Below are 57,671 nucleotides of genomic sequence, written 5' to 3'. Positions count from 1 at the left end.
ACCTTGCTTGAAGCAACGCGCCAGTATTGGCAACGCTTGGACGAGGTGGCCAAAAAAGCATTCCGTTTCCACCATATTTCAACCGATGAAGTGTACGGTGATCTGCATGGCACTGACGATCTGTTCACTGAAACCACACCTTATGCGCCAAGCAGCCCTTATTCAGCCTCCAAAGCGGCTAGCGATCACCTGGTTAGAGCTTGGCTGAGGACTTATGGTCTGCCTACTCTGGTAACGAATTGTTCAAATAATTACGGTCCTTATCATTTCCCAGAAAAGCTGATACCACTCACGATCCTTAATGCATTGGAAGGAAAGGCTTTGCCGGTCTATGGCAATGGCGCGCAAGTGCGTGACTGGCTTTATGTAGAGGATCATGCCCGCGCCTTGTACCAGGTGGTTTGTGAAGGCGAAGTGGGCGAAACCTATAACATTGGTGGGCACAACGAGCGGAAAAACATAGAAGTTGTACAAACGATTTGTCGCTTATTGGATGAGTTGGTGCCGAATAAACCGGCTAACTTGACCAAATATGAAGAGCTAATCACTTTTGTTACCGATCGTCCTGGGCACGATATGCGTTATGCGATTGATGCGTCTAAGATCGAACGCGAACTGGGGTGGAAGCCACAAGAAACTTTTGAAAGTGGTATTAGAAAAACGGTTGAATGGTATCTGGGTAATAACGCTTGGTGGAGCCGTGTAAAAGACGGTTCCTATGCGGGTGAACGTCTTGGGCTGACTCATTAATTTAAGGTGTACCAATGAAAGGCATTATTTTAGCAGGTGGTTCAGGCACTCGCCTATATCCCATTACTCGTGGTGTTTCAAAGCAACTTTTGCCTATTTATGACAAGCCGATGGTTTACTATCCGCTTTCTGTACTCATGTTGGCAGGGATCCGCGATATTCTGATTATTTCCACACCAGACGATATGCCGTCGTTTAAACGCTTGTTGGGTGATGGTAGCCGTTTCGGTATTTCTCTGAGCTATGAAGTGCAACCGAGCCCAGATGGGTTGGCACAGGCTTTCCTGATTGGCGAAGAGTTTATCAATGGCAGCAGTTGTGCTCTGGTATTGGGGGATAACATTTTCTTTGGGCAGAGCTTTGGTAAAAAGCTTGAATCTGTTGTAGAGCGTAATCAGGGAGCGACGGTATTTGGCTACCAGGTGATGGATCCCGAGCGTTTTGGCGTGGTGGAGTTTGACGATCACTTCCGTGCGTTGTCACTGGAAGAAAAGCCCACAGTACCTAAATCAAATTGGGCCGTTACTGGGCTCTATTTCTATGACCAACACGTTGTTGAAATGGCCAAGCAGGTTAAACCTTCTGCACGTGGTGAGCTGGAAATCACTACGCTCAATCAGATGTACCTGGACAAAGGCGCGCTCAGTGTTGAATTACTTGGCAGGGGCTTTGCGTGGTTGGATACCGGTACTCACGACAGCCTGATTGAAGCATCTCAATTCATCCATACTATTGAGAAACGTCAAGGATTTAAAGTCGCTTGTCTTGAGGAAATTGCTTACCGCAAAGGGTGGTTGACTCGTGATCAGGTTATGGCAGAGGCTAAATTGCTCAGCAAGACCCTCTACGGGCAATATTTAGCGCAATTGATCGTGGAGAAATAAAATGCAAGTAGCAAATACTAAAATTGATGGTGTGAAGATCATCCAGCCTAAGGTCTTTGGGGATGCGCGCGGTTTTTTCCTTGAAACCTATGAGAAGAAACGTTATCAGGAAATGCTGGATATTGGCCTGGATTTTGTGCAAGACAACCATTCACGTTCTTCACGTGGTGTATTACGTGGGCTGCATTTTCAAAAAGTTAACCCTCAAGGCAAATTGGTACGAGTCGTGCGTGGCGAGGTATTTGACGTCGCGGTGGATATTCGCCCAGACTCACCAACCTACGGGGTTTGGGAAGGTGTGATTCTTTCCGAAGAAAACAAAGCGCAGTTCTGGCTCCCACCAGGTTTGGCACATGGTTTTGTGGTGCTTTCTGACGTTGCGGACTTCGAGTATAAATGCACAGATTATTATAACCCTGCGCATGAAGGGTGCCTGTTATGGAACGATCCTGCTGTTGGGATCGAGTGGCCGATTGAAAACCCATTACTGTCTGAAAAAGATAAACTGGGCAAATTGTTCAAGGAGTTAGGCCAATGAAAGTATTGCTCACGGGAGCTAAAGGGCAGCTAGGTAATTGTTTTTGTGATCGTTTACCAACCGGTTGGGATGTGCTGGCGACAGATAGCGATGTGCTTGATATTACCGATCTGGCCAAAGTGAAGCAGGTAGTGGCGGACTATCGGCCTGATGTTATTGTCAATGCGGCAGCCTACACTGCGGTTGATAAGGCGGAGTCTGATCAAAAGATTGCCGCCCTAATTAATGAGACTGGTCCAAAAAACCTGGCATTGGCAGCAAATGAAATTGGTGCCCGCTTGGTGCATGTTTCTACCGATTATGTCTTTGATGGTGAGGCCAATACGCCATATCTTGAGGCTGCAGCAACCAATCCGTTGGGGGTTTATGGCAAAACTAAGCTAGATGGTGAAATTGCCGTCAGCCAGATCCAACCTGATGCTTTGATCATTCGCACCGCCTGGGTTTTCAGTGAATATGGTAATAACTTCGTGAAGACCATGCTGCGGTTGGGCAAAGAACGTGACGTTCTGAACGTTGTTGCCGATCAGTTTGGTTGCCCAACCTATGCTGGTGATATTGCGCAAGCCATTATAGACCTGCTGAGAAAGAAGGCCGATGGGGGCGTTTATCATTTCTGTGGTGATGACCAAGTGGCATGGAATGAGTTTGCAGAAGCCATTTTCGCCTCTGCTGTAAAGTTGGAAGAGCTCGCTAAAGCTCCGGTTGTGATGGCGATTAGCACAGAGCAATATCCAACACCTGCGAGAAGACCAAAATATTCGGTGCTTAACTGCGAAAAGATTCAGCAACAGGGCATTTCTTTATCTCGATGGAGAGACAGAGTTGATGATGTTGTGGCAGCAGTAAACCTAGTAAGGGTATAGAAAAGTATATCGGTTCATTTTCACTCTTATCTGGCTGTGAATTGTAGTCATTATCAGGGGCATGGTAGGGAACTACTGCGCCCTTTTTTATTACATTATTTTCATTACGCGACGCGAATTCGCTGTTTGGTTATAATAAACGATTAGGGGCTGTTGACGTTTCACATTGGTAGCTTTACAGCGACTAATCTAAAACGTCAACAGCCCCTTTCTTAGACTGTGTTCTTTCTTTTGTGCTTTATCAAACTCAGTATTTATAAATTAGCTGATCTAGTACGGCGTATTCATCTTGAGAATGTCACAAATTTGATCGGTGGGCTTAAACCCCGTCGGCGCTTTTAAAAGGATTGCACGGATAGCTTCCAAATCATAGTGGTTACAGGCATGATTGATTTCATCCAGGTACTCGCTGAGTTGCTCCCATGGGAGCATAACCTCATTCGCTGCCATGATCCGTGGATGCTGAGTAACCATGACATTTTCGCCAATCAGTAGTTCTTCAAAGAGTTTTTCTCCCGGGCGTAGCCCAGTGATTTTAACCTCAATATCACCATCTGGATTGTTGCTATCTCGAAGCGTAAATCCACTTAGCGATACCATCCGATGCGCTAAATCAATAATCTTTACTGGTTCACCCATATCTAACACGAACACATCTCCACCATTCCCCATTGCACCAGCCTGAATAACGAGCTGAGCTGCTTCGGGAATGGTCATAAAGTAACGAATAATGTCCGGGTGGGTAAGTGTAATAGGACCATCTTTAGCAATTTGTTTTTCAAATAAAGGCACCACGGAGCCCGAGGAACCTAAAACGTTACCGAATCTCACCATACTGAAGCAAGTACTTAGCTGTTCAACGGCGAGCGCTTGCAATATAAGCTCAGCCATGCGTTTCGTCGCTCCCATCGTATTGGTTGGGCGAACAGCTTTATCAGTAGAAATAAGTACAAAGTTAGATACGTTGCAATTGATTGCTGCTTTTGCAGAAGCCAATGTGCCGAAAATATTGTTTCTGACACTGTCAACAACGTTATACTCAACCAATGGAACATGTTTGTATGCTGCGGCATGATAAATAGTCTCGATACTGAAGCTCTTTAATGCTCGCTCAATATGCTCCTGGTCTTGTACGTTTCCCAAAATAGGATATAAATTGGTTGAAAGTTTGCCCTTGTTAATAATTTCAGCTAACTCTCGCTCAATAGAATACAGAGAGAATTCAGATATTTCATAAAGCACTAATATTTTTGGGTTGTTTTGCAATATTTGTCGACAGAGTTCAGAACCAATTGAACCGCCCGCACCGGTAACCATAACAGATTTATTAAGAATATTTCGCGCTATTAATTCAGGGATAGGCGTAACGGGGTCACGCCCAAGCAGATCACTAATAGACACTTTTTGTAAGCTATCAATTCTTGCTTTACCTTCTACAAGATCAACCATACCTGGGATAGAAAGGACTTCGCAAGGCAAACCTTCTAGTTTTTTGATGACTTCATTTTTACGAGCACGGCTAGCACTAGGCATTGCTAAAAGCACTTTTGTAACTTGGTACTTTTCAATCAACCACGCGAGTTTTTTGGGAGAATATACGCTAACACCATGTATTACCATTTTTTGCAAACGTGGATTATCATCAACAAATGCGACAGGATAATACTCGGCGGCCTGGCTTAACGCTGGTAATAATTGCCGGCCCGAGGCTCCTGCACCGTAAATGATCACTTTGGTACCCATTTTTAATCCACGGTTAATCAGCATGCGTATCGCTAATCTTGAGCCAGCAATCATGAGTAAGCCAAAAGAGAAATAGATAATGGGTATTGTCCGTGGAAGATAAAGGTTGGTATAAAAACCAGCAATAACAAGCAAAATTGATGATGCAACCATTCCTGCTACAACAGCAACTAGCACTTTTGCTGTAATGTAGCGAAGAACCGCGCGATATAGCCCGAGCTTAACAAAGAAAGCTAGGGTAAATGTGATTATAAGTAATATTAAAAGCCAATGCTGAGCGCTTCTTACCGGTGTCATTGAGTCAATACGAACCCAAAATGCTAACCAAAAAGCACACAGCAATAAGATAACATCAATCGCCAGTGTGATAATTCTTTTAACTGATCTTGGTAAAGAAAGTAGAAAGGTAAGCATAGTAGTAACCAATTGGCCCTTTTGAGCACTAGCCGATAGTTGTTTCATACAGAATATAGGGATGTGGTATCACAGCCTTAAATGAATACAGTGAGACTTAAAATAACCAAATAGAACGTCAAGCGATAGACCTGTCTTTTACTCCTGCTCCGCAACGCCAGGAGATAATGAGCAGCGGCAACCATGCAACGACGAGACCAAATATACCAGGTATGATACCTGAGGCAATCATTAAAGCGCAGGGAGTCAACCAAACCAAGTTGATGAGGAATGCTCCGATAGTCACTGGTTTGTGACTAGCGTACTTGCGTGCAAGTATTTGGTAAGTGTGGCTTGCATGGGCTTCATAAAATTTTTTTCCGGAGAGTAAACGGCGCAACAACGTTAGTGTTGCATCAACGATGAAGATCCCCAACAAGCAAATCTCTGCAATGAAAAGTTTACTGTCCAGTTGTGCAATGTGTAAAACGATAAGGCCAATGGTGATACCAAGAAATCCGCTACCTGCATCACCCATAAAAATTTTCGCTTGGGGGAAATTCCAGAAAATAAATCCTAGAGTCGCACTTCCTAAAAGCAGTGAGATAATAAATAGCGCTGTATGTTCAGCATTTGGAACAGAGATAAACAGGATTAATAAAGAAGCTACAGAGAAAAAAATGGCTTCCATGCTTGCTAATCCATTAATACCATCCATAAAATTATAGAGATTAAGCATCCAAACTAGATAGACTAGAGCGAAAATCATACCTACCCAGCCTGCAGAAAACGGGTATCCGAGTAAGTCAATTACCGGAAATTGTCCCAGAAAGAATAATCCGGCAGTTGCGGCCAAAAAGTGCATCAGTAATCGCCAGCGGGCCGCAATATGTCCATGATCATCAAGAAAACCAATCAATGCTGTAATACCGCCAGCAAGCAGGAACGAGAACATCAATGATAAGGTCACTAAATCAAGCAATGCAAGCAGCACCAAACCAAAGAGTAAACAGATGACAATGGATACACCCCCACCGCGTGGTGTAGGAATTGAGTGAGAACTACGTTGGTTAGGAATATCGATGACGTTATGCTTTAAGGCATAGATACGTAGTCCAAACGTTAAAATAAACGAGAGGATAAAAATAGTAATAGCAATGCCCGATACTAGCATCATTTAACATCCTTCACATAAAACTCAGCAGTTTTTTTCATGGTTGTAAAAATAGAAACTTTAGGGTGCCAATCTAACTGACGGGAAGCGTATGAAGCGTCGATATCAAGCGAGCCATAGAGTTGTTCATAAATACTTTTCTTCCCTATAAACCTCAGTACTACATTTAATAAGAATGATGGAAACCAGATAACCCGTGCTGGCTTATTCATACCATCAGCAAATGTGCGTATAATTTCTTCGGTAGTGGGTTTATCTTCATCTGCTAGCACAAAGAGCTCGTTTTTTGAGCGAGGGTCCTCGATACATGTCATGATAAAATTTACAACATTATCGAGTGATACCATACTGCGTTTGTTGCTAACACCTCTAAAAGGCATAGGGAGACCAACTGAGACTAATTTGAGTAAACGACGAATATTGCCGGGAGCATTTTCGCCACAAATCAGTGCTGGACGGATCACGGTAAGAGCGATTCCTCTCTCAGCACATTTTTCCTTCAGAGCCTTTTCTGCTTCAAGTTTTGAAATAGCGTAATCAGAGATTGGCTGTGGAATGGATTGCTCAGTAAAGGGGACACCATGCGTAGAATTACCGTTGACACCAATAGAACTGATAAAAATAAAATGTTTGACGCCGGCTGCAGCTGCGTCTTCTGCAAGTTTCAATGTCGCATCTCGATTGACTCGCCGAAATTCAGTTAAACGATCAACAGCATCGTCATTTAAAATATGAGCCCGGCCTGCAGTATGAACAATCACGTCACACCCTTTTACAGCATCTGACCAATTTGTGAGTTCTGAGATATCCCCCACATTAATCAGGCCGGATGTATCGTCTGTTGTGCGACGAGTTGTACCAATCACAACATACTCCTTTTTTCGAAGTGCTGAGATCAAACGACTGCCAACAAAGCCTGTTGCACCTGTAACCAGAATGTTCACACTGTACCCTTTTGATAAAAGCCTGAACTAAATAGATGAATAACCTAAGCTATACCGATGGATATTTTAAAATAAAATATATTCTTTACTGTCAGTTATAAATATTTTAATGATCACTTGCACGTGATTTTTTATAAATATAACTTAGTAGGGTAAGTGGCAGTATACGTGGAGCACCTCTGATCAAAAAGGTAATTATGGCTGGCAGCAATGATTGAAAATGTAGGGTGTACTTCAACTTGGCTAGCTTATATTCACTTTTGAGGTAAGAGATACCACTTCGTCTCGAAAGCATATTAGCTCCCGCTCTAACTATTACAAGTGAATTATCTAAGTTGGCAACAGGAAATGATTTAGCCATAACTCGTAACCAAAGGTTATAGTCTTCCATGAAGTAATGATGTTTATAACCACCAACACTTATGATTGCAGACTTATTAAACATGACAGTCATATGATTGAAAGGGTTTTTAAGTCTTGCAAACTTTATAATATCATCATTCTCAGTCGGTACTTTTCTGATTGATGTAATCTTATTTATATCAGACGCACATTCATAAATACTACTTCCTAATAATACTGTTTTAGGATTAGCTGCCATATATGTAATTTGCTCTTCAAATCTAGTATCCAAACAGACATCATCAGTATCCATTCTTGCAACTAAATCGTAACTACAGTGCTTGAGTCCCTCATTGAGAGCATTACCAAGACCAACGTTTTTAGTTAAACGAACTACCTTAATAGGTAACCGCTTACTCCAATCGGTAACAACGTCTTCAAGTTCATCAGTAAGTGGTCCATCATATACGCAGACTAATTCTGTACATGGCAAAGTCTGATTATAAATGCTGGAAAAACAGGCATGAAGATATTTTTCTGATTCTTTAAAATAAAGTGACATTAATACACTAAATTTTATTTCTTTTATATTCATATCAGGGTGTCAAATTTACTTAAATTAAGTTTAACTTATATCGTTTACACGCCGGGATAGCAAAATACCTATGCGTGATTCGAGCGAACTTAGGCATGGTTAGAAAAATGAGTATCCTCGTCGTCATTTAGCCAAATCATTCTGAGGCTAACATTTTAATGATAGTTGCTGGATTGCCTGTTACAACAGCATTAGCTGGTACATCCTTTGTAACTACGGCCCCAGCTCCTACCATGCTGTTTTCGCCAATAGTAATGCCAGGTAAAATAGTTGCATTTGCCCCTATAGAAGCATTTTTCTTAATCAAAATTTTGGAAAAAACATCGGGGTAAATTTTTGACCTGGGAAATTTATCATTTGTAAAGACTACGCAAGGACCAATAAAAACGTCGTCCTCAATAGTTACACCATCCCAAATATAAACACCCGACTTAACGGTAACATTATTCCCCAATATAACATCATTCTCAATAAGAGTATTGGCGCAAATATTGCAATTTTTGCCTATTTTAGCACCTTCTAAAATGACAACAAATTGCCAAATTTTAGTACCTTCTCCTATATTTTTCGTTTGCACATCGCTTAGTTTATGAATATACATCATTTGCCTTTTTTCTTAACTGGTTATAGTTTTAGGCATAGATAAAGCTATGTTTACCATCAACCTTAACATTATTAATTAATATTCGCCCTAAAATCATGAGGAATTAAATGTTACTGTGAAGGGGAGGGCACTTTATTAAAATAGGTTTCGAGAGAAGGATTTTCTGATGCCATCGTATGTTCCTAATAGAATGTACTTAAGCAAGTTAATTTTTTTTGGTTTTATAATTAACATTATTATTGAGAATGAAGCCAATCTAAATAAATTGTAAATTCGCCATGCGATAGGGAACGGACGGTATAAACTGCAAAAGAGGCCATTCCGGAAAACATAAAAGTAGCGATAATTTGCATGAACAGGAATATCAATAATACCAAATAGCTTTCTTCTGTCATCACCAAGCTTATGAATTAACTTTGCTTCTTTTACGCTAAATATTTTGTACCCTAAATTGACTACTCTTAGGCACCAATCGGTATCGACGTACTCTAGAAAGAAGCCTTCGTGATTACCCCCTGTTATCGACCAAACTGAAGTGCTAAAAAAAGTGCCTGAAGATATGAGTTGGTGTGTTTCTATATATTTTCCTTTAACGGACTCCGGGTATATAACATTCCGTCTAAAACCATCGTAAGTATAAAAAGGAAATTGTTTATTACTTCTTTCGTCTACGATGAGTGGCCCCAGAGCTCCAACTTTAATACCTTCTGCAGTTAAGGCATGATATGCCTTTACCAAGCTTGAAATGAATCCGGTTTCAAGCTTACTATCCTGATCGAACAAACAGACAAAATCATGTCCTCGTTCCTTCGCTCTCGCAACCCCTATATTCTGGGCTTTACCAATACCAACATTAGTATCAAGAGTAATAAGCTCTAGGCTACATGGAGTATTAATTAAACTAACTTTCACTGAAGAGTTATTATCAACGATTATAATATGCTCAACTTGAGCAGTCATTGAGTCTATAAGCGATTGCAAGTCAGATTGGTTTGGGTTGTATGTGACAATAATACTGCAAACATTACTTTTCATGCTAAAAAGAATACCTTAATCTTAAATGCTGAGCGTAAAATTCTTCTGATGATGCAGCTATAGAAATAAAGTATTTTTTCAACAATGACTCCATTTCTGTCACCTAAGGAATATGAATATAAAAACCATTTATTGATACCAATCCAATAGATAGAGTGCAGCGCATTAGTGGCTCTGATTTCTTCATTCATTTTCTTTCTAAATGTTGACTCTTTTGAAATATTTGTGCTGTGAATTCTATAAGCAGCTATAGGTTCAAAATCGAAAGTTACATTACAATCACGAAAAAGTCGCAAGTAAAACTCTCTGTCTTCAGCCATTAATTTAGTATTATAATTACCTATTTTTTCATATGCGGTCCTTTTTATGAGCGCACTTGGACCTGGTATACACCAATTAGTTATGATCTCACCAACTAGGAAACTATCATTACTCAGTGCTTTAGTATTTGCCTTAAAATAGCTTTTGTATGCGTTTTTTGATACTATCTCAGAATGCTCATTAATTATGTAAACATCACTTAGTAATGCATCATAATTTGACTCTTTAAGTTTAGCTACTTTCTTACTTAATGAATCAGGAAGAAGTATATCGTCAGCAGCGCAAAGTGAAATAATATCAAACTTTGCGAAAGATAATGCTTTATTTAACGAAGCACAAATACCTAAATTAACTTCATTTTTTAAAAAGAGAATGTCGAAGTTTATTTGTGAATGCATACGTGGCTTTGCTAACCATGCTTCAACTATATCTACTGACTTATCTTTAGAGCAATCGTCTATTATGATAAGTTGAACCATATCAATAGAGGTAATCTTTTCAATAGACGAAAGGCACTCTTCGACATATATTGCTTGATTAAACAAAGGTACTATTATTGTTAAAGAGCTTTTATTACTTAATGACATCTTCATTACCTACTGCGTGAGTACATTGAGACTTATTGGCGATATAATAAAGCAAGCACTTTTTTAAAATAGATAAAAGCAAGGGCAATGAAAAAACAGCTAATATTTTCAAATAGAATCCTAAAAGGAGTGAAGGATCTACAAAAAAGAAACATGAATATGTAATAGACATAACATAAAAAAATACTCTTAGCGAGTACCTACTAGTGCTTTTATTTATTAAGCACTTTCCTGAACGAATGAATAAATAAGCCAGACCAAATAAAAAAGAGAATATGATAGATATATAAGGCCCCAGTAAATACAAACCTAAAATATTGTGCCTAGCATTTGGTCCAATCCCACTAGATATATTGTAATAATATTTCGATATTTCATAGCCGAAAACAACTTTTTCTTTGATTGGCATACCTAATAAACTTCTAATCTTATTTATAGTACCACCAAAGAAATAATCCCACAGATAAATATTATCAGGAAGAGATTGCATAAAGTCTTTACTATATCCATGGTAAAAGACATCACCGAAGAGGACAAATCTTTCGAAAAAAGCACTTAAAACGCTATCCTTCGAGTTCCATACACTAAATATAATTACCATTAAGCTGATAATAACGAGTGGGGATATATAGGATAAGTAATTAACTACTTTATCTAACCCTCTGATTTGAAATATTTCCTTGACCAAAAATAATGAAATTATCATGAAAAAGAAATCAGATTTCCCACCTTTTGCAAGTAAACAGAGAAAACACAAACTTATGAGAATATAATCCGTTGTTCTTCTTCGTAAAAAAACATATCTTTTGATTATTACCAATGAAGGTAAACAAATCCAATATATATCTGTAAACCAAGAAAGTGCACCTAGTGATTCGTTAGTATCTAAGCGTGATACTTGGTTTAGAACAGGGATCCCAGCCAATAAAAAATATATAATCGTCGTGATTATAAAAATAATCAAAGTTGTTGAATAAAAAATCGAATAATTAGCCTCCCATTCTTTTGCAAGCGATGCATTGCTGATTTTTTCAGCATAGCACATCTTGTATTTAGCCCCCATGAAAACAAGCGGCAATAAGAATGCTAACTCTGTAAATAGGAATGAAAAAAAATAATCATCATCTAGGCGATCTTCAAGGAAAATAAAAATCACGACAGAACATGAAAAAGCTTGAGAAACATAACCAATGGCTAGAGGATCTGCAATATGTGTTATATTTCTCCCGAACATAAAATAATAAAAAATCAATATAAAAATGAGAACTATAATATATGAATTTAATTCTGAGTGTAGTAACTCTATAAATTGATTATTAGTCATAGATTTTAGCTTAACTTGAAAATCTTTTTAAGTTAAATACCATAAAAAGAAGATATATCACATAGTTCAATAGATATGCAATATTGGCTCCTTGCAAACCGAATTTTTTAATGAAGAAATAACCAAGTATAACAAACGTTGATGAAAAGATTAGCTCAGTAGATATAAACCATTTTGTTGCATTTCGGGCAATCATTGGAAAAGCATAGAGCCAACTGGCAATTTTAATTACATCTCCAATTAACTGTATTGCAAATAAATCCCTAGCTTGCCGAAACTGTTCTGTGAAAAGAATTGTAATAGATATATCGCGTAAAAAATAAATACACACGGCCATAATAGTCACTAATGGCAAAATGACTTTTGCTGTGTTTTTTATTTCTAGCTTAGTATTTTCAAAGCCTTTGATAGTTGATAGTTTAGGTAGATAGTAGGCACTTAGAGCCATAGTGCAAACGCCTAGATAAACTTCAGAGATTTTCCACACAGCTTGCCATTGCCCAGCCAAATCCCAACCGACATGGCTTACTAATATATTACGCAGCAGAACTAAGGATACCGGCATAGCTAGTGCAGTTGCACTAGCCATGAGGATATAGCCACCTATAGCTCTATATGCTTGCTTAGGGGCAAGTCCCCACCAATACCTAAACTTTAACCAAGGTTGCCTTAGTGAAAAAAGAATAAGGACTAAACCAATGAGTGCGGACTGTAATGCTGCTGAAAGTAGCGCCCCATTCAGATTGGCGTATATGATCAAGATTATCATACAGGTACCTGACACTATTGCCGATACCATCCCGAGGGTCACATATAGCTTATAGCGCTGCTGTCCGTTAATTACAGAGTTAACCAGGGAACCTATTGCTGTTAATGGCAAAGCAATAACTGTGACATAAATTATCCATTTATATGACTGCTCTCTGAAAAGAAACAAAGAAAGACTTTGGGCTGAAATTAATCCTACTGGAATTAATATGCATGAGAGTATTAAAGCCCAATGTAGTGCAGCTTTCCACCACGGAGAGCAAGCTTCATAGCCTTGCTCATTGAATTCTGCGGTATAACGTACAACTCCGTTACTTACCGGGGCATTTATTACCCCGTTAAAGCCATTCACCAAGCTCTGTACCTGACCGAGCATAGCCATGCCTGACGGTCCAGCATAGATAGCGACAACTTTGGCAATAATAAACCCTATTGCCATCTTTACTAGCGTCAATAAACCTGTCATCGCAGTGACTTTTAATAATTTACTCATACAGTAAATTCATTCAAAGCTTTAATCACTACGTTTATATCCTCCGAACTCATAGTGGGATCTAAAGGTATAGATAAAACTTGTTCATGGATAGCCTCCGTTATTGGAAGTGATAGCTTATACCACTCTGCATATGCTTTTTGTTTGTGGGGTGGGATAGGGTAGTGAATTAATGATTGAATATTACTATTTTCTAAATGGCGTTGCAGTAGATCACGATGTTTTGTTTTCACTACAAACAGGTGCCATACGTGACCAGCCTCATGAGATACAAATGGCAAGGTTATTAAATCGTTATTAATAGCGGCTAGGTATTTTCTAGCTATCTCTTGCCTAGATTTTATTTCATCATTTAGATAGTTAAGTTTAACACTTAGCATCGCTGCTTGTAATTCATCAAGGCGACTATTAACGCCTGCATAGATATTTTCATATTTTTTATGGGAACCGTAATTACGAAGTGCTTGAATGACACTTGCCAATTCATCGTCATCTGTCGTAATAGCACCAGCATCACCTAAAGCTCCCAGGTTTTTACCGGGATAAAAGCTAAAGCCCGCAGCATGTCCCCATGTGCCGGCCTTTTTAGCATTAGTTTCTGCTCCATGTGATTGAGCACAATCTTCTAAAACCAATAGGCTATATTGTTTTGCAAGATCCATTATTTCGGGCATAGGAGACAACTGGCCGTATAGATGTACTGGTAGGATTACTTTTGTCTTATCGGTAATTTTGGCGTGAATATTTTCAATCGAAAGATTAAATGTTAGCGGATCTGGCTCAACCAAGATTGGTTTTAAATTATTAGCAGTAATAGCTAAGATAGATGCAATGTATGTATTTGCCTGAACAATGACCTCATCGCCATCGTGGATCTTACCCATCTCTTTCCAAGCGCGAAGAACAAGTGTTAATGCATCCAATCCATTTGCAACACCAATTGTATGTTTTACACCACAGAATTTTGCAAACTGTTGTTCAAACTTGGCTAATTCATCGCCCATAATATACCACCCAGAGTCAATAACTCGTGAGCAAGCTGCTTTCAACTCTTTTTCATATCTTGCGTTGATTGATTTTAAATTCAAGAAGCTGATCATTATTTATTCTCTTTAATGACGATGTTATTAGGGGTTAGTGAATGGTGCAATAACTAATAAACATATTGATAATTGTTATATGGTTGCTACTGACGAGTTAAACACATCTTAATAATATATTAAATAATGTGCTATCAACTAATTTGCTTTAAAAATTCATCATAGTTTCTTACATAATCAGATTCGTCATAGTATTGATCTGCAAGTACCATCAGGACACAGTCGTCAGAAAAATCGTACATTTCTCGCCACATAAATGATTCGATGAGTAATCCTTGGCCAGGGTTATCTAATACGACCTCTATCTTTTCTTTACCATCATCTAACAAAAATCGGCATGACCCCCTTACTGCAATTGCTACTTGTTTTAAGCATTTGTGTGCATGAAAACCACGTCTTACTCCAGATTTAGTGCTAAACATGTAATATACTCGTTTAATTGTAAACGGAATATTTTTACCTTCTTCAAGTGAAACAAGAGAACCACGTTCATCACCATGAGTTTGAAGTGGTATTAGTTTAATATCCATGCTTTCCCCCACCACTAAATATTACTTTTAACATTACCGACTCTAGTCAGAAAGAACGATCGTTATATTCGCTGTAAAGTCACATATCTATTTTTTGTGTGCCATATTAATTGTATGCTGTACTAGCACTACAGCAATGCCACAAATTAAACCCGCGAACGCACCCAATATTAATATCAAAATTGTCTTAGGTGCATCTCGTTGAGTTGGTAACAATGGACTTAATTCATATGAGTACGATTGAGCTTCGGCTTTTTTCTGCTTTAATACAGCTAGTTGCTTTAATTCATTTTCGATTTGATAGTAGCGTACAGAATATAAAGGCTCAGATTGCTGTAATTGTTCTAATTCGGCAGCTATTATTTTCTCTCCTATCATAAAATGATATTTATTAGTTGAATCTACATTACCTTCTTTATCTGAAAAGCTTGAGTAGAGAGAGCTATTAATACCACCTTTCCGTGCAATGGCCAGAGCGTTTTGTAATAACTTTATTTCTGATTTACGTTTCGCTTTTGCATCAAAAATAATATCCTGACGCTCTTTCTGTAATTTGTTAACTCTCGCGTTAATGTTATTCAATAATTCCGAGTTGACCACGTTAAATGTTTTTTCATTAGTGATCTTAATATAATTCTCCAACAGGTTTTTTGCAGTGCTTGCATCGTCTGCTTGTATTGAAATGATTAAGCTTGACTCGTCTTTTATATTCTTACTTTCTTTGACATTTAATTGTTTCTCTGCTGCTTTGAGAAGCCAACTCTGTTTCTCCTCAGCACTGTTAAGTTTTTTAATACTTCTTTGATAATAATCACTTTTTTGCAGAAATGCCATTTTCTCATCAGTCATACTCGCAAATTCAATAAATTCATTGAATAGTTGCACACTTAAGCTCTTTGGCTCAACGACTTGATCAATTATCAATCCGTAGTCACGACGCAACTCTAAATAATTACCCAATTGAGCAACTCGTGGAGGTAATAATACGGCAGTAGCGGTCCATTTTTCTTTAGCTATAAAAGTATATATTGCTGCAATCGATATAAAACTTACTATTATTGCTATGATCAACCAACGTTTACACCATAGTAGTGATAGCAATGTGAAGAAACTTGTTTCGTTATTATTATTAAAAGGTAAGTACGGAGAAAAACCATCTGTTTTAGTATTTGTACTATGAACTGGAGATGGTGGAGAAGGAAGTCGCTCAGACATAAAACACCCTATTACTGTATAAAATCAGAAAATCCAGGCTTTGTGAAAGAAAATAGGCATTATCTTAAATTGCTATATTTGCTTAAGGCACGCTACCGCCCTTGGCGTGAAGCAACCAAAGTACTTGAAACCAAGTCTGTACGGCGTCAAGAAAAATATTGCGCCGATTGTCAAGTCTATGCCTATACGCTGTGGGAAGAATCTTCTAAAAAGACTGCATTATAGCATTTGGCAAACTTTTTTCAGCAAAAACTATTAATAAAAATGTTGCAACAAGGCTGCTCACACTCAGATAAGTTTTCGTTAATCAGAGCAAGGTTGTGAGCGTTTTTTGCTCAAATTAGGAGTGTGATTGATGTGTAGATCGGTCAGCAAGCGAAAATGGAGTCCTACGCTTGGCATTGGATCAGCGTTCATATAAATTATTTAAGCAGTTCTTGAAGAGGTGGGCCCTCGTTGTGTGATGTACCTGAATCCATGCTACTAGAAGTATCAATGGTATAGTTGAACATTTTTTCAATATAAATCAGATGAGCGGTCCAACTTTCACGACATCTAAGTGTCAAAATGTGAGTATCAAACTCAGAATTAAGGATGACGAACCCTAAAATATCTACCTTCGCTAGAAATGATATAGAGTTGGCCTAATGTAAGCACTATTCATTCCCATTCTGTGACCTATCGCACCAATCACTACCCACCGCCCTCAATCCTGAGTTAACATGTGAGCCACATCAAAAAACCTGTTGGCCGTGAGCCGTGATGCAGGTGTTATCTTCAGACAGGAGTTCCTAATGTCCAAACAACAAATCGGCGTTGTCGGCATGGCGGTAATGGGCCGCAATCTGGCATTGAACATCGAAAGCCGTGGTTACACCGTTTCTATCTTTAACCGTTCAGGCGACAAAACTGACGAGGTTATTGCTGAGAATCCGGGTAAAAACCTGGCCCCTTACTACACCGTCGAAGAGTTTGTCGCATCGTTGGAAAAGCCGCGCCGCATTTTGCTGATGGTGAAAGCGGGCGAAGCGACGGACAAAACCATTGCCTCTCTGACTCCGCACCTGGAAAAAGGCGACATCCTGATCGATGGCGGTAACACTTACTATCAGGACACCATCCGCCGTAACCGTGAACTGTCTGCTCAAGGCTTCAACTTCATCGGCACCGGCGTTTCCGGTGGTGAAGAGGGGGCGCTGAAAGGGCCTTCTATCATGCCGGGTGGCCAGAAAGAAGCGTACGAACTGGTGGCTCCGATCCTGAAGAAAATCGCTGCCGTAGCCGAAGGTGAGCCTTGTGTGGCCTATATCGGCGCAGACGGTGCCGGGCACTATGTGAAAATGGTGCACAACGGTATTGAATACGGCGATATGCAGTTGATTGCAGAAGCCTATTCTCTGCTGAAGCAGGCGCTGAACCTGAACAACGAGCAACTGGCAGAAACTTTTGCCGACTGGAACAAAGGTGAACTGAACAGCTACCTGATCGACATCACCAAAGACATCTTCACCAAGAAAGACGAAGAGGGTAAATACCTGGTCGACGTGATCCTGGATGAAGCAGCTAACAAAGGCACCGGCAAGTGGACCAGCCAGAGTTCACTGGATCTGGGTGAACCGCTGTCGCTGATTACCGAGTCGGTGTTTGCGCGTTACCTGTCCTCGCTGAAAGACCAGCGCGTTGCGGCATCCAAAGTGCTGACCGGCCCGAAAGTCGCTGCCTTCAGCGGCGATAAAGCCGAGTTTGTAGAAAAAGTGCGCCGCGCTTTGTACTTGGGCAAAATCGTTTCCTATGCGCAGGGCTTCTCACAGCTGAAAGCCGCTTCCAAGGAAAACAACTGGGATCTGAACTACGGTGAGATCGCCAAGATCTTCCGTGCCGGTTGCATCATCCGCGCTCAGTTCTTGCAGAAAATCACCGATGCCTACGCGGAAAATGCCGACATCGCTAACCTGCTGCTGGCCCCTTACTTCAAGCAGATTGCTGACGAATACCAGCAGGCGCTGCGTGATGTGGTTTCCTATGCGGTGCAGAATGGCATCCCGACGCCAACCTTCTCTGCGGCGATCGCCTATTACGACAGCTATCGCTCAGCGGTGCTGCCTGCTAACCTGATCCAGGCGCAGCGTGACTACTTCGGTGCTCATACTTACAAACGTACCGACAAAGAAGGCGTATTCCATACCGAATGGATGGAATAATCCCGATTGTTAAATGATAAAAAGCCGCCGAGGTTAACGCCCGGCGGCTTTTTTTTATTGGGAATGTAAAAACACCGATTTTAGTACTCGTGATGAGTCACCAGAAAGAACCCAATAAACGCGATCGGTTCCCCTGATGGGCATAGAAATCTAAACAAGTTGCCAATAGACAGCCCCGTCGCCTCCTACGGGCGGAGTATCATGGCTGGCTGCGGCTTTGGTGCGTGAAATGTGCACTGAACGGGTCCCCTCTCCCAAGGGAGAGGGGACCCGTTCAGTGCACAGATGTGTAGATACCTATGCCCTATAGGAGAGGGCTAGGGTGAGGGGGTATGGTGGCTAAGCCGGTACTACTTCTGATGCCGTTCCCGCAGGCGGCCAATCACCTTGCTTAAGTCCAGCTCCTGATCCTGCAGCAACACCAGCAGGTGATAGATCAGGTCAGAGGCTTCGTTGGTCAGCTCTTCGCGATCGTGCACCGTGGCGGCCAGAGCGGTTTCTACCCCTTCTTCACCGACTTTCTGCGCAATACGCTTGGTGCCGCTGGCGTACAGCTTGGCGGTATACGAGCTTTCTGGACTGGCGGTTTTGCGCGAGGCCAACAACTGCTCAAGCTGATACAGGAAGCCCCAGTCGCTGCTGGCCGGGTGGAAGCAGCTATTGTTGCCCAAATGGCAGGTTGGGCCGATCGGGTTCGCCAGGATCAGCAGAGTGTCGTTATCGCAGTCTGGCGTAATGCTCACCACGTTGAGGAAGTGGCCGGAGCTTTCGCCTTTGGTCCACAGCCGCTGTTTGGTGCGTGAGAAAAACGTCACCTTGCCGCTCTGCTCGGTCACCGCCAGCGCTTCCTGGTTCATATAGCCGAGCATCAACACTTCGCCAGAAACGGCATGCTGGACGATCGCCGGCAGCAGATTGTCGGTTTTTACCCAATCCAACTGATTTCTTTGTTGTTCTGTTAACACAAACGCATCTCCACGCCACGTTCCGCCAGGAACCTTTTCAGTTCGCCGATATTAATGATTTGCTTATGGAATACCGAAGCGGCCAACGCACCGTCAACGTCCGCATCGCGGAAGGCTGCCAGGAAGTGCTCCATGGTGCCCGCACCGCCAGAGGCAATCAGCGGCACTTTGCACACGTCACGCACTTTCCTCAGCTGTTCCAAATCATAACCGTTGCGCACGCCGTCCTGGTTCATCATGTTAAGCACGATCTCCCCGGCACCGCGTTTCTGCACTTCTTGCACCCAATCGAGGGTTTGCCACTCGGTCACCCGGGTGCGGCTTTCGTCGCCGGTATATTGGTTGACGTGATATTTGCCGGTTTCGGCCTCATACCAGGTGTCGATACCGACTACGATGCACTGCACGCCAAAGCGATCCGCCAGGCGGCTGATCAGGCTTGGATCGGCCAGTGCCGGTGAGTTGATGGAGATTTTGTCCGCGCCAAACGACAGGATCTGGCTGGCGTCTTCGATGCTTTTGATGCCACCGGCCACGCAGAAAGGAATGTCGATCACTTCCGCCACCCGCGATACCCAGCTTTTATCCACCACGCGCCCGTCGCTGGAGGCGGTGATATCATAAAACACCAGTTCGTCGGCGCCTTCTTGCGCATAGCGGCTTGCCAGCGGCACGATGTCGCCAATGATCTCGTGATTGCGGAACTGCACGCCTTTCACCACTTGCCCATCTTTCACGTCCAGGCAGGGAATTATCCGTTTTGCCAGCATGCGATTGCCTCCTCGACGCTGAATTTACCGTCCAACAGGGCGCGCCCGACGATCACCCCTTCGACACCGCTGCCGCGTAACTGAGCGATATCATCCAAGTTGCCGATGCCGCCAGAAGCCTGGAAGGCGATCTGCGGATAGCGCTCGCACACTTCCTGGTACAGCGCCACGTTGGAACCTTTCAATGTGCCATCGCGCGAAATATCGGTGCACAGCACGTGCTTCAGGCCGAACGGCAGATACTGTTCCACCACCTGTTCCAGCGTGGCGTCCGAGTTCTCTTGCCAGCCGCTGATGGCTACGCGCTTGGTGCCTGCGGCATCAATGCGCACGTCCAGCGCCAGCACCATGGCATCGGCACCGTAACGCTCGAACCAGCCCTGCACCATCTCCGGCTGTTTCACGGCGGTGGAACCAATCACCACGCGGGTGGCACCGGCTTCCAGCAACGCGGCAACGTCCTGTTCATTACGAATGCCGCCGCCAACCTGCACCGGCACGCTGACGCCAGCCAGCAGCTTGCGCAGCAGCGGGATCTGGCGCGCTGCCGGGTCTTTAGCCCCGGTCAGGTCCACCAGATGCAACACCTGTGCGCCCTGGCGCTGGTAATCCTGCAGGCGCAGCAACGGGTCGTTGCCATAGTCGCGCTGCTGGCCGTAATCCCCCTGATGCAGGCGCACCACGTTGCCATCGATCAAATCCAAAGCGGGAATAATCATGTTGCCTACATCTCCAGAAAGTTTTTCAGCAGTTGCGCTCCGGCCGCGCCAGATCGCTCGGGATGAAACTGCACGCCAAAGAAGTTGTCTTTTTGTACGGCGGCGGTGAATGGCTCGCCGTAGTTCGCCTGAGCGATGGTGCTTGAGCATATCGGCATCGCATAACTGTGAACAAAGTAGAAGTAAGCACCGTCCTCGATGCCGCGGAACAGGTGGTTACCTGCCTGAGATGTCACCTGATTCCAACCCATGTGTGGCAACGGCAGGCCGAGATCGCTCATCTGCTTCACCGGGGTGTCGATAATGCCCAGGGTTTTGATGCCGCCGCTCTCTTCGCTGCTTTCTGCCAATAATTGCATACCGAGGCAGATGCCCAGCACCGGCTGGGTGCAGGCTTTGATCAACTCGATCAGTTCACGCTCTACCAACTGTTTCATGGCTGCCTGCGCGGTACCCACACCGGGCAGAAACAGCTTGTCGGCGCGCAGCACAATCTCCGGGTTACGGCTCACTTTGGGCTGATAACCCAGCCGCTGCACCGCGTAGTTTACCGAAGAGAGGTTGGCGCAACCGGTGTCCAGGATCACCACGTTCATCACAGCACCCCTTTCGAACTCGGGAGGGTGTTACCCTCAACGCGGATCGCCTGGCGCAGCGTGCGGCCAAACACTTTAAACAGGCTTTCGACGCGGTGATGATCGTTTTTGCCCTTGGTTTTCAGGTGCAGGGTGCAGGCCATGGTGTAAGACAGCGAACGGAAGAAGTGCTCGACCATCTCGGTGCTGAGATCGCCCACGCGCTGGTAGTTAAACTCTGCACGGTATTCCAGATGCGGGCGGCCAGAGAGATCCATCGCGCAGCGCGCCAGGCACTCATCCATCGGCAGCACAAAGCCAAAGCGTGCAATACCGCGTTTGTCGCCCAGCGCCTTGTTCAGCGCTTCACCCAGCGCCAGCGCGGTGTCTTCCACCGTATGGTGATCGTCGATGTACAGATCGCCATTCACCTGAATATCCATGCGGAAACCGCCGTGGGTGGCGATCTGATCCAGCATATGGTCGAAGAAGCCGACGCCGGTCTTAATCTTGCTGCCACCTTCACGATCCAGCCAGACGTTTACGTCAATCTGCGTCTCTTTGGTCACGCGGTTAACGTGAGCGTGGCGATCGCGCTGGGTTAACTGCTGGGTAATGGCTTTCCAGCCCAGGGTTTCACGCTGGTACAGCAGCCCCTGAATGCCCATATTGTTGGCCAACTGGATATCGGTCCGGCGATCGCCAATCACGTAACTGTTGGCGGCGTTCATCACGCCTGGCTGCAGATAGCCTTTCACCATGGCGATTTTTGGCTTGCGGCATTCGCAGTTATCTTCCGGCTTGTGCGGGCAGATCAGGATATCGTCGAATTTCACCCCCTGTGAACTGAGGATCTGCATCATCAGGTTGTGCGGCGGATCGAAGGTTTCCTGCGGGAAGCTGGCGGTGCCGAGGCCGTCCTGATTAGTGATCATCACCAGGGTATAACCCGCCTGCTGCAACGCCAGCAGGGAAGGGATTACGTCCGGCTCCAGCGCCAGTTTATCTAAACGGTCAACCTGGAAATCTTCAGGTGGCTCAGCAATCAGCGTGCCGTCGCGGTCAATAAAGAGGAATTTCTGGCTCACATTGGCTCCTTTGTGCCAAGCAGGGGTTTGAGTGCGTCAACGACGCGTTGGCATTCTTCACGCGTGCCGATGGTAATGCGCACGCAGCCGGCAAGACCAGGCTGTTTATGCTGATCGCGCAAGATAATGCCCTGATCCCACAGCGTTTTAAACACATTACTGGCAGCATTGCAGCGCACCAGCAGGTAGTTGCTTTCGCTGGTAAACACCTGCTCAACGCAGGGGCAGTCTTGCAGTGCCTGCTGCAGCCAACTGCGGTTGGCGCTGATTTCCGCCACCCGCTGGCGCATCTGGCTGAGCCCTTCGGCACTCAGCGCCTGAGCTGCGATATCGGCTACCGGAGTAGAGAGCGGGTAGGGGGCGATCACTTTCAGCAACAGGGCGATGACCTCGGCATTAGCCAGGGTAAAACCGCAGCGCAGGCCAGCCAGTGCGAAGGCTTTCGACAGCGTGCGCAGAATCACCAGGTTAGGGTAGTCGCTCAGCCAGCCTGCAACAGAAGCCTGCGGGCAGAATTCGATATAAGCTTCGTCCACCGCGACGATCGCCTTGCCAGCTGCCATCTCCAGCAGTGCACGCAGGTCGTTCGGGTCCAGCAGATTACCGGTCGGGTTGTTTGGGCTGCAGGCGTAGATCAGCTTGACGTTGTCCAGGCTGGCAGCGATGGCGGGCAGATCGAGCTGCCAGTCGGCTTTGGCGGCCACGGTACGGCGCTCAACCCCAAAGGTTTCGGCGCTGACGGCGTACATGCCATAGGTTGGCGGGCAGAACAGAATGGCGTCTTTGCCCGGTTCACAGAAGGCGCGGATCAGCAGTTCGATGCCTTCATCGGCGCCACGGCTGACCAGCACCTGATCCTGATTCACCCCGGCGTAAGCGGCATAGCGCTCGATCACCAGCGCCGGTTGGCATTCCGGGTAGCGGTTAAAGGTTTGCGCGGTTAGCTGAAACTCTGGCGCGACCGGGTATTCGTTAGCATTCAGCCATACGTCACCTTTGCCACCCAAACGGCGTGCCGACTGGTAGGGCGTTAGCTCGCGCACGTTTTTACGTGCTAATTGTTCAATGCTCATGCTTGCTCCTTCAAGGCGGCGACGCGTAAGGTCACGGCGTTCTTGTGGGCGATCAGTTGCTCGGCCGCCGCCAGCGTTTCGATGGTAGCAGCCAGATTCATAAAGCCCTGCGGCGTCAGTTCCTGCACCGTCATGCGCTTCTGGAAATCCGCCAGCCCCAGGCTGGAGCAGGTGGCGGTATAGCCGTAAGTTGGCAGCACGTGGTTGGTGCCTGAAGCGTAATCCCCGGCCGATTCTGGCGACCAGTCACCAAGGAACACCGAACCGGCGCTGGTAATGCTGTCAACCAGCTCGCGTGCGTTACGGGTTTGAATAATCAAATGTTCTGGGCCGTATTGATTACTGATAGCGATACATTCGGCCAAATCCTGCGCAACGATCAACCGGCTGCTGGCCAGCGCCTGGCGAGCGGTTTCTGCACGTGGTAATGTTGCCAACTGCTGCTCAACCGCTGTTGCTACCGCTTGCGCCATGGCGGCATCCGGCGTCAGCAGGATCACCTGCGAATCCGGCCCGTGCTCGGCTTGCGACAGCAGATCGGAGGCGACAAACGCCGGGGTCGCGCCGCTGTCGGCGATCACCAGTACTTCGGAAGGGCCTGCGGGCATATCAATTGCCGCACCGTCCAAGCGCTGGCTGATCTGGCGTTTAGCTTCGGTGACAAAGGCGTTGCCCGGCCCGAAGATTTTTGCCACGCGCGGTACGGAATCGGTGCCGAACGCCATCGCAGCAATCGCCTGCGCGCCGCCGACCTGAAACACTTCCTGCACGCCACACAGCTTGGCGGCATAGAGGATCTCGTCGGCAATCGGCGGCGGTGAGCACAGCACCACGCGGCGGCAACCGGCAATGCGCGCCGGAGTAGCCAGCATCAATACGGTAGAAAACAGCGGTGCTGAACCGCCAGGGATGTACAGCCCCACCGAGTCGATCGGGCGGGTCACCTGCTGGCAGCGCACGCCGGGCTGGGTTTCGACATCCACCGCCGGCAGTTTTTGCGCATTGTGGAAGGTTTCCACATTGGCGACGGCGATCGCCATCGCCTGCTTGATTTCGTCACCCAAACGGGCACAGGCCTGTTCGATCTGCTCCGCAGTGACGCGCAGCGCACCCACTTCGGTTTTATCAAACTTGGCGCTGTATTCACGCAGCGCGCTGTCACCGTTGGCCTTCACGTTATCGAGGATCTCGCGCACCGTGCGGGTGATGCTGTCCGAAGCGGAGATCGCCGGGCGCATCAGCAGCTCTGCACGCTGTTGCGCGTTGCAGGCAGCCCAACTGACGACGGTATTGAAGTTCGACATGGCGTTACTCCATCATCTTCTCAATTGGCAGCACCAGAATGGAGCTGGCACCCAGAGTTTTCAGTTTTTCCATGGTTTCCCAGAACAGGGTTTCGCTGCTCACCATGTGCATCGCGACGCGGTTTTGTGCACCGGCCAACGGCAGAATGGTGGGGCGTTCGGCACCCGGCAGAAGGGCGATGATCTCATCCAGGCGATCGCTCGGTGCGTGCAGCATGATGTATTTGGATTCGCGCGCTTGGATCACGCCCTGAATACGGGTCATCAGGCGGTCGATTAACTGCTGTTTAGCCGCAGGCATTTCGCCGTCGCGCTGGATCAGGCAGGCTTTGGAGCGATAGATTACTTCGACTTCACGCAGGCCGTTGGCTTCGAGCGTCGCACCGGTGGACACCAGATCGCAGATGGCGTCCGCCAAGCCCGCGCGCGGGGCCACTTCCACCGAACCGTTCAGCAGGCAGGATTTAAAACGAACGCCTTGTTTGTCGAGGTATTGCTTCAGCAGGTGGGGGTAAGAGGTGGCAATGCGGGAGTCTTGCAGGCTTTGCGGGCCGGTATATTCGCTGTCCAGCGCGGTGGCCAGCGACAGGCGACAAGCACCGAAGTCCAGGCGGCGCAGGGTGAAGTAACGTGGGTCTTCGCCTTGTGCGCGGCGGTTGAGCAGCTCTTCTTCCAGCACGTTTTCACCGATAATGCCCAGATCCACCACGCCATCCATCACCAGCCCTGGAATGTCGTCATCACGCACGCGCAGGATATCAATCGGCATATTCTCGGCGAAGGCAATCAGGCGTTGCTGCTGCAGGTTGATCTTGATACCGCAGCGGGCCAGCAGTTCCTGAGAATCTTCACTCAGGCGGCCTGATTTCTGCATTGCTATCCGTAAACGTGTTTTATCCAACATGGTAACCTCTGTTTAATCTGTAATTTTATGAATTTATTGTAAAAACTATTTTTCTGTCTGTCCGGAGCCAAAAAAAAACCCTCGGAAGGTATCTTCCGAGGGCTTTCTCTTGCGTTTGTTTGGTTCTACGCGCCACTGGAAGATTTTAAACCGTCTTCCAGCACACATCGCCCGAAAGACTAGTCTGGGTGATGGTGATGATGGTGGTTGAACTGAACGCGAATCATGTGTTTTCTCTTTTAAAGTAAATCAGTCAGTGCTGAGTTGCTGATTAACCTAAACTATCAGTACGGTCCCGCGCAACTGTTTTTTATCATCATAAATTTAATTCATTGAAACAGGCTGAATTATTCGCTCGCTACAGCTTTACCTAACCTTTACTTGAGTTGATTGTATCCCTATGTTGAGTGGCGTAGCCTTATTCACCAAGCGTTGTTATCTTCAGGAGAGGGTGTTAATGAAAAAAGTCGCCATTATTGGCCTGGGTTGGTTAGGCATGCCGCTGGCTTTATCGTTAATGAGCCGCGGATTTGAGGTGGTGGGCAGTAAAACCACGCCGGATGGTGTCGAAGCCGCGCGCATGAGCGGTATTGAATGTTACCAGCTCGAACTGGCACCTGAACTGATTTGCGAAGCTCAGGATCTGGAGCAACTGCTTTACGCCGACGCATTGGTAATCACGCTGCCCGCCAGGCGCACCATAGAGGGCAGCGAAGGCTACTTTAATGCCGTGCGCATGCTGGTTGACAGCGCCATGGCGTTTGGAGTGCCGCATATTATCTTTACCAGCTCGACCTCGGTGTACGGCGATACCACCGGCACGGTGCGTGAAGATTCACCGCTCAAACCGGTAACCCCTTCTGGGCGGGTGCTGGCAGAACTGGAGCGCTGGCTGCATGAGTTGCCGAATACCTCAGTCGATATTTTACGCCTGGCGGGCCTGGTGGGCACCGATCGGCACCCGGGCCGTTTCCTGGCGGGCAAGGTTGATGTTAAAGGCGGTTCGCAAGGGGTGAATCTGGTGCATCAGGATGATGTGATTGCTGCCATCCAACTGTTGCTGAAATTGCCTAAAGGGGGGCATGTTTACAATCTTTGTGCACCTGGGCATCCAATCAAACGTGAGTTCTATCCGGCACTGGCAGCGCAGTTGCATCTGCCTCCGCCGCAGTTTGCCGAAGAACCGGAACAGGAAGGGCGACTGGTGGACGGCAGCCGGATCTGCAAGGAACTGGGGTTTGAATATCAATACCCAGATCCGGTGCGCATGCCGATCGGCTAAATCGACTTTTCAGCGCAGCGTGCTGCAATGCGGCACGCTGTCGGCCAGATCCGCTAACAGCGCCGCCAGCGATCTCTTCGGCTCACCGGGGCGGACAACCAGGCTTAGTTGCGCCTGATAGGTGAGTGATTGCCCCCCTAACTGCTTCATTAACCCCTGTTCAACCCAACGGCTGGCAAAGTGGGTAGGCAGGTATCCCAGATATTCCCCACTGAGGATCAGATGCGCCACGCTTTCCATGTGATAAGCCATGGCACCAAAATTCAGCGGTGCGATAGGGCACAGCTGCTGTGCCAGTAGGTAACCGCGTTTTACCCAGCGAGCATTTTCGATTTGTGCGTGGTTGGGGGCATCCAGGTTAAACAGCGGGTGCTCGCTGCCGCAGTAAATCGCCTGCGACTCCTGACACCAGGGGTGATAGACCAATTCATTCAACTGTTGGCCGAAATAGCCAATCCCCAGATCCAATTGCTGGTTCAATAATCCTTGCTCGATCTCTGCGGGGGAACAGATGCGGCATTGAAACTGCACGTCCTGACGGCGGCGGCGGAACTGCCTGATGGCCTGGCTGAAAGGCAGCCCCGGCAGGGAGACCAGGTTATCCACCAGGCCGATTAACAGATCGCCGCTTAGCATGCCATTGAGCGACTGGCTGACCCGCGTAAAGTCGCGTGTTGCATTAAACAGCGTGCGGCAGGCGCTTAGCATTCTTTCCCCTTTGGGCGTCAACTGAAAGCCAGAGCGGCCGCGCTGGCACAGCCTGAACCCCAAGCGCGTTTCCAGCGTACTGAGATGCGTGCTGATGGTGGATTGATTCATCGTCAGGGCATCTTGCGCTGCGCTAACCCCTCGAGCCTCCGCAACGGCCACGAAGACTCGTAGCAGTTTGAGATCGACATCGCTGAGATTGGTGATCATCTTCGCTCTCCCTGAATTATCGCAATTTAACGTTGCGGCAACATTTTTAATGCGCGCGTGAGTGACAGGCGCTTTCTTCCTCCTTTATGTCTGCGAATGAAATAAAAATCAACGGGTCAAGGTGTTATGACACATTGGCTTTTTCAATGCTTACATTAAAAACCGGGAATAGTAACCTGGTGCGGTTAGGGCATAGGCTGTGATTGTTATGAAAATGTTATTTATCTGGTCATTACCTGACAAGGAAAACCTATGCTCAATCAACCTCAAAGCGGTAATCAAATGCCGCGTTTTGCTGGTCTGCCGACCATGATGCGTTTGCCTGCTGCCGATAGCGCGCAAGGGTTGGATGCCGTCTTCGTGGGGGTTCCTCTGGATATCGGAACCTCCAATCGCAGCGGCACGCGTTTTGGGCCGCGGCAAATCCGCCAGGAGTCGGTGATGCTCCGTCCTTACAATATGGGGACCGGGGCGGCACCGTTTGAGCAACTGCAGGTTGCCGATCTGGGCGATATCGCCACCAATCCTTATAACCTGGCAGACAGCGTGCGCCGCATTGAACTGGCGTATGACCAGATCCTGCACCACGGCTGCATTCCTCTCACGCTCGGCGGCGATCATACCTTGACGTTGCCTATTCTGCGCGCGATAGCACGCCAGCATGGCCCGGTCGGGCTGATTCATATCGATGCGCACTCCGACACCAATGACGAGATGTTTGGCGAAAAACTGGCGCACGGCACTACCTTTCGCCGGGCTCATGAAGAAGGCCTGTTGGCCCCGCAGCGGGTGGTGCAGATTGGCCTGCGTGGCAGTGGCTATGCCGCACAGGATTTTGACTGGTCAAGGCAGCAGGGGTTCCGCGTGGTGCCAGCGGAGGCCTGCTGGTATCGCTCGCTTGCTCCGTTGATGGCCGAAGTGCGCGAGCAAATGGGGCAGGGGGCGGTTTATCTCAGTTTTGACATCGATGGGCTGGATCCGGCCTTTGCCCCAGGAACCGGTACTCCAGAGGTGGGGGGATTATCGGTCTGGCAAGGGTTGGAGATTGTCAGGGGATGCCAGGGGCTAAACCTGGTGGGTGCGGATCTGGTGGAGGTTTCCCCGGCTTACGACGGTTCAGGGAATACCGCCTTGCTGGCGGCCAATCTGCTGTTTGAAATGCTGTGCGTGCTACCGACTAAGCGTTCTCAATAACCCAATGAATAACAATATGATAGGGGGTATTTATGCAACTCGATCTGTTTGTGGTGGTGCTCTATTTTCTGGTCATTGGTGCGGTTGGCTGGTTTGGCGTCCGTAAGGCCACGACCAAAGAAAATTACCTGGTCGCTGGCCGCAATCTGGGGCCGGGGCTGTATTTAGGCACGCTGTCGGCGGTGGTGCTCGGCGGGGCTTCGACGATTGGCAGCGTGAAATTAGGTTACACCTATGGCATATCTGGCCTGTGGCTCTGTTTCGCGCTGGGAATGGGCATTGTGGTGCTGAGTACCCTGTTGGCCAAACCTTTGCTCAAGCTGAAGCTCTATACCGTGAGCCAGGTGCTGGCGCAGCGCTATCATCCGGCGGCCAGAGTCACCAGTGGTATCATCATGCTGGCTTACGATTTGATGGTGGCGGTAACCTCGATTATTGCCATCGGCAGCGTAATGCAGGTGATGTTTGAGTTGCCTTTTGCCACTTCAATACTGATCGGCGGTGGGATGGTGGTGCTCTATTCAACGCTGGGCGGCATGTGGTCGTTAACGCTGACGGACATTATCCAATTTATCATTATGACGGTCGGGATGATGTTGGTGCTGATGCCGATGAGCATCGTCAAAGCGGGCGGCTGGGCGGTCTTTGCCCATCAGCTACCCGCGAGTTATTACCAACTTTCTTCTATTGGCTTCGACACCATCATCCTGTTCTTCCTGATTTACTTCTTTGGCATCCTGATCGGGCAGGATATCTGGCAGCGGGTATTCACCGCCCGCAGCGTGCCGGTTGCCCGTTACGCCGGTTTGGGCGCGGGGATTTACTGTGTGCTGTATGGCGTTACCGGCGCGATGATCGGCATGGCAGGGAAGCTCGTGCTGCCGCAGTTGGAAAGCAGCGATGGGGCGTTTGCCGCCATCGCTCAGGCGGTATTGCCCGCAGGCGTCAGCGGATTAGTGGCCGCCGCGGCACTGGCGGCGCTGATGTCAACGGCCAGCGCCTGTCTGCTAGCCTCTTCAACCATTGCGCTGGAAGATGTGTTGCCCGCCATTCGTCGGCAGCCATCAGGGGGCTTGGCAGCCGGGCGTTTGACCACGTTGGTGATGGGGGCAGTGATGCTGGGGTTGGCATTTCTGGTGCAGGATGTGCTGTCTGCTTTGACGCTGGCTTACAATCTGCTGGTGGGCGGAATGCTGATCCCGCTGGTGGGGGCGATTTTCTGGAAACGCGCCACCAGCACCGGTGCGATAGCCAGCATGGTGATGGGCAGCCTGTGCGTGTTGGGCTTTATGTTTTATCACGGCATTCAGGCTAACAGCCCGATCTACAGCGGTTTACTGGTGGGATTCGTGGCTTTTATTGTCGGCAGTCTACTCACGCCGGAACAACGGGTGGTCGCAACCGCCTGAATAGCGGTTACGGGAAAGCATGACGCCATCCCGTAACCTGCCTGATTATACTCGTGAGCCCCAGAGGTCATATTCGTCGGCGTTTTCGATCTTCACTTTGACGATCTCGCCCACTTTTACCCCGGTTTCACCGTTCAGGTAGACCGCACCGTCGATCTCCGGTGCATCGGCCATGCTACGGCCAATCGCGCCTTCTTCGTCAACTTCGTCGATCAGCACCAGCAGTTCGCGGCCAATTTTGTCCTGCAGACGCTGGGCCGAGATCTGTTGCTGCAGTTGCATAAAGCGGTGATAACGTTCTTCTTTCACCTCTTCCGGCACCTGATCGGCCAATTCGTTGGCCGCCGCGCCTTCCACCGGGCTGTATTTGAAACAGCCGACGCGATCCAGCTTGGCTTCTTGCAGGAAGCTGAGCAGCATCTGGAAATCTTCTTCGGTTTCACCTGGGAAACCCACGATGAAGGTGGAGCGCAGCGTCAGATCCGGGCAGATTTCACGCCAGCGCTTGATGCGCTCCAACGTGCGTTCTACCGCGCCAGGGCGCTTCATCAGCTTGAGGATTTTCGGGCTGGCGTGTTGCAGCGGAATATCCAGATACGGCAGGATTTTGCCTTCCGCCATCAGTGGAATAACGTCATCCACGTGCGGGTAAGGGTAAACATAGTGCAAACGCACCCAGGCACCCAGGCTTGAGAGTTGCTCACACAGGCTAACCATGCTGGTTTTCACCGGCTGGCCATTCCAGAAGCCGGTACGGTGTTTCACATCAACGCCGTAGGCCGAGGTATCCTGCGAAATCACCAGCAGTTCTTTTACCCCGGACTTCACCAGGCGTTTGGCCTCATCCAGCACGGAACCGATCGGGCGGCTGTCGAGATCGCCACGCATCGAGGGGATGATGCAGAAAGTGCAGCGGTGGTTACAGCCTTCAGAGATCTTCAGATAGGCGTAGTGCTTCGGCGTCAGTTTCACGCCCTGCGCCGGGATCAGGCTGGTAAACGGGTTATGTTCTGGCTTTGGCACATATTGGTGAACGTGGGATAGCACCTGCTCATAGCTGTGCGGCCCGGTGATTTCCAGCACCTTCGGATGCACTTCACGGATCTGGTTTTCTTTTGCACCTAGACAGCCGGTCACAATCACCTTACCGTTTTCGTTTAATGCTTCGCCGATCGCCTCTAGCGATTCTTGTACGGCACTGTCAATAAAGCCGCAGGTGTTGACGATCACCAGTTCGGCGTCGTCATAACGGGGTACTACCTGATAGCCTTCATTACGCAGTTCAGTCAGGATCCGTTCAGAATCAACCAGGTTTTTCGGGCAACCTAGTGAAACAAAGCCGACACGGGGGGCTTTTGGGGTCATAGTCTGTGACATAGCTCAATCCAAAAAAGAAACGAGCGGATTTTACACATGAGCAACGTGAAATTACACCGTTATGTGCAAGGGCATAAATAAAAAACAGCCCGGCAAAATTTGGCTCAGAAGTTACAGCCAGCCGGAGCGTTTAAGTTTCCGATACAGGAAAACGCAGCCGACGACGGTCACGCCCAGCGTGGCATGGTAGGCCCAGGGGAATTTCAGTTCGGGCATATCGGCAAAGTTCATCCCATACAGGCTGAAAATCACCGTTGGGATCGCCAGGATCGCCCCCCAACCGGCCAGCCGCTTAACCACTTCGTTTTGCTTAACGGTCACCAGCGCCAGATTTACGTGCATGGCGTTAGTCAGCATCTCACGCATGTCGTCCAGAGTGCTGGCAACCTGCCGGGCGTGATCCTGTACGTCACGCACATAGGCGCGCAGCTCTTTGGGGATCACGTCTTCATGCAGGTGAATCAACTGATTGCAGATCTCATCCATCGGCAACGCAGCGTTGCGCAGGCCGAGCAGATGGCGGCGCAGGCTGTAGACGTTTTCGATCGCGGTTTCATCAAACTCCGACTTGAACATGCTAGATTCAATGTCTTCGATCATCGCTTCAAACTTGCCGACGATATGGCGGTAATTGTCGACGATGAAATCCAGCACCGAATACAGGGCAAACCCTGGCCCATGGCACAGTTGCTTCGGGTTTTCTTCGGCTTTGGTGCGGATCGGTGCATAACTGGAAGAGGCGCCGTGGCGCACGCTGATCAGAAAGTTTTTACCGACGAAGAAGTGCGTTTCACCATATTCCACTTCGCCCAGTTCCCATTGAACAGTTTTCACCACGATGAACAGGGAGTCGCCATAGGTTTCGATCTTTGGCCGCTGGTGGGCACAAAGCGCATCTTCAATTGCCAGATCGTGCAGGCCGAACTCCTCCTGGATCTTGCGCATAAAAGCGTCTTCGGGTTGCCATAATCCCAGCCAGACGAAGGTATCCGGCGCTTTAACCACTTCGCTGATATCGTCGATAGTGATATCGCCCAGCCGTTTACCCGCTTTGTAGGCGATGCAGTTTACCACCATGGTTTGGCTTTCCATCTGCTTTACCTGTCAGTCCGTGAGAGATTTGGTGAAAAAATAGCGCTCATGCTCTATTGGGGCATTGCGCAATATCATCTGTAGCTGGTAGCCCTGTTTTTCGTAGAAGGGCCGAGCCTGAAAGCTGAAGGTATCGACCCGCGCGTATTTGCACCCTTCTGCCATAGCCTGTTGCTCTGCCGCTTTGATGAGTTGGCTGCCAACGCCTTCGCCGCGTAACGACTCAGAAACCCATAACAGATCGATGCTCAACCAGTGGCCAACGGTGTTGCCGGTCAGCCCGGCCATTTTGTTACCCTGAGCATCCAAGACAAACACCCCGATATTCTTATTCAGAATATCGCCGACAAATTGGCGATTGTAAGCCTTTAAATGATTGCGGATCTCTTCGGTGTCTTCCGGGCGCAGGTCATCTGTTACGGTGATATTCATATTTCCTCCTGAGTGATAGCTCCACTTTAGCGGCGAATTTTTTAAATTCAATGGGTTAAAAACCAGGGTGTGACGTATCAGGTAAGGGGGATCATCACGGTGCTCTGGTAGGCGGGGCGGGCACACAGTTGCTGATACCAACGTTCCATATGTGGGCGCGGCTGGCGTTTAATCGGCAGTTCAAACCAGGCGTAAATGAAGCTGCCCAGCGGGATGTCACCGATACCGAACTCTGCACCGGAAAGGTAAGGCTGTTGTGCCAGTTGGTGTTCAACGATCGTAAAGTGTTGCTCCAGTTCGGCGATCGCCGCATCGATAGCCGCATGATCGCGCTGCTCGGCAGGCGTACGAACCATGCCCCAGAAAAGGGTCCGGAAGGGGGCGGCAATGGTTGAGGTGAGCCAATCCATCCATTTTTCTGCGGCGGCGCGCGCTTGCAGATCTTGCGGATAAAACGGTGCCTGGCCGAACTTGGCTGCCAAATAACGCACAATGGTATTGGATTCCCACAGCACGAAGTCGTCGTCCTGCAGCAGCGGTACCAGCCCGTTGGGGTTGAGTGCGCGGTACGGTTGTTCGTTCACTTTGCCGTAAGTGCCCCCCGCGTTGATATGGGTGTAGTTCAGCCCTAGCTCTGCGGCGCACCAGCGTGCTTTCTTCACGTTATTCGAATTTGCCCGGCCCCAAATGGTCAACATAAAACGCCTCTGTATGTGTTTGAGAATGTCGCGTTAATACCTACGCGATAAAGTGGTTTTTGTCACACGCAAAGGCATTTTTTGCTAGGTGATACGCAAATCATCAGCGTTCCCAGTGGCACACTTCCCAACCATAGCGTGCAGCCAGGGCGCTCAGTTCGCTGTCGGGGTTGATGACCGTGGCGCTGTCGACAAACTGCAGCATGGCTTGATCGTTGATGGAGTCGCTATAGCCGTGGCTGTGTGCAAACTGCAGTTCAGGATGCTGCTGTAACCATTGTTGCAAGCGGATGACTTTACCCTGCTGATAGGTCAGGGTGCCGTAAGTGTTGCCGGTAAAACGGCCATCAACCACTTCAACGCCAATCGCCAATCCGGCATCGGCCCCCAGTTGTTCGGCAATCGGGGTGACCAGGTGTTCGCCGGTGGCAGAAATAATCAGAATGCAATCACCGCGTTCACGATGCCACAACAGGCGCTCACGCGCGGCAGGGTAGACGCGGGGGAGAATAGCGCGGCGGATATAGCGCTGCACCCAACTGGCCACGGTCTGGCTACTCAACCCTGTCAACGGAACCAGCGTGGCCCGCATGTAATCCTCCATCGGCAATTTACCCTGATAGTAGAGCCGCATCAGTTGCTGTTCCTGCCGTTCTAACTCCGCAGGGGCAAACCCCTCGGCCACCAGCCAGCGGATCCACAGGCTGGCGCTGTCATCATCGATCAGGGTTTCATCCAGGTCGAAAAGGGCTAAATCCATCAGTTTTCTCCAGTAAGAACACCTACGGCAGCGTTGAAGTAGCGCCGAGTATAAGACACATTGATGACCGTTCTGCGACACTGGGCAGGAGGTTTGCCTTAGCCCGCCCGCCATAATTAAAGTTAATGGCACGATTTTTAGCCAATTTGCCCACTAAAGCGTACAGTTATGTAAAAGTTCAGAAAAATCAGGCCAATCCCTGCCAGAATAAGAGAAACCGAATAAACTCACTATAGGGTCATTTTAGGTACAGCGTTGCATTGAGCCACTCTCGCTGGTTGGCTGAAAACGTAAACATGTTTGCGGGTTAACGCTATTTCAATGGGTTAAACGAACATACTGGCGACGTCATGATGAAAAAAACTTACTCCACCTCTCTTCAAAAATTGGCCCTCGGTGTAGGCGTCATACTGCTCATTACCCGCAGCGTACAAGCGGCTGAAGCACCAGAAATACCGCAAGTGGATGCTAAAGCCTATGTGCTGATGGACTATAACAGTGGCAAGATCCTGGCAGAAGGCAACCCTGATACCCGCCTTGACCCAGCCAGCCTGACTAAAATCATGTCCAGCTATGTGATCGGCCAGGCGATAAAAGCGGGCAAAATCAAGCCGGACGATCTGGTCACCGTGGGGAAAGATGCCTGGGCAACCGGCAACCCGGTGCTGCGCGGCTCCTCTCTGATGTTTATCAAGCCGGGCGATCAGGTGCCGGTGTCGGAACTGAATAAAGGGATCGTTATTCAGTCGGGCAATGATGCCAGTATCGCGCTGGCGGATTTTGTGGCAGGTAGCCAGGATTCGTTCGTTGGGCTGATGAATAACTATGCTAAATCTCTTGGCTTGCAGAATACCAATTTCCTGACGGTGCACGGCTTGGATGCCGAAGGGCAATACAGCACCGCGCGCGATATGGCGCTGCTGAGCCAGGCGCTGATCCGAGACGTGCCAGACGAATATGCGCTGCATAAAGAGAAAGAGTTCACGTTTAACAAAATCCGCCAGATCAACCGTAACCGTTTGTTGTGGAGCACCAATCTGAACGTGGACGGTATCAAGACCGGCTACACCAGCGGTGCTGGGCACAATCTGGTGGCCTCCGCGACCGAGGGCCCCATGCGCCTGATTTCGGTTGTGCTGGGGGCACCGAGCGATCGCGTGCGTTTCAGCGAGAGCGAGAAACTGCTGACCTGGGGGTTCCGCTTCTATGAAACCGCGATCCCGATCAAGGCCGACAAAGCCTTTGTCACGCAGAAAGTCTGGTTTGGTGACGTGGGGGAAGTGCCGCTGGGGGTGGCCAAAGACGCGGCCGTAACCATCCCGAAAGGGCAGATGAAGAATCTGAAGGCCAGTTATCAGCTCAACCAGCCGACCTTGGAAGCGCCGTTGGCGAAAAATCAGGTCGTCGGCACCGTCAATTTCCTGCTGGATGGCAAAACCATTGAGCAGCATCCGCTGGTGGTGATGCAGGAGGTGAAACAGGGCAACTTCTTAAGCCGCATGTGGGACTTTGTGATGATGAAACTGAGCCAGTGGTTTGGTGGCATCTTCGGCTGAAGATAAACGGGGCCACTTGAGTGGCCCCAAATCAGATCAATGACATGCCACTACTTTGATTGCCAGGCCGCCTTGCGAGGTTTCGCGGTACTTGGCGTTCATGTCTTTGCCTGTTTCATACATGGTTTCGATCACCTTATCCAGGCACACGCGCGGCTCGCTGGTGCGGCGCAGCGCCATGCGCGCGGCATTGACGGCTTTCACCGCAGAAATGGCGTTGCGCTCGATACAAGGCACCTGCACCTGGCCAGCCAGCGGATCGCAGGTCAGCCCCAGGTGGTGTTCCATAGCGATTTCTGCGGCAATGCACACCTGTGCCGGGCTGCCCCCCATCAGTTCTGCCAAACCGGCCGCCGCCATAGAGCAGGCGACGCCCACTTCCCCTTGGCAACCGACTTCAGCGCCGGAGATCGACGCATTCATCTTGTACAGCGTGCCGATCACCCCGGAAGCCAGGAAGAAACGGCTGTAAGAGTTGGTATTGATCGGGCGGATAAACTGATCGTAATACGCCAGTACCGCCGGAATGATGCCGCAGGCGCCGTTGGTTGGTGCGGTTACCACGCGGCCACCGGCGGCGTTTTCTTCGTTTACGGCAAAGGCGAACATATTGATCCAATCCACCACGTTCATCGGATCAATATTGTTCTTGTCACCGGTCACCAGAATACGCCGCAGAGCGGCCGCGCGGCGCTGAACCTTCATCGGGCCGGGCAGCAGGCCTTCGGTATTCATCCCGCGTTCAATGCCGGTGCGCATCACCTGCCACACGTCAGCGAAGTGCGCCTCGATTTCCGTTTTACTGCGCAGTGCCAATTCGTTCTGCATCACCAACCCGGAAAGCGAAAGCCCGGTTTCCTTACAATGTTGCTGCAAGTCTTGCGCGGAGCGGTAAGGGTAAGGGATGGGGGCGGCATTGCTGGCTGCTTGGCCGAAATGTTCTTCATCAACGATAAAACCACCGCCGATGGAGTAGTAGGTTTTGCTGTGTAGCCGTTGCTCACCGGCGTAGGCGCTGATGCACATACCGTTTTCATGCAGCGGCAAATTGTTACTGTGGAAGTTCATGCCGCCTTGGCGCGGGAAATCGACCTCGTGCGCGCCGTTGGCTAGTAGCAAACGGCCACGCTGCCCCACGTCGCGGATAAAGCCGGTAATGCTGTCGATATCCACGTCATGCGGCAGATTCCCCGCCAGGCCCATGATAATGGCGATATCAGTATGGTGCCCTTTACCGGTGAGCGACAACGAGCCATAAACGTCGACCACCACGCGGGTGGTGTCGTGCAGTTGCCCTTGGGCGATCAAGTCATCGGTAAACTGTTTGCCAGCCTTCATCGGGCCGACGGTATGGGAGCTTGATGGGCCGATACCTATTTTGAAAATATCGAAAACGCTGATCATTGTCTTAACCTTCTTTTTCAGGTTACAGGCATGGATACCAGGAAGGGGGAGGGTGAAAAGCCGGCGCCATGCAGCGCCGGCCGAGCGTGGTTAGCCGAACAGGGTGTACAGAATGGCGGAAATGGCAATCAGCCCCATCACGACCACGAATACGTTGCTGATATGCCCACTGTACTTGCGCATGGCTGGAACTTTACGGATGGCATACATCGGCATCAGGAACAGCAGCATGGCGATGATCGGGCCACCGAGGTTCTCGATCATGCCCAAAATGCTCGGGTTCAATGTCGCGACGATCCAGGTGGTCACCAGCATAAAGATCGCTGTGATGCGGTTCAGCTTATTGCTGCTGATGGTTTTGCCGCGGCTCTTCATGGATTTGGAGATCATGCCGTTAAAGCCTTCGCGGGCACCCAGATAATGGCCCAGGAAAGATTTGGTGATGGCGATAAACGCGATGACCGGTGCGATATAAGCGATCATCGGGTTGTTAAAGTGGTTGGCCAGATAAGACAGAATCGAGATATTCTGCGCTTTGGCTTCTGCCAGATCGGCCGGAGAGAGGCTCAACACGCAGCTGAAGACGAAGAACATTACCGTCAGAACCATCATGATGTGGGCATAAGCCAGAATGCGTGAGCATTTTTTCTCGGCGCCTGTGCCATATTCTTCACGCTTTGCCACGGCGAAAGCGGAGATGATCGGTGAGTGGTTAAAGGAGAACACCATTACCGGGATCGCCAGCCACAGGGTGATCACCAGGCCGTGGCCCAAACCGCTGCCGGAACCGGCCAGAGAAAGGTTCTCGAAGATGGCACCGGTCCAGTTAGGGATCAGATACAGCGCCAGCATCATCAGCACGCCGACAAACGGGAACACCAGAATACTCATGGTTTTCACGATGGCTTGCTCACCGAAACGCACGATGGTCATCAGCCCGACGATCAGGATCAGGGACAGAATCGCGCGCGGCGGTGATACCAGCCCCAACTGATGGGTAATAAAACTGTCAACGGTATTGGTGATCGCCACGCTGTAAACCAGCAGGATAGGGTAGATCGCAAAGAAATAGAGCAGGGTGATCAGCTTACCGGCGCTGATGCCAAAGTGCTCCTCTACCACCTCGGTGATGTCTTCACCGGGATTTTTACCGGAAAGAACGAAACGGCACAGGCCACGGTGGGCAAAAAACGTCATCGGAAAGGCGATGATCGCCATGATAATCAAGGGAATCAAACCACCGATACCGGCGTTAATGGGCAGAAACAGTACGCCTGCGCCGATGGCGGTGCCATACAGGCCCAACATCCACATGGTGTCAGATTTGCGCCAGGTCGTGCTGGAAGCCGAGGCCGCAGAGGCAATTGTGCCGGTCTGTGTAGTGTCCATAAATATCTCCGAAGTGAACACGTTAATTTGAAATTAAAGGCAAATTTTCAGGATAGAGCTGCCCGGCGAAATATCAGATTTCGTCAGAGATCAGCATTAGATATTACTTGCGGGGTGATATGACGCCCCCTGGTTGTTTATTATGCTAATTATCGTTTGCGATGGTTGCCGGATAACTAACCCAATGACTTTCTGCTGTTAAATAGCTAAAAGCCGCAACTTCTGCCGGAAGATCTTTGTCTGCCGATTTTTGTTGGCGGCAAGATAACGATTTACAGCAGAAACAACCGTGATCGCACTCTCAAATGCGTTATTTGTGCGTTGGTTTGCTTTTTTAATGATTTTTCGTGCATATGTTGCGCAGATGTAAGAGATCTCATGCTGAAACCGATTTCATTCACTCTGCGATGAAGGTTCAGGCTTGGTGATGTTTAGCCAGATAAAAGTCTGCCTGGTTGATTGGGATTGGCGATATATTTCAATACGGCGTTTTGATTTAGCTGAAAACCCTTATCATTGTAATTGGTACTTATCTATTGCAGATTAAGTGAGATTAACAGTTTGTTTATAAAGGAATTAAAGCAAATGCTGGCGGGTTTGGTGAAGCAATAAATAGAGCTGTGCGACGGAAACAATGCATATTTATTTATCATATAAATAAAGATAATTGCCGATATTTTACGCAGGAAGGTGAAGTGGCTATTAGGGTTTAAATCGTATTATTGGTAATGAACCTAGAGTGTCATATTTTTATTCAGAGTGAACTTGGCTTAATTTTCGGCAATTTTATTCCGTAAAAAATAATAACCCAGGCAAGCTGTTGCAATTCATTAACCTGTAATTAGGGCGGAATGAGTTATTTGGCGAGTTTGATTGCTGGTATTTTGTACAAACGAATGAGCGTTGATTGCCGCTTCATAACGACCATGGAGCCTAGGAGGTTTTGATGCGGTCACGCGCTGATTTTCTTCCACCCTGCGCTAACTGCGGCGGGTTTGTGATCCCAATCACCAATCGCGGTAAGCTTGCCAACTGATTTCTTCCGAATTTGGATGTTAAGGGAATGTTGTCTCGTGGATGGCTGTAAAACACTGTGCTAGGATGATTTGCCGCTATTTCAGGCACTGACTATAACTCTAAAAGGATGCCCCTATGCTTTTAAATAATCGAAAGATTTTTGTCGCTGTTGCAGCAACCTTATTCGCAGTAAGCAGCTATGCGGCTACGCCGAAATCAGTGGCTATCGTATCGATCGTTGATCATCCGGCGTTGGATGCGACGCGTGACGGGGTCATTGATGAATTAAAGGCCGCAGGTTATGACAAGGATAAGGTCAAGATTCAATTCCAGAGTGCGCAAGGAAACATGGCCACCGCCGGGCAGATCGCACGTAAGTTTATCGGTGACAAACCCGATGCCATAGTCGCGATCTCCACCCCGGCAGCCCAGTCGGTGATCGCTGCGACCAAAACTATTCCGGTGGTGTTTACTACGGTAACCGATCCGGTGGCGGCCAAGCTGGTTAAGAGCTGGGAGCCAAGTGGCACCAACGTGACCGGCGTTTCTGACAGCGTTGCTATCGGCCCGCAGGTGGACCTGATTCTAAAGGTGAAGCCAGATGCCAAACGCGTTGGCATGGTATTCAGCCCGGGTGAGGTCAACTCGACGGTGGTGGTGAAAGAGCTGAAAGATGAGTTAACCAAACGCGGTATGACCCTGGTTGAAGCACCGGCAGCGCGTACCGTTGACGTGACCCCGGCGGCGAAAAGCCTGGTGGGGAAAGTTGACGTCATCTATACCAATACCGATAACAACGTGATCTCCACCTACGAATCGCTGGTCGCTGTGGCGAATCAGGCCAAAATCCCGCTGATCGCGGGTGACAACAGCGTTGCCAAACGCGGTGCTGCTGCTGCGCTGGGCATGAGCTATTACGATCTGGGGCGGCAAACCGGTAAAATCGTTGTGCGTCTGTTAGAGGGCGAGCAGCCGGGCACTATCGCGCCAGAGGTGGGCAATAAGCTCAGCCTGAGCGTGAACCCAGCCGCCGCGAAGAAGCAGGGCGTAACACTGCCAGCGGACCTGGTGCAGTCAGCACAAGAAGTTATCAAGTAACGCTTTGCGGCGCATCGCTTTTTTATTCTAGGGAATGGCCCGCCAGTTCTGGTGGGCCAAGGTTTTTTATGAGGTTTGCATGTCGTTAATTTCCCTTATGGGGGCTTTGGAGATCGGCCTGATCTTTGCGCTGGTGGCGCTTGGGGTGCTGATTTCCTTTCGTTTGCTCAACTTTCCTGATCTGACGGCGGATGGCAGCTTCCCCCTGGGTGGCGCTGTTGCGGCGATCATGATCGTCAGCGGTTACAACCCTTGGCTGGCCTGCGGGCTGGCCGCTCTCGCCGGGGCTGGTGCCGGTTGTCTGACCGCCTGGCTGCATGTGCGGCTCGGCATTCTGCAACTGTTGGCCAGTATTCTGGTGATGATCGCCCTGTATTCCATCAATCTGCGTATTATGGGTGCCCCTAATCTGGCTCTGATTGGGCTGCCCAGCGTATTTACTCCGTTTATCAGCCAGGTTGAAGATAATGCCTGGTTGATTCAGCCGCTGCTGCTGCTGGTCATAGTGGTGTTGGTCAAGCTGGCGCTGGATGCGTTTTTGACCTCCGAAGTCGGCCTGGCGCTGCGTGCAACCGGCGCGAATCCCCGTATGGCGCGCGCGCAGGGTATTGCCACCAATCGGCTGACGGTGATCGGCATGGCGCTTTCTAATGCGTTGATTGCGCTGGCTGGCGCGTTGTATGTGCAAACTCAGGGCGGTGCCGATATCTCTATGGGGATTGGGACCATTGTCGTCGGGCTGGCGGCGGTGATCATTGGTGAAACACTGTTACCCGCGCGCAGCCTTTATCTGATCACCTTGGCGACCTTGCTGGGAGCATTGGTTTACCGCCTGATGATTGCGCTGGCGCTGAATGCCGACTTTATTGGCCTGCAGGCGCAGGATCTGAATCTGATTACCGCAGTATTGGTGACGCTGGCACTGATTTTGCCGAAGTTGAAACAGAAATTGAAAAGTAAGCAAGGAAGGCGGCCATCATGATGCGTGCCGAGCAGTTGTTTAAAACCTTTAATCCCGGCACTCCGCTGGAAAACCCGGTATTGCGTGGCCTGTCTCTGAGTATTGAAGCCGGGCAGTTCGTTACGGTGATTGGCAGCAATGGGGCGGGAAAGTCTACGCTGCTGAATGCGATCAGCGGTGACATTACCCCCGATCGCGGTCAGCTGTTTATTGGCGATCAGGACGTGACTACCATGCCAGCCTGGCGCCGTGCTGGCATGGTGGCTCGGGTGTTTCAGGATCCGCTGGCGGGCACCTGCGAAGGGCTCAGCATTGAAGAGAACCTGGCGCTGGCGCTGCAGCGTGGCCAAACCCGTGGGTTTCAGCGTGCGGTCAAAAACCAACAGCGTGCGCTGTTCCGTGACAAGCTGGCGACGCTGGAACTGGGCTTGGAGAATCGTTTAGGCGATCACATGGGGTTGCTTTCCGGTGGGCAGCGGCAGGCGGTCAGCCTGTTGATGGCCTCGCTACAACCTTCGCGCCTACTGTTGCTGGATGAGCATACGGCAGCGCTCGATCCTAAAACCGCCGCCTTTGTGTTGGCGCTAACCGATCGTATTGTCGCCGAACAGCAACTGACGGTGCTGATGGTGACACACTCGATGCGGCAGGCGCTGGATCATGGGCATCGCACGGTGATGCTGCACCAGGGGCGCGTGGTGCTGGACGTTAGCGGTAAGCAGCGGGCCAACATGCAGGTGACCGATCTGCTGGAGATGTTCGAAAAAACGCGCGGCGAAAAGCTGGATGATGATGGGTTGCTGCTGAGTTAATCCAGCCATATCCTCCAAGCTGCTGTCTACCAACCGAACTGATTAGACGTTGATAACCATGCAAACGCTGATTCCGCTTCGCTTACTGGAAGTTAACTCCTCGTTAATCTGGCATTGGCCACATTTGCAGGAAGTGATTGCCGTTATGAAGCGGGATCGTTTTAACGGCCTGGTTGTCCATCAGCAAGATCTACTCGCCCTACTGGTGTTACCCTCTCCTTATTGCCTGCATGGCCGTGACAACCTGCTGCGTGAACGGCAGGAACGCCTGTTATATCTGCAGCGTTTATACCGTTATTGCAATCTCGCCGGTATCGGCGTTTGGCTTCAGGGGGAGGCATTCCCTCATGGCGGAAAATTACAGGAAAAGTACCCTGAATATGCCTTGATAGAAAACAGCGGTGCGGATGAACTCTTCTGGAAAAATTTCTATCAGCAGGCGTTGGTTGAAACATTACAACATTTGCCCGGTATTGACGGTGTGATTGTCAATCTGCCTCGGCATCAGGCCTACCGCGCCAACTGGTCGTCCACGCTTCCCTACCTTTATCAGACACTGCGCAGCCAAGGGAAGAAAATGGTGCTGCGCGATTATATGGATGATGATGCCGCGTCATGGCAATTGATTAATGCGTTACAGGTGCTGCCGCCTGATGTGCGAGTGTCATTGAAAGCGGTAGCTAACGGGTATCGCCCTGGATTTGCCAACAACCCATTGCTCACACAGTTGGCAGGCCGCATCAAGTGGATTGAGTTTAACATGTGGGGGCTGGAGTATGGTTGGACACTGCTGCCTTGTTATCTGTTAGATGAAATTCAGGGGCGGCTCAGTTGGGGCGAGAATACGGCAGGCGATCGCCTGGAGGCCATCACCGGCAGGCTCAGTTGGGAATGGATTTCTAACAGTTCACTGATTAACTCGGTTAATTCGGTCAACCTGCACGGGCTGGCGATGTTTGGCCGTGAAATGTGTCTGTCAGAAAAACAGGCGTTTCACTGTTGGTTGACCGATATGCTGGACCATAAAGTGGAGGCGGCTGAACTGAACGCGTTCCATCAGCTCTATACCAGCAGCTACGAATGGATGAGGAAAACCCCCTATATCTTGGGCCATGTTCTGCATCACTATAGTCAGGTGCCGGAAAGTTATGCTCAGGCGGTGCAATTGCTGCAATTGCACGCGCGTCATACCGAGGGGTACCTGGCAGCATCGTCGCTTTTTCCCAACGTTAGCCCTGATGCTGGCCGTGAACAGTACCAGCAATTGCTGCTAGAGAAGCAACGGGCACTTTTTTTGGCACAAAGCTCCCGCAGTCAGTTACACCATATTTTACAATGTGTTGATATTACGAAGGAAAAGAGCGCACTTTTCAAGCGGGTCTGGGATCGGGTTGCCTACTACACCGATATGTTTGATGCCGTGGCGAAAGGGGTGGCGATGAAGTTGATGCTTGAACGCTATGGCAGCCAGAGCGGCATCTCCTCGTTTGATCTGGCACAACAGATCACGCAGCTGCGGCAGTTGGCGCTGCGCATTGATGAATGGTTGGAGAAGGAGGAGCAACAGCAGCCCCACTATCTGGCGATGCTGTTCGATCCCGCCAGGCTGATGAGCCTGGCGGATAGCCTGTGTCAGGATTAGTCAGCCTGTTTTAGTTGCTGATAGAAATCCCGCAGAATGTAAAAAGCTGCTTTGCGGGTGTGTTTGTCGGCGGCGATCAACCCTTTGCAATTAAGCCCCTGTTGATAAGGATTCTGCCGCCGTTCCGAGCGATAGTCGTACAGCAGCCAGGGCGTGAAGCCGCGCACATAGTCGAGTTTTGGCAGATAGGCGGTTTGTTTGCGATAGACTTCCGCCATGTAGTGTTCAGAGAATGGGCCAGACTGTGGCGCGTTTTTGCCCAGAACCCCTTCAGCCCCGGTTTCGGTAATCACCACCGGTTTGGTAGGCGATGAGTTTTCCCCTAACGCGATCAGATCCTCAAAGTTCTCTTCATACCAGCCGTAGTATTCATTCAGTCCTATGATGTCGAGATGCTCCGCCAGGCGATCTTCAATCTTCATTTTGGCGTGGTTAACCAGGCAGGCCGCTGAAATCAACCGGCTGGGATCGGCCTGCCGCGCTGCCTTAACCAGCGTGGTCATAAAATGCAAGCGTTCATCGGTGTCAGCGTTCTCATTACCCACCGACCAGATAATGACGCTGGCGCGGTTGCGGTCACGCATAATCAGCTCCATCAACTGGTTATGGGCATCGCGCTGCGTGGCCGGGTTATTGAAATCGATAGCCCAATAGTTCGGGATCTCTTCCCACAGTAATAGGCCCACTTCATCGGCAATACGTGCGGCCATTTCGTGGTGCGGATAGTGAGCCAGGCGTAGGTAATTACAGTTCAGCTCCTTGGCATCGCGAAAGCGGCGGCGGATATCGGCTTCGCTGGTCATTTTCCCCAGCAGCAGGTCGTCTTCATGGCAATTAACCCCTCGCAGGTAGAGCGAGCGGCCATTCAGGCGAATATCGGTGCCTACCACCTCTATCTGCCGGAAACCCACGCGATCGCTCACCCAATCTCGCCCCAGTGATGCCATAACCTGGTAGAGCTTGGGTTGCTCGGGCGACCAAAGCACTGGTTGCACGCAGAAGGTGGTTTCTGCGACCCCTTCAACCACCGGTAAGCTTTGGCTGATACCTAACTCAGTTAAAGCAAAATTAACCTCAGTTGCCGGGCCCTCAACGGCGATCCTGACCGCAATGCGGTTGTAACCACCGTCAGGAACCAGATAGACGAAAAGATCGCGGATATAACTTGCTGGAGTGCGGATCAAATCGATTTCGCGATAAACTCCGCCGTAGTTAAACCAGTCATTATTACGCAGCGGCAGTCTGTCGGTGGTGCGGTTATTATTTACGCACAGCATCAGGATATTATTACCCGGTTGCAGTTGTGGGGTTAACTCTGCGCAGAAAGGCGTTGAACCGCCATAGTGATTACCAATAAAGCGATGGTTGAGAAAGACTTTGCAGTCGTAGTTGGCAGCGCCAATACGCAAGAAAACGCGTTCATCTTCGTCGCGCTCTATATAATCAATTTCACGCGTATACCAAGCGCTGCCTTCAAAATAAAACCACTTGTCTTTTATCATCTGCCAGCAACTGGGGACAGGAATGGTTTGCCCGGCGAACGGATCATAGTCGTAGGGATCTCGGCGTGTTTCTGCGTCGCGCTGTTGCAGCAAAAACCATTTTTGTCTTAACCCGGTATCGTGTAGATCCAAGGTAAAGCGCCACTCTCCGCCGAGGCTTTCCCGCTCTCGGCCACCGGAGAACAGCAGGTTGCGGTAATTAAGATTCTGCAGGTTATAGGGGCGATCGTATTGTTCGTTATGTAGGCACTCAACAGCATTGTCAGCCAGGTCAGACTTTTCCAACATGGTATTTCCCTTCTGCGATAAAGTATTGCTGGAGAATAACCGGTAGAGATCTACGGCTGTGGAGTCTAAGACGGCGAGCAGGAAACAAGGCATGATGAAAAAATAGAATTGTGATGAACATCTTAATTCAATCAGGTTATAGAGTGATGTTGATCACGAGTTTATTTTAATTCGCGTGATCTTTATCACAATTACGTCCGATAACAGCGAAGTCGCTCACAAAAAATAACCCGGTGCCTTTTGAACTCTCAATTCTATTTCGTGCCCGTCTGCATTTTTACCGTGCCCCCATAGACTGGAATGGCGTGTTTTTAGGCTGTTTCTATCTGGCACTGGAGGGTAATACGATGAGTGAATTACGCAGCGAACTCAGTGAACAGGCGGTAAAGTCGGGGGTTAGCATGAGCCGCTACCGATGGACCGTGTGTGCATTATTGTTCTTTTCTGTCACCATTAATAATCTTGACCGTTCTATCCTGGGCTTACTCGCCCCGATGTTACAAAAAGATATTGGCTGGAGTGAAATTGAGTACGGCAATATTGTCACCGCGTTTCAGGCCGCCTACGCCGTAGGCTTATTTATCTGTGGCCGGATTGTCGACCTGTATGGGGCTCGCCTGGTGTTACCGATCGCCCTGGCGATCTGGAGTGTGGCGGCAATGGCCCATGGCGCAGCCAGTACGGTCGTGGGATTTATTTACGCCCGTATCTTTCTGGGCTTGGGAGAGAGCGCCAACTTCCCTTCTGCGGTCAAGGTGGCAGCAGAATGGTTCCCTAAACGTGAGCGTGCTTTCGCTACCGGGATTTTTAACTCAGGTTCTAACGTCGGCAACATTTTCGCACCGATTATTATCCCTTGGATCGCACTGCAGTGGGGATGGCGTGAAGCCTTTATTGTCACGGGAGCGGTGGGCTTTATCTGGATTGCTTTCTGGTTATTTTTATACGGCAAACCGGGCAAGACGAAAAAAGTCAATCAGGAGGAGTTGGCCTGGATTAATCAGGACGATACCCCTGAATCTGCTGAACAGACAGCGCAAAAAGTCAGTTGGTTAGGATTGTTAAAGCATCGCCAGACCTGGGCTTTTGCGCTGTGCAAATTTCTGACCGATCCCATCTTCTGGTTTTTCCTCTTCTGGTTGCCAAAGTGGCTGCATGATGCCCGCGGTATTGATATGGCGCACATGGCAATGCCGCTGGTATTAATCAATATTCTGGCCACCTTGGGTGGGTTGGGGGGCGGTTATCTTCCCGCCTGGCTGGTGAATCGCGGCGTAGCGGTCAATAAGGCACGTAAATTAACGTTGTTGCTGTGTGCCATTTGCGTTTTACCTATTCTGCTGGTTTCTAACGTCTCTAATCTTTGGCTGGCAGTAGCACTGATCGGTATTGCGGTTGCTGCTCATCAGGGATGGTCGGTGAATCTCTACACCAGCGTATCGGATATGTTTCCTAAACAGGCCGTAGGCGCAGTGGTCGGTATAGGCTGCTTAATTGGTTCCATCGGTTCTATTATTTTTGCGCAGGCCACGGGGCATATATTACAGGCCACCGGAAGCTACTGGTCTATTTTCCTGATGGGCGGTTTTGCCTATCTGCTTGGCTTCCTCATTATGCACTTCTTAATCCCCACTATGTCTGCGGCAAAACTTAACGATTAAAAGGAAATAAGATGAAATTGACCGATAGCCTGTTGCAGGAGCGTATTCTGGCGGCTAAAAATCAGAGTCTGCGTTGGTTGAATAGCATGCAGTTGCCTGATGGCGTGCCGGGTGTATTGCGCGTTAGCGAATATCATCAGCCGGAACGGTGGCCGCAGATGTTGCTTTCCGGTACTTATGACGGAACTATGGCCCGAGTGCTGTTGGGCGATCATATTGAGGAGAAAAAGCGGCTGGCAGACTGGATTTTAAGCCATCAGCAGGAAGACGGCTATTTCCTGTTGCCGGGGTTACGTTGGGAGGACACCTGGAAGCGCCCCGATATTGAAGCGACCCGCCAATATATGCGCTTTCATGCCACCAACTATTGTATGGGGGCATTAGAGGTTTTAGAGCAATTAGATCGCATAGAGCTGCCTTTTCTAACCCCGTTCCTTGATCCGCAATATTTCTGGGCGTGGTTAGGCCAGCGCGACATGCGCGACCCTTGGCTGGAAGGGAATAATATCGTGAACCTGGGCAGCTTCCTGCTGCTTGAGCAGCAGAGAAACCCAACTGGCGCAGCCGCTCAGCGTCTGCAGGATATGATTTTCTGGCATAACCAGCAAAGTGAACCTTATTCAGGTTTCTGGGGGCCTGGCCAGCAGTTTAGCCAAGAGGCGCTGCTGTTTGCGCTCTGTGGGGCAACGCATAATCTTCATGTTTTTTATGCGTTGGATGAAGAGATCCCTTATTTCAATCAGTCGATGAGTCGTTGCCTGGAGCAGCCGATCGCGATTCGCAGCGCCTGTATTGATGTCGATATTATCGATATTCTGGCTCATGGCGCTGCCCGCTGCCCGCATCGGCGCGATGAGATCGAATTCTGGCTGCGTGGCATGTTGGTAAAACTGCTGGATTTCCAGAATCCGGACGGCGGCTTCCCCGACACGCTGCTCGGTGAGCGCGGTTATGACGGTTGGGTGAAGGGGTATAAAGAGCCACAGGGTTACAGCAACACCTTCGCCACCTGGTTTCGCTGGATTGCGATCGCGATGATTTCCGAGGTGTTATGGCCACAATGGCAGACCTGGCGTTTTCGTAACACGATAGGCATTGGCTATTTCAAGCCGGGGATAGGGCAAATTCAGCCCTGAATTGCGGATTAAACGTGAATGGCGATCGCCTGCTCGCTGAAGAATGCGGTGAACTCAGGTTCCGGCGGGCGATCGCTAATGATTCGGTCAAATTGCGTCAACGGGCCAATGCAGGCCGGTTTGATTTGGCCAAACTTGCTATGATCCACCACCAGAATCTTTTGCTGCGCCATGCGCATGGCCTTGTGCTTCATTTCCAGCTCATCAAAGTTGAAGCAGGTCGCACCCTGTTGCAGGGTAACGCCTGCGGCAGAGATAAAGGCGATATCGGGGCAGATGCGATCGAGTTCATTATGCTGGCCAACGGCGGTGAATATGCAGTTGTTCGGTTTGAACTCGCCACCACACAGGATCACCTTGCAGTTGGCTTTATGCTGTAACGCCAGAAAGGTGTTGAGTGAATGGCACACCGCGGTGAAGGCCAGTTCGTCAGCAATGGCGTCAATGATGGCTGGCGTGGTGGTGCCACAGTCAAAAAATACCGTGTGGTTTTGCTGGATCAGCGCGGCGGCCAACAGGCCGATGCGGCGTTTCTCAGCCACCTGCTTGGCCTGCTGATCGGAGACAAAGTAATGGGTCACGCTGTTGCTGCGTGGCTCGGCCACCACGTAACCCCCGAGCAAAACCACGGCGGCCGGTTGCGCATTGAGATCGCGGCGGATGGTCATCTCCGAGACGCCTAACAGCGCGGCGGCGTCTTTCAGATGGATCTTGTCCGTGCGCTTTAAGGCTTGAACGAGCTGGTTGATACGCTCTGCGCGCCGTGTGTCCATATTATTGCTCTCAATTGTTATAGCGGATGGCATTCAACGCAGCTATGCGGGCTTGCGCTGTGCTCCCCCGCATCGCAAACCGTGTCGATATTCAGTAGCTGCCCGCTGCTGCGCTGTCGCCTGAAACAATAGCTACACCTGAACTGGTACCGATGCGCGTGGCACCCGCAGCGATCATTTTCCCAGCGGTGGCACGATCGCGCACGGCCCCAGAGGCTTTCACCCCCATCTCACTCCCAACCGTGGCTCGCATCAGCTTGACGTGTTCTTCGCGTGCTCCGCCAGTGCTGAAGCCCGTTGAGGTTTTAACGAAGGCGACGTCGAGTTCGCGACACATTTCACAAACCTGCACGATCTGTGCGTCGCTGAGCAGGCAGGTTTCCAATATCACCTTCAACGGAATTGCCGCACAAACTTCGCGTACCGCAGCGATATCGGCTTTTACTTCATCCAGCAGACCACTTTTCAGCCAACCGACGTTGATCACCATATCGATTTCCTGAGCACCTGCTGCGATAGCTGCTTTGGCTTCAAATGCTTTAGCGACGGTCAGGCCAGCACCCAGCGGGAAGCCGATCACCGAGCAGACTTTGACTTCGCTTTCCTGCAGCAGGTGTGCCACCAGCGGAACATAACCGGAGTTTACGCATACCGCATAAAAATTATGCTGTTGGGCTTCTTCACACAGTTTGGCAATTTGGCTTTCGGTGGCATCCATCGCCAGCAGGGTATGGTCGATGTAGCGGGCATAATCAATCTGTTCGGTGGTCATGGTGATCCCTCTGAGGTGGTTAAAATAACGCGTAATGTGACTATCCTAACATTTAGAACCCTGGCTTGATAGCAGCTATTGTGGGATGCCTTAGAATAACAGCACATTTACCTATGAAAATGTTATTTAAGTAACAAGTTGCGCTTGGTAATCCTCAGGATGAAACCAGAGGCGAGATTGGCAATTGCAGGAGGAAGGACCGAGAGCGACAGGGGCGTGTGCCCCCGTCGGCGGGAATTACTCTTTCACCCACCCTTTACGGATTGGGAAAGCAAACAGGAAGTGATACAGACGCGTCAATTGGTGTGCGATCGCCTCACCAAACAGGTTCCAGAGCAGTTGTGCAAACAGGCAACCGACAAGGCCGACCAGGAAGCCACCCACCATATCCAGCGGCCAATGCACGCCAAGGAATACGCGTGACCAGGCGATGGCTACCGCTACAGCCAGCAACAGCAGACCAGACCAGGTGCGGTGCCAGAACAGGAAAGCTAGCGCGAAAGTGAAAATGGCGGTGCCGTGATTGCTAGGAAAGGAACTGTTTGGCGCGTGTGCCAGGAAGGTATAGCCAACATCCACCGCAAATGGCCGCTCGTGTGGCAGCAACATACCAATAGCGGCAGAGGCACTCATGGCAAATAACAGAGCAATTGTCGCTTTGGCCACCACTTCACGCTGTGAGTTCAATTGCTGCTGTGGCCCCCAGAACCATAACCCGATAATCAATAACGGTATAATGGCAATCAGATCCCGCGCAATAAAAGTAGCGAGATCGATCAGCCATTCCGGGCTGGCTGGCGTCGCATTGATCCAGGCGAAAAGCAGATAGTTTAATTGCTCCATCATATATTACCTCGTCTTACGGCTTAAATAACCGCTAACCCACCAATAAACAGCCAGTTGGCTGAACCAAACCCACCACCCGGCCCACAGGTTATGGGAAAGAAAATGTGCCCCACGCATGATCTGACCAAAACCCATCAGCATGCCGCAGGTGATGCCGCCCAACCAGCACCAGTAAGCCAGGCGCGGGCGTTGCGGATAAAACAGAAAAAACAGCGCCATCAGAGCAAAACCGCTGGAGGCATGGCCTCCGGGGAAGCAGCGGCCTGGGCCTGGCAATGCGGGCGTGGGGCCAAACAGCGGGAACGACATCGCTTTACCGCCGTATTCCAGCAGGTCCCATGGGCAGGAATGTGCACTGAGCGCTTTCAGCATGCCGACGACCAGAGGCCCAAAGCCAATCAATAGCATCGTGACGATCAGGCGCGTATTGCGGCGATAAATGCCGTAAAAAAGCGCCAGCATAGTGCAGGTGATAACGCCGATCTTCAGCAAACGATGGTTGATCAGATCCAGCCAGTAGTTATTCTGCCAAGGAAAGCGCTGGTTTGCGGCGTCATACCAGTAATTACTGATTGCCCAGTCCAACTGTTCATTGCGCGACAGCCAGATAAATAACAACCCAGTCGCGAGCAACCCCAAAACCTGCCAACGGTAAAAGGATGTTGGCAGAGTGTAAAGAACATCAGTCTTAATTTGCATGGCTGTTGAGGATTGATTTAATGAAGGTTCTGAGGGAGGCGACGAGTTCACGTGATGGCTCATTTACGGTAATGAATGACAATACTGTAATAATTCCGTCTTAAGAAAACCTTAATGGGCTGTGTGGTGAGATCCGGGCAAAATGGGAGAACATCCGGATTTAACCTATAATCAGTTTTTATACATTGTGCTAACGTACCCCGATATCATTCGATGAATCATAGGGATAAAAAAATGAATAAGCTTTCCTTCGTGTTTACCAGCCTGCTGATGGCAGCTTCGACCAGCGCCGTTGCCGCATCAATGGCCGTTGAAAATGGCGATCTTAGCCAGCAACCGCTAGAAAAAGTCGCGCCATTCCCAAAAGCAGAGAAGGGGATGAGCCGCCAGGTCATTTATTTGCCTAAACAGGAAAATGAAGAGAACTTCAAAGTAGAGTTGCTGATCGGTAAAACGCTGGAAGTGGACTGTAACCGGCATATGATGGGTGGCAATTTAGAAAGCAGAACGCTGGCCGGTTGGGGTTATGACTACTTTGTGCTGGCTAAGCTCTCGGCACCGGCATCCACCATGATGGCTTGCCCAGATGGCGGCAAACGGCCAGAATTCGTCACGGCTAATTTGGGAGATGCCGCGATGCAGCGTTATAACAGCAGGCTACCGATCGTGGTTTATGTCCCGAAAGACGTTGAAGTCCGTTATCGTATTTGGTCCGCCAGCGAGGCCATTGGGCGCGCGGTGGCAAAATAAACCTTAGGCGTTCGCCCAGTATTGAATCAGCCTGTTGGTTTCGGCGGGCTGATTTTTTATGCACAGAAAACCTCCAGCTAGGCTGGAGGTTCCGTAAAGCTTTCAGCTTTGAGCCAGTTATAAAAACCCCTTTTGATTTGTTAAAACAGTTTGCGGTCTGGCAACTGCAAATATTCAACAAAAAATCAAAAGGGGGTCCCAATGAGGGACGAAAAGAGCTTAGCTCACTGATATTAAGAATCAGCATTAAGCAACCGCTTCAAAGTGCAATCTCTTTCTCGCGCTCAATTGAGTTATATGAAATACATCAGTTTTTTCTACTGATTAGAGACAGCAATAACGCCCCAGAGTTTCTGGGGCGCTTCATACTCAATGGATAAGAACTAAGATGATATATAAATTAAATCACCATGACATTTTAACACCGATGCGGCCGCTAACACTGCTACCCTTACCACCATCAAGAGCATGGTTATAATCAGTTGTGGCAAAAACTGTCCAGTTTTTATTCAGTTGGCCTGAAATACCTACACCAACTTGTCCCCAAGTGCTACCCAGCTTTGTGTCTAGGCTGACTGCATTATTGCCATTGAGATCACGGAATGTGGTTTTGGCATCTGCACCCATCTTGTGCCACAGGTTAGCCCGTCCCCACACCATGACCTTATCTTCAGTCTGAGTCATCACGGTTTTGGTCAGACGGGTACCAATACGTGTATCCAACGTATCCGTGCTGCCGTATTGTACCTGGCCGTAGTCGTCATGGAAGTTATCCAGTGATACATGCTGATAAATTGCCTGTGCCTGTGGTTCGATTGTCCAGTTATTATCAAGGGCAAAAGGATAACCGCCTTCCAACGATGCAGCAAACCCGCTCCCATCAGTTTTGGAACGGCTACCAGCACGCGTTCTGATATCAATGTCATCATAGATTGTGCCCTGAATGACAGCATCTACATAAGCGTCTTTAGCATTTTTGTGCGTCCAATAAGCACCTAATGAGTAGCCTTTCATCGCAACAGTACCGGCATGACCACCAAAGACACTATCGACATTACTGTCAACCCTTGATGCGCCGATATAGATGCCAGCCATATCACGAACGCCTTGTTTATCCTGTTTGTTCAGCAAATCGAAGCCTGTCTGGAAGCCGTAGAGATCAAAATCATAGGTTGGTCCATCCTGTTCAAAGTGCTGGTAGCGTTCACTCATGTTACCTGACTTGTGACCACGGTCGCCGGTTTCGCCGAAGATACGTCCCCAAGCAGCATGCGTATCGGCCTCGCTATAGCGCAGATCTTCACCCTGCCGATCATGATAGGTACCCAGCATAGCGACTCCCAGACGATTGGCCAGTGCTGGTACAACCATGCTGACTGGTACCTCAGGTCGATAGTTTGGTAATTCCTGTACATTACCTTCTGGCTCAGTAATTTCTGGCTCAGTAACTTCTGGTTGTTCGACTTCAGGTGGATTAACGATAACGGTATTGCGCAAATACCAGTTCTGGTCGTTGGCATCACCGCCCGTATCCTGACGTCCGCCGTGATATAACTGATATTCGTAAGCACCTGCAGCAACCCGATTACCCAGCACAAAAGCGCCAGCATCTGTTGTTGCACCGTTTGCTGTATCAACCACACGGATACCATCGCCTACTGTCAGAGCACCCTGACCACCAGTGCCCATAATATGCAAGGTAGTATTACCTGAGGCATGCCCCCCGTCGATCAGTAGGCGGTCGCTGGGGGAGTCATCGCCTTCGAGGTAGGTATTGAGCGTAATGACGCCACCTGTGCCAGTATAGTCATGGGTTTTCAGGATACGGTAGCTACTCTGTTGCGTAATGTCAGAGCCAGGAGAAGCGAATGTAATGGTGCTGTTTTGGTTAATTAGAGACGACACATTGGCATCGCCTGTTACTGTCCACAATGAAGTATTACTTAGCGTAACCGTGCTTGTGCTATCTTCCGCGGTCAGTGCAGTACCTTTCACTTCGCTGGTGTCTAGTGCCACCTGCGTGTGCCCGCCATTCGCGACATTAAGCCATGTGCCATTGTTGTCGATAGCGCGCGAATTGGATAAATTGATTTGCGAATTCCCTTTGTCAGCGCTGATTGTCGTTCCTTGCTCGGATACGATGCTAACATTGTTAAAATTTGCGCTGCTAATATCAGTTGTGCTGCTGGCGATGGATAAGGCTGCGGCGTTCAAGCCGGCGCTATGCATTGAACCGTTGGTGAAGTTCAATGTCGCTCCATCTTGTACCCAACTAGTATGAGCCGCCATACCTTCTGTTGTCACATTGACGTTATTGGCATTAATCGTCGCATGATTGCCGAGAGCAGCAAGGCCATGGGCCGATTGCCCAGACGTTTCTATTGAAGAATCGAGCAACTCAATCTTACCGTTGTAGCGGGAATAAGCACCATAGGAACCTTCCCCTGCTGTAGCTATCGTCGTTCCATCTGCTGTGATGAGACTTTGCATGGTGTCATTATTACCGTTAAAGGCGAATAAACCGTGCCCCACTTTACCAGTAGTTGTCAACGTGTCACCGTTAAGTAGAACATGCCCTCCTGACAGAGCATAAGCTGCATGGCTAGTACTGGTGATATTGGTATTACCGGTAGATAGGTTGATCAATGTATTTGCACCATTGGCATATAGGCCAAAGTTACCGGATTTTATAGAGCCATTTTCGATGATGATCGAGTTTGTGCCGGGCATAGCGTTGGCACCATAGTTACTGGCATTGATGTCAACATTTTTGACAGTAACAAGAGCGTTACCATTTATCGCCTGTGCACCGACAGCAGCGGTGATTGTACCATCTGTCATGGTAATGACACTGTTACCGTTATTCTGTATGCCTGATCCGCTAGACGTAATCTTCAGATTGTTTGCTACGATATTACTGTTACCGTTTGCAAACAAACCAGCAGTATTCAGGCCCGACACATTCAACTCACTGTTCGAAACAGTGATGTTTGAGTTACTGGAGGCCCGGAAAGCATAGGCAAATTGCCCTGTTGTAGTAATAAGGCCGTTGTTGAAATTAGCCTGGCCATAATTGAACGCATACAACCCATTGATATTTTTGCCTGTAGTGCTGATCGTGACATTATCGGCATTGATGACGCTGTTCTTGCCAGAAACGTTCACAAGACCATCTGCAGCGCTATCATTGATAGCATCGGAATGCAAGACATTACCATTCAATGTCGTTGTGCTACCACTCGACTCTACAATTCTATCATCTGCAGCGAATACCTGAGCTGGTATGGCGAGCAGTGATGAAATCGCCAAAGCGAGTGGCGATAGTCTTGACAACCACCGATGGTTATCTTTTAGTTTATAGAAAGAATTCTTTGAAAAACCCTTTTTGGGGTCTGATAAAAAGTGAACGTGGTTTACCATCTTGAGACTATTTCCTTGATAAATCTAGGTTTCTTACTGGTTTGAAAATACTTAATGGACATATGTTCATTAAGTAGGAAAACGAGAAAAAATTTATATTTGCAAGTCATAAATGCTTAGTAATTGCATTTTCAGAATATCCCTTCACATGACATAGCCGATCTCTCAAGAAAAAAATACAAATACTTTGAAATTAACCTGGATAACTCAAACAGTGTTAATGCTTATATTAATGTTTATTTTTCAGTTGGTTACCTCTTTTTTTGGTTTGATTTTAATACATGTAAACAAGTCTAAGAAAGGCTTTTCCTTAATGGATGGGCGTCTATCGGTTTTGATGTTTACAATAAGATTTTTGCGAAAGAATTATCTTAGTTAAATATTTTTATGTAGTCAATGGTGAAATTCTTAGTATTAAACTCTTTAATTTTATTCATGATTTTCTCTCCTTGATATCAGTGTGGTGGAGCGTGGAGAGAGCCGACACTTTAATATGGATTCGCTTAGCGCAGCTGCCTTGTGCCTAGTGTTGTTGTGTAAGCTCTGGATTGAAGGTAACTATCTGACCAAAAATCTTTGCTCACCATATTGAGTGTGGCAATCTGGCATTAAGACCCGCATGAAGTGACCGATGTGCAAAACAGTTTGCTCCTAATGTACGGATTGAGTTGTATGAAAAAATCGACAGTTTTATATGCTGTTAATTAAAATTATTGCCAGATGGGTAGTGATGGGGATCTTTTCTGGTGTTATATAAATTCAGTTTTTGATAAAAAAAAGTAGATAATATTAAATTAGGTGGTGAGGGGGGTATCTGTAGGCGAGTAATGAAACACACCAAGCCATTACTAATATGGCTTGGTGATAGACTTTGATCTAATAAGGTCAGTGCAAAAAATGGACTGACTGCCATGCTCAAAACACCCTCTCCTCAGCAATATCAGTTTGAAACCATCACCCTCGATGAATTGGTCCCCG

At 49.0% G+C, this 57,671-nt stretch carries 51 protein-coding genes and 1 other annotated feature (1 of these 52 running past the window's edge); of the genes, 16 read left to right on the top strand and 35 right to left on the bottom strand.

Annotated elements, in window-relative coordinates; translation table 11 throughout:
- The 4 genes in view from rfbB to rfbD are tightly spaced (at most 14 nt apart) and all read left to right on the top strand, a layout consistent with a single transcriptional unit that may run on beyond the window.
- On the top strand, window positions 1–750 hold the 3' portion of the coding sequence (gene rfbB / locus WG891_RS20635) for a dTDP-glucose 4,6-dehydratase (RefSeq protein WP_337264293.1). Its footprint begins 315 nt before the window's first position; 750 of the gene's 1,065 nt are visible here — the last part of the coding sequence; its start codon lies beyond the left edge, outside the window; the stop codon is at window positions 748–750.
- A 14-nt stretch (window positions 751–764) separates the two neighbouring features.
- Window positions 765–1,634, top strand: coding sequence for a glucose-1-phosphate thymidylyltransferase RfbA (gene rfbA / locus WG891_RS20630; RefSeq protein ID WP_337264294.1), 870 nt, complete (start codon window positions 765–767; stop codon window positions 1,632–1,634).
- A gap of 1 nt (window position 1,635) precedes the next feature.
- Window positions 1,636–2,172 (top strand): dTDP-4-dehydrorhamnose 3,5-epimerase, encoded by a 537-nt coding sequence (gene rfbC / locus WG891_RS20625; RefSeq protein ID WP_337264295.1) that lies wholly within the window; start codon window positions 1,636–1,638, stop codon window positions 2,170–2,172.
- Window positions 2,169–3,038, top strand: coding sequence for a dTDP-4-dehydrorhamnose reductase (gene rfbD / locus WG891_RS20620; protein ID WP_337264296.1), 870 nt, complete (start codon window positions 2,169–2,171; stop codon window positions 3,036–3,038). The genes rfbC and rfbD overlap by 4 nt, the downstream gene beginning before the upstream one ends.
- Window positions 3,039–3,308: 270 nt before the next feature.
- Here the strand turns inward: rfbD and WG891_RS20615 are convergent, their stop codons facing one another.
- The 12 genes from WG891_RS20615 to WG891_RS20560 all read right to left on the bottom strand — a co-directional run bounded on the left by WG891_RS20615 (window position 3,309) and on the right by WG891_RS20560 (window position 16,206).
- A complete protein-coding gene (locus WG891_RS20615) occupies window positions 3,309–5,195 on the bottom strand; it encodes a polysaccharide biosynthesis protein (RefSeq protein WP_337264297.1) in 1,887 nt (628 codons plus the stop codon).
- Between the two features lie 118 nt (window positions 5,196–5,313).
- Window positions 5,314–6,351 (bottom strand): MraY family glycosyltransferase, encoded by a 1,038-nt coding sequence (locus WG891_RS20610; protein ID WP_443006220.1) that lies wholly within the window; start codon window positions 6,349–6,351, stop codon window positions 5,314–5,316.
- The gene (locus tag WG891_RS20605; protein ID WP_337264298.1) at window positions 6,348–7,292 is read right to left on the bottom strand and encodes an NAD-dependent epimerase/dehydratase family protein; all 945 of its coding nucleotides are present in this window, start codon (window positions 7,290–7,292) and stop codon (window positions 6,348–6,350) included. The genes WG891_RS20610 and WG891_RS20605 overlap by 4 nt, the downstream gene beginning before the upstream one ends.
- A gap of 106 nt (window positions 7,293–7,398) precedes the next feature.
- Window positions 7,399–8,229, bottom strand: coding sequence for a glycosyltransferase (locus tag WG891_RS20600; protein ID WP_337264299.1), 831 nt, complete (start codon window positions 8,227–8,229; stop codon window positions 7,399–7,401).
- Window positions 8,230–8,365: 136 nt separating this feature from the next.
- On the bottom strand, window positions 8,366–8,830 hold the full coding sequence (locus WG891_RS20595) for an acyltransferase (RefSeq protein ID WP_337264339.1): 465 nt from the start codon (window positions 8,828–8,830) through the stop codon (window positions 8,366–8,368).
- 138 nt (window positions 8,831–8,968) lie between these two features.
- Window positions 8,969–9,868: a glycosyltransferase family 2 protein gene (locus WG891_RS20590; RefSeq protein ID WP_337264300.1), complete on the bottom strand. Its 900-nt coding sequence runs from the start codon at window positions 9,866–9,868 to the stop codon at window positions 8,969–8,971.
- The gene (locus WG891_RS20585; RefSeq protein ID WP_337264301.1) at window positions 9,865–10,776 is read right to left on the bottom strand and encodes a glycosyltransferase; all 912 of its coding nucleotides are present in this window, start codon (window positions 10,774–10,776) and stop codon (window positions 9,865–9,867) included. The genes WG891_RS20590 and WG891_RS20585 overlap by 4 nt, the downstream gene beginning before the upstream one ends.
- A complete protein-coding gene (locus WG891_RS20580) occupies window positions 10,763–12,100 on the bottom strand; it encodes a hypothetical protein (RefSeq protein ID WP_337264302.1) in 1,338 nt (445 codons plus the stop codon). The genes WG891_RS20585 and WG891_RS20580 overlap by 14 nt, the downstream gene beginning before the upstream one ends.
- 10 nt (window positions 12,101–12,110) lie before the next feature.
- Window positions 12,111–13,361: an O-antigen translocase gene (locus tag WG891_RS20575; protein ID WP_337264303.1), complete on the bottom strand. Its 1,251-nt coding sequence runs from the start codon at window positions 13,359–13,361 to the stop codon at window positions 12,111–12,113.
- Complete coding sequence (locus WG891_RS20570; protein ID WP_337264304.1) at window positions 13,358–14,461, bottom strand: DegT/DnrJ/EryC1/StrS family aminotransferase; 1,104 nt, start codon at window positions 14,459–14,461, stop codon at window positions 13,358–13,360. The genes WG891_RS20575 and WG891_RS20570 overlap by 4 nt, the downstream gene beginning before the upstream one ends.
- A 134-nt stretch (window positions 14,462–14,595) precedes the next feature.
- Window positions 14,596–14,991, bottom strand: a complete 396-nt coding sequence (locus WG891_RS20565) for a sugar 3,4-ketoisomerase (protein WP_337264305.1) — start codon at window positions 14,989–14,991, stop codon at window positions 14,596–14,598.
- Between the two features lie 87 nt (window positions 14,992–15,078).
- Window positions 15,079–16,206 (bottom strand): LPS O-antigen chain length determinant protein WzzB, encoded by a 1,128-nt coding sequence (locus tag WG891_RS20560; RefSeq protein ID WP_337264306.1) that lies wholly within the window; start codon window positions 16,204–16,206, stop codon window positions 15,079–15,081.
- A 794-nt stretch (window positions 16,207–17,000) separates the two neighbouring features.
- Here WG891_RS20560 and gndA point away from each other — a divergent pair.
- Complete coding sequence (gndA, locus tag WG891_RS20555; protein ID WP_337264307.1) at window positions 17,001–18,407, top strand: NADP-dependent phosphogluconate dehydrogenase; 1,407 nt, start codon at window positions 17,001–17,003, stop codon at window positions 18,405–18,407.
- Window positions 18,408–18,757: 350 nt separating this feature from the next.
- Here the strand turns inward: gndA and hisIE are convergent, their stop codons facing one another.
- From hisIE to hisL, 9 genes are all read right to left on the bottom strand, one after another.
- Window positions 18,758–19,372, bottom strand: coding sequence for a bifunctional phosphoribosyl-AMP cyclohydrolase/phosphoribosyl-ATP diphosphatase HisIE (gene hisIE, locus WG891_RS20550; protein ID WP_337264308.1), 615 nt, complete (start codon window positions 19,370–19,372; stop codon window positions 18,758–18,760).
- Window positions 19,366–20,142, bottom strand: coding sequence for an imidazole glycerol phosphate synthase subunit HisF (gene hisF, locus WG891_RS20545; protein WP_337264309.1), 777 nt, complete (start codon window positions 20,140–20,142; stop codon window positions 19,366–19,368). The genes hisIE and hisF overlap by 7 nt, the downstream gene beginning before the upstream one ends.
- Window positions 20,124–20,861: a 1-(5-phosphoribosyl)-5-[(5-phosphoribosylamino)methylideneamino]imidazole-4-carboxamide isomerase gene (gene hisA, locus WG891_RS20540; protein ID WP_337264310.1), complete on the bottom strand. Its 738-nt coding sequence runs from the start codon at window positions 20,859–20,861 to the stop codon at window positions 20,124–20,126. The genes hisF and hisA overlap by 19 nt, the downstream gene beginning before the upstream one ends.
- 5 nt (window positions 20,862–20,866) lie before the next feature.
- A complete protein-coding gene (gene hisH, locus WG891_RS20535) occupies window positions 20,867–21,457 on the bottom strand; it encodes an imidazole glycerol phosphate synthase subunit HisH (protein WP_337264311.1) in 591 nt (196 codons plus the stop codon).
- Window positions 21,457–22,524 carry a bifunctional histidinol-phosphatase/imidazoleglycerol-phosphate dehydratase HisB gene (hisB, locus tag WG891_RS20530; protein ID WP_337264312.1) on the bottom strand — a complete coding sequence of 356 codons (1,068 nt, stop codon included), beginning with the start codon at window positions 22,522–22,524 and terminating at the stop codon, window positions 21,457–21,459. Before hisB ends, hisH begins: the two co-directional genes overlap by 1 nt.
- On the bottom strand, window positions 22,521–23,597 hold the full coding sequence (hisC, locus tag WG891_RS20525; protein WP_076942333.1) for a histidinol-phosphate transaminase: 1,077 nt from the start codon (window positions 23,595–23,597) through the stop codon (window positions 22,521–22,523). Before hisC ends, hisB begins: the two co-directional genes overlap by 4 nt.
- On the bottom strand, window positions 23,594–24,901 hold the full coding sequence (gene hisD / locus WG891_RS20520; protein WP_337264313.1) for a histidinol dehydrogenase: 1,308 nt from the start codon (window positions 24,899–24,901) through the stop codon (window positions 23,594–23,596). Before hisD ends, hisC begins: the two co-directional genes overlap by 4 nt.
- A 4-nt stretch (window positions 24,902–24,905) precedes the next feature.
- A complete protein-coding gene (gene hisG / locus WG891_RS20515) occupies window positions 24,906–25,805 on the bottom strand; it encodes an ATP phosphoribosyltransferase (RefSeq protein WP_337264314.1) in 900 nt (299 codons plus the stop codon).
- A 69-nt stretch (window positions 25,806–25,874) separates the two neighbouring features.
- Window positions 25,875–26,009, bottom strand: a sequence feature (His leader region).
- Complete coding sequence (gene hisL / locus WG891_RS20510; protein WP_187495778.1) at window positions 25,985–26,032, bottom strand: his operon leader peptide; 48 nt, start codon at window positions 26,030–26,032, stop codon at window positions 25,985–25,987. (Overlaps the previous feature by 25 nt.)
- Window positions 26,033–26,262: 230 nt before the next feature.
- Between hisL and WG891_RS20505 the strand changes: the two genes are divergently transcribed.
- Complete coding sequence (locus WG891_RS20505) at window positions 26,263–27,087, top strand: SDR family oxidoreductase (RefSeq protein WP_337264315.1); 825 nt, start codon at window positions 26,263–26,265, stop codon at window positions 27,085–27,087.
- Window positions 27,088–27,096: 9 nt separating this feature from the next.
- Here the strand turns inward: WG891_RS20505 and WG891_RS20500 are convergent, their stop codons facing one another.
- Entirely contained in the window at window positions 27,097–28,005 is a 909-nt protein-coding gene (locus tag WG891_RS20500; RefSeq protein WP_337264316.1) for a LysR family transcriptional regulator, read from the bottom strand.
- A 252-nt stretch (window positions 28,006–28,257) separates the two neighbouring features.
- Between WG891_RS20500 and speB the strand changes: the two genes are divergently transcribed.
- Both speB and WG891_RS20490 read left to right on the top strand, forming a co-directional pair.
- Window positions 28,258–29,199 (top strand): agmatinase, encoded by a 942-nt coding sequence (gene speB / locus WG891_RS20495; RefSeq protein ID WP_337264317.1) that lies wholly within the window; start codon window positions 28,258–28,260, stop codon window positions 29,197–29,199.
- A 32-nt stretch (window positions 29,200–29,231) separates the two neighbouring features.
- On the top strand, window positions 29,232–30,608 hold the full coding sequence (locus WG891_RS20490) for a sodium:solute symporter (RefSeq protein ID WP_337264318.1): 1,377 nt from the start codon (window positions 29,232–29,234) through the stop codon (window positions 30,606–30,608).
- Between the two features lie 45 nt (window positions 30,609–30,653).
- Here WG891_RS20490 and rimO read toward each other — a convergent pair whose 3' ends face one another.
- The 5 genes from rimO to WG891_RS20465 form a co-directional block, all read right to left on the bottom strand.
- Window positions 30,654–31,985, bottom strand: a complete 1,332-nt coding sequence (gene rimO, locus WG891_RS20485; protein WP_337264319.1) for a 30S ribosomal protein S12 methylthiotransferase RimO — start codon at window positions 31,983–31,985, stop codon at window positions 30,654–30,656.
- A 111-nt stretch (window positions 31,986–32,096) separates the two neighbouring features.
- Window positions 32,097–33,077, bottom strand: coding sequence for a magnesium and cobalt transport protein CorA (locus tag WG891_RS20480; protein WP_337264320.1), 981 nt, complete (start codon window positions 33,075–33,077; stop codon window positions 32,097–32,099).
- Between the two features lie 12 nt (window positions 33,078–33,089).
- A complete protein-coding gene (locus WG891_RS20475) occupies window positions 33,090–33,509 on the bottom strand; it encodes a GNAT family N-acetyltransferase (RefSeq protein ID WP_337264321.1) in 420 nt (139 codons plus the stop codon).
- Between the two features lie 77 nt (window positions 33,510–33,586).
- Window positions 33,587–34,207: a glutathione S-transferase family protein gene (locus WG891_RS20470; protein ID WP_337264322.1), complete on the bottom strand. Its 621-nt coding sequence runs from the start codon at window positions 34,205–34,207 to the stop codon at window positions 33,587–33,589.
- 103 nt (window positions 34,208–34,310) lie between these two features.
- The gene (locus WG891_RS20465; protein ID WP_337264323.1) at window positions 34,311–34,967 is read right to left on the bottom strand and encodes an HAD family hydrolase; all 657 of its coding nucleotides are present in this window, start codon (window positions 34,965–34,967) and stop codon (window positions 34,311–34,313) included.
- A gap of 350 nt (window positions 34,968–35,317) precedes the next feature.
- Between WG891_RS20465 and WG891_RS20460 the strand changes: the two genes are divergently transcribed.
- Window positions 35,318–36,523 (top strand): serine hydrolase, encoded by a 1,206-nt coding sequence (locus WG891_RS20460; RefSeq protein WP_337264324.1) that lies wholly within the window; start codon window positions 35,318–35,320, stop codon window positions 36,521–36,523.
- A gap of 36 nt (window positions 36,524–36,559) precedes the next feature.
- On the opposite strand, the gene WG891_RS20455 is transcribed toward WG891_RS20460, so the two are convergent.
- On the bottom strand, window positions 36,560–37,927 hold the full coding sequence (locus WG891_RS20455) for an L-serine ammonia-lyase (protein ID WP_337264325.1): 1,368 nt from the start codon (window positions 37,925–37,927) through the stop codon (window positions 36,560–36,562).
- A 90-nt stretch (window positions 37,928–38,017) separates the two neighbouring features.
- A complete protein-coding gene (locus WG891_RS20450) occupies window positions 38,018–39,316 on the bottom strand; it encodes an HAAAP family serine/threonine permease (RefSeq protein ID WP_337264326.1) in 1,299 nt (432 codons plus the stop codon).
- 1,152 nt (window positions 39,317–40,468) lie between these two features.
- On the opposite strand from WG891_RS20450, the gene WG891_RS20445 reads away from it, so the two are divergent.
- From WG891_RS20445 to WG891_RS20430, 4 genes are all read left to right on the top strand, one after another.
- On the top strand, window positions 40,469–41,431 hold the full coding sequence (locus WG891_RS20445) for an ABC transporter substrate-binding protein (RefSeq protein ID WP_337264327.1): 963 nt from the start codon (window positions 40,469–40,471) through the stop codon (window positions 41,429–41,431).
- Window positions 41,432–41,510: 79 nt separating this feature from the next.
- Window positions 41,511–42,413 carry an ABC transporter permease gene (locus WG891_RS20440; protein ID WP_337264328.1) on the top strand — a complete coding sequence of 301 codons (903 nt, stop codon included), beginning with the start codon at window positions 41,511–41,513 and terminating at the stop codon, window positions 42,411–42,413.
- Complete coding sequence (locus WG891_RS20435; RefSeq protein WP_337264329.1) at window positions 42,410–43,204, top strand: ABC transporter ATP-binding protein; 795 nt, start codon at window positions 42,410–42,412, stop codon at window positions 43,202–43,204. The genes WG891_RS20440 and WG891_RS20435 overlap by 4 nt, the downstream gene beginning before the upstream one ends.
- Before the next feature lie 58 nt (window positions 43,205–43,262).
- Window positions 43,263–44,846 carry a hypothetical protein gene (locus WG891_RS20430; protein ID WP_337264330.1) on the top strand — a complete coding sequence of 528 codons (1,584 nt, stop codon included), beginning with the start codon at window positions 43,263–43,265 and terminating at the stop codon, window positions 44,844–44,846.
- On the opposite strand, the gene WG891_RS20425 is transcribed toward WG891_RS20430, so the two are convergent.
- On the bottom strand, window positions 44,843–46,636 hold the full coding sequence (locus tag WG891_RS20425; RefSeq protein ID WP_337264331.1) for a glycoside hydrolase family 2 protein: 1,794 nt from the start codon (window positions 46,634–46,636) through the stop codon (window positions 44,843–44,845). The two genes, WG891_RS20430 and WG891_RS20425, sit on opposite strands and share 4 nt — an antisense overlap.
- Before the next feature lie 347 nt (window positions 46,637–46,983).
- On the opposite strand from WG891_RS20425, the gene WG891_RS20420 reads away from it, so the two are divergent.
- Window positions 46,984–48,297, top strand: a complete 1,314-nt coding sequence (locus tag WG891_RS20420) for an MFS transporter (RefSeq protein WP_337264332.1) — start codon at window positions 46,984–46,986, stop codon at window positions 48,295–48,297.
- A gap of 11 nt (window positions 48,298–48,308) precedes the next feature.
- A complete protein-coding gene (locus WG891_RS20415) occupies window positions 48,309–49,433 on the top strand; it encodes a hypothetical protein (RefSeq protein WP_337264333.1) in 1,125 nt (374 codons plus the stop codon).
- 8 nt (window positions 49,434–49,441) lie between these two features.
- Here the strand turns inward: WG891_RS20415 and deoR are convergent, their stop codons facing one another.
- The 4 genes from deoR to WG891_RS20395 form a co-directional block, all read right to left on the bottom strand.
- Window positions 49,442–50,206 carry a DNA-binding transcriptional repressor DeoR gene (gene deoR / locus WG891_RS20410; RefSeq protein ID WP_076942376.1) on the bottom strand — a complete coding sequence of 255 codons (765 nt, stop codon included), beginning with the start codon at window positions 50,204–50,206 and terminating at the stop codon, window positions 49,442–49,444.
- 91 nt (window positions 50,207–50,297) lie between these two features.
- Window positions 50,298–50,978, bottom strand: a complete 681-nt coding sequence (deoC, locus tag WG891_RS20405; RefSeq protein ID WP_076942312.1) for a deoxyribose-phosphate aldolase — start codon at window positions 50,976–50,978, stop codon at window positions 50,298–50,300.
- 237 nt (window positions 50,979–51,215) lie between these two features.
- A complete protein-coding gene (ybjG, locus tag WG891_RS20400) occupies window positions 51,216–51,821 on the bottom strand; it encodes an undecaprenyl-diphosphate phosphatase (RefSeq protein ID WP_337264340.1) in 606 nt (201 codons plus the stop codon).
- Between the two features lie 6 nt (window positions 51,822–51,827).
- Window positions 51,828–52,586 (bottom strand): phosphatase PAP2 family protein, encoded by a 759-nt coding sequence (locus tag WG891_RS20395; RefSeq protein ID WP_443006226.1) that lies wholly within the window; start codon window positions 52,584–52,586, stop codon window positions 51,828–51,830.
- 171 nt (window positions 52,587–52,757) lie between these two features.
- Between WG891_RS20395 and eco the strand changes: the two genes are divergently transcribed.
- Entirely contained in the window at window positions 52,758–53,273 is a 516-nt protein-coding gene (gene eco / locus WG891_RS20390) for a serine protease inhibitor ecotin (protein WP_337264335.1), read from the top strand.
- 405 nt (window positions 53,274–53,678) lie between these two features.
- Here the strand turns inward: eco and WG891_RS20385 are convergent, their stop codons facing one another.
- On the bottom strand, window positions 53,679–56,693 hold the full coding sequence (locus tag WG891_RS20385; RefSeq protein WP_337264336.1) for an autotransporter family protein: 3,015 nt from the start codon (window positions 56,691–56,693) through the stop codon (window positions 53,679–53,681).
- Window positions 56,694–57,671 lie beyond the last annotated feature (978 nt).

It is taken from the genome of Serratia sp. MMO-28 (assembly GCF_037199905.1).
Taxonomy (GTDB): Bacteria; Pseudomonadota; Gammaproteobacteria; order Enterobacterales; family Enterobacteriaceae; genus Chania; species Chania oryzae.
This window is presented reverse-complemented; position numbering and strand designations above follow the sequence as displayed.

What these genes read in the sequence shown, in the direction of transcription:
- rfbA (WP_337264294.1), top strand. Translation starts at nt 765, where the DNA reads ATGAAAGGCATTATTTTAGCAGGTGGTTCAGGCACTCGCCTATATCCC.
- rfbC (WP_337264295.1), top strand. Translation starts at nt 1,636, where the DNA reads ATGCAAGTAGCAAATACTAAAATTGATGGTGTGAAGATCATCCAGCCT.
- rfbD (WP_337264296.1), top strand. Translation starts at nt 2,169, where the DNA reads ATGAAAGTATTGCTCACGGGAGCTAAAGGGCAGCTAGGTAATTGTTTT.
- WG891_RS20615 (WP_337264297.1), bottom strand. Translation starts at nt 5,195, where the DNA reads ATGCTTACCTTTCTACTTTCTTTACCAAGATCAGTTAAAAGAATTATC.
- WG891_RS20610 (WP_443006220.1), bottom strand. Translation starts at nt 6,351, where the DNA reads ATGATGCTAGTATCGGGCATTGCTATTACTATTTTTATCCTCTCGTTT.
- WG891_RS20600 (WP_337264299.1), bottom strand. Translation starts at nt 8,229, where the DNA reads ATGAATATAAAAGAAATAAAATTTAGTGTATTAATGTCACTTTATTTT.
- WG891_RS20595 (WP_337264339.1), bottom strand. Translation starts at nt 8,830, where the DNA reads ATGTATATTCATAAACTAAGCGATGTGCAAACGAAAAATATAGGAGAA.
- WG891_RS20590 (WP_337264300.1), bottom strand. Translation starts at nt 9,868, where the DNA reads ATGAAAAGTAATGTTTGCAGTATTATTGTCACATACAACCCAAACCAA.
- WG891_RS20585 (WP_337264301.1), bottom strand. Translation starts at nt 10,776, where the DNA reads ATGTCATTAAGTAATAAAAGCTCTTTAACAATAATAGTACCTTTGTTT.
- WG891_RS20580 (WP_337264302.1), bottom strand. Translation starts at nt 12,100, where the DNA reads ATGACTAATAATCAATTTATAGAGTTACTACACTCAGAATTAAATTCA.
- WG891_RS20575 (WP_337264303.1), bottom strand. Translation starts at nt 13,361, where the DNA reads ATGAGTAAATTATTAAAAGTCACTGCGATGACAGGTTTATTGACGCTA.
- WG891_RS20570 (WP_337264304.1), bottom strand. Translation starts at nt 14,461, where the DNA reads ATGATCAGCTTCTTGAATTTAAAATCAATCAACGCAAGATATGAAAAA.
- WG891_RS20565 (WP_337264305.1), bottom strand. Translation starts at nt 14,991, where the DNA reads ATGGATATTAAACTAATACCACTTCAAACTCATGGTGATGAACGTGGT.
- WG891_RS20560 (WP_337264306.1), bottom strand. Translation starts at nt 16,206, where the DNA reads ATGTCTGAGCGACTTCCTTCTCCACCATCTCCAGTTCATAGTACAAAT.
- gndA (WP_337264307.1), top strand. Translation starts at nt 17,001, where the DNA reads ATGTCCAAACAACAAATCGGCGTTGTCGGCATGGCGGTAATGGGCCGC.
- hisF (WP_337264309.1), bottom strand. Translation starts at nt 20,142, where the DNA reads ATGCTGGCAAAACGGATAATTCCCTGCCTGGACGTGAAAGATGGGCAA.
- hisA (WP_337264310.1), bottom strand. Translation starts at nt 20,861, where the DNA reads ATGATTATTCCCGCTTTGGATTTGATCGATGGCAACGTGGTGCGCCTG.
- hisH (WP_337264311.1), bottom strand. Translation starts at nt 21,457, where the DNA reads ATGAACGTGGTGATCCTGGACACCGGTTGCGCCAACCTCTCTTCGGTA.
- hisC (WP_076942333.1), bottom strand. Translation starts at nt 23,597, where the DNA reads ATGAGCATTGAACAATTAGCACGTAAAAACGTGCGCGAGCTAACGCCC.
- hisD (WP_337264313.1), bottom strand. Translation starts at nt 24,901, where the DNA reads ATGTCGAACTTCAATACCGTCGTCAGTTGGGCTGCCTGCAACGCGCAA.
- hisG (WP_337264314.1), bottom strand. Translation starts at nt 25,805, where the DNA reads ATGTTGGATAAAACACGTTTACGGATAGCAATGCAGAAATCAGGCCGC.
- WG891_RS20505 (WP_337264315.1), top strand. Translation starts at nt 26,263, where the DNA reads ATGAAAAAAGTCGCCATTATTGGCCTGGGTTGGTTAGGCATGCCGCTG.
- WG891_RS20500 (WP_337264316.1), bottom strand. Translation starts at nt 28,005, where the DNA reads ATGATCACCAATCTCAGCGATGTCGATCTCAAACTGCTACGAGTCTTC.
- speB (WP_337264317.1), top strand. Translation starts at nt 28,258, where the DNA reads ATGCTCAATCAACCTCAAAGCGGTAATCAAATGCCGCGTTTTGCTGGT.
- WG891_RS20490 (WP_337264318.1), top strand. Translation starts at nt 29,232, where the DNA reads ATGCAACTCGATCTGTTTGTGGTGGTGCTCTATTTTCTGGTCATTGGT.
- rimO (WP_337264319.1), bottom strand. Translation starts at nt 31,985, where the DNA reads ATGTCACAGACTATGACCCCAAAAGCCCCCCGTGTCGGCTTTGTTTCA.
- WG891_RS20480 (WP_337264320.1), bottom strand. Translation starts at nt 33,077, where the DNA reads ATGGAAAGCCAAACCATGGTGGTAAACTGCATCGCCTACAAAGCGGGT.
- WG891_RS20475 (WP_337264321.1), bottom strand. Translation starts at nt 33,509, where the DNA reads ATGAATATCACCGTAACAGATGACCTGCGCCCGGAAGACACCGAAGAG.
- WG891_RS20470 (WP_337264322.1), bottom strand. Translation starts at nt 34,207, where the DNA reads ATGTTGACCATTTGGGGCCGGGCAAATTCGAATAACGTGAAGAAAGCA.
- WG891_RS20465 (WP_337264323.1), bottom strand. Translation starts at nt 34,967, where the DNA reads ATGGATTTAGCCCTTTTCGACCTGGATGAAACCCTGATCGATGATGAC.
- WG891_RS20460 (WP_337264324.1), top strand. Translation starts at nt 35,318, where the DNA reads ATGATGAAAAAAACTTACTCCACCTCTCTTCAAAAATTGGCCCTCGGT.
- WG891_RS20455 (WP_337264325.1), bottom strand. Translation starts at nt 37,927, where the DNA reads ATGATCAGCGTTTTCGATATTTTCAAAATAGGTATCGGCCCATCAAGC.
- WG891_RS20450 (WP_337264326.1), bottom strand. Translation starts at nt 39,316, where the DNA reads ATGGACACTACACAGACCGGCACAATTGCCTCTGCGGCCTCGGCTTCC.
- WG891_RS20445 (WP_337264327.1), top strand. Translation starts at nt 40,469, where the DNA reads ATGCTTTTAAATAATCGAAAGATTTTTGTCGCTGTTGCAGCAACCTTA.
- WG891_RS20440 (WP_337264328.1), top strand. Translation starts at nt 41,511, where the DNA reads ATGTCGTTAATTTCCCTTATGGGGGCTTTGGAGATCGGCCTGATCTTT.
- WG891_RS20435 (WP_337264329.1), top strand. Translation starts at nt 42,410, where the DNA reads ATGATGCGTGCCGAGCAGTTGTTTAAAACCTTTAATCCCGGCACTCCG.
- WG891_RS20430 (WP_337264330.1), top strand. Translation starts at nt 43,263, where the DNA reads ATGCAAACGCTGATTCCGCTTCGCTTACTGGAAGTTAACTCCTCGTTA.
- WG891_RS20425 (WP_337264331.1), bottom strand. Translation starts at nt 46,636, where the DNA reads ATGTTGGAAAAGTCTGACCTGGCTGACAATGCTGTTGAGTGCCTACAT.
- WG891_RS20420 (WP_337264332.1), top strand. Translation starts at nt 46,984, where the DNA reads ATGAGTGAATTACGCAGCGAACTCAGTGAACAGGCGGTAAAGTCGGGG.
- WG891_RS20415 (WP_337264333.1), top strand. Translation starts at nt 48,309, where the DNA reads ATGAAATTGACCGATAGCCTGTTGCAGGAGCGTATTCTGGCGGCTAAA.
- deoR (WP_076942376.1), bottom strand. Translation starts at nt 50,206, where the DNA reads ATGGACACACGGCGCGCAGAGCGTATCAACCAGCTCGTTCAAGCCTTA.
- deoC (WP_076942312.1), bottom strand. Translation starts at nt 50,978, where the DNA reads ATGACCACCGAACAGATTGATTATGCCCGCTACATCGACCATACCCTG.
- ybjG (WP_337264340.1), bottom strand. Translation starts at nt 51,821, where the DNA reads ATGGAGCAATTAAACTATCTGCTTTTCGCCTGGATCAATGCGACGCCA.
- WG891_RS20395 (WP_443006226.1), bottom strand. Translation starts at nt 52,586, where the DNA reads ATGAGCCATCACGTGAACTCGTCGCCTCCCTCAGAACCTTCATTAAAT.
- eco (WP_337264335.1), top strand. Translation starts at nt 52,758, where the DNA reads ATGAATAAGCTTTCCTTCGTGTTTACCAGCCTGCTGATGGCAGCTTCG.
- WG891_RS20385 (WP_337264336.1), bottom strand. Translation starts at nt 56,693, where the DNA reads ATGGTAAACCACGTTCACTTTTTATCAGACCCCAAAAAGGGTTTTTCA.